Raw genomic sequence first — 57,671 nt, forward strand, 5'->3', positions numbered from 1 at the left:
GAACAGCCGGCCGAACGGAGCAAGCACGCCACCCCGGCCTGCTGGCCCCGCACGGACATCGGGTGGGCATCACCTCATTACGTGATGACTCTTAGCGGCGAAAGCCCAGCAGGCCAAGGCCATGCCGCCGCCCTCCTCGACCACCAGGCTGGAGCGGGCGAGCAGCTGGTGGACCGTGACACCGCCGGGGTACGGCGTGGCCGCGTCGTGCGTCGCCTGGAAGAGCAGCACCGGCGGCAGCTTGGCGTTGGCGATGTTCACCGGCGTGCGCTTCGCGGTCGGCCAGAACGCACACGGCGCGTTGTACCAGGCGTTGTTCCAGGCCATGAAGGGCGCCTTGCCGTACACCTCCCACGTCTCCGCGCGCCACCGGTTCCAACTGCCCGGCCATGACGTGTCACGGCACTGCACCGCCGAGTAGACGCTGTAGCCGTTGTCCCCCGAGCCGTTCACCGCGCCGAAGTTCCGGTACGCCTCCACCAGCGGCCCGGTCTTCCGCTCGCGCACGTACGCCGCGAACGCCTCGGCGAGGTAGGGCCAGTAGCCGTTGTAGTAGCCGCCGGGGATGAAGGTGTCCTCCAACTCGGAGGCGCCCACCTTGCCGTCGGCCGGCTGCTTCGCCAGGGCCGCCCGCATCGCGTACCACTCGGCCTCGATCTTCCCTGGATCCGTGCCCAGGTGGTACGTGGAGTCGTACCGGGCGATCCAGGCCATCAGCGCGCGATGGCGGTCGTTGAACGCGTAGTCCTGGCCGAGGTTGTCCGCGTACCACACGCCGGCCGGGTCGACGACCGAGTCCAGCACCAGGCGGCGGACCCGGTTCGGGTACAGCTTCGCGTAGACCGCGCCGAGGTAGGTGCCGTAGGAGTAGCCGAAGTAGCTGATCCTCGGCGCGCCGAGCGCCCGGCGGATGGAGTCCATGTCGCGTACGGCGCTGACGGTGTCGATGTACGGCAGCACGCCGGCGTACTTGCGGCCGCAGTCGGCGGCGAAGGACCTGGCGCGGGCGAGGTTGGTCCGCTCCAGCGCGGCCGTGGCGGGCAGGGTGTCCGGGCGCACCGTCCTGAAGTGGCCCGGCGCGCGGTTCAGGGCCGGGCTGCTGCGGCCCACCCCGCGCGGGTCGAAGCCGACGACGTCGTACTGCGCGGCGACGCTCCGGGGCAGTGCGGAGGCGACGAACCCGGCGAGCGTCAGTCCGCTGCCACCGGGCCCGCCGGGGTTGACCAACAGCGGTCCCTGCGAGGTCTTTGCGGTGTGCGGGACGCGGGAGAGGGCGAGCGTGATCTGCCGGCCGGACGGCTTCGCGTGGTCCAACGGCACTTTCAGGGAGGCGCACTGGAGCGTGGGATAGTCGCCGGTGCCGCACTTCTTCCAGGCGAGCCGCGCGGCGGGGGCGGCCGGGGCCCCGTGCGCGGGCAGAGCGGTGACCGAGCCCGCCAGCACTGCGGTGGCTGCGTACAGCACGGCTGCGCGTGTTCTCATGCGTCCTCCCGGGACAGCGGTGGCGGCGGACAGCGAGGTCACATCTTCCGCCGCATCGCCCCGGAATCGGCGCTCTGAAGAACGCGTTATAGGCATAGTTGACCCGATTGGGGTGACCGAGGTCCTCGAAACGCCCTCACCCGAGGCCGGGCACCGCTCTCACTCGGGGGACGTGCTCACATGAGGGAGAGCTGGGTGGGTTCGGCCACGGCCGGGGGCTCGGCCGGCTGCGCCGGGCGGATCCGGCGGGCCAGGCCCGGGCGGCTGGGCCCGATGCCGTACTCCTGGGCCAGCTCGTGCACCTGACGGGTGATCCGGCGCTGGTACCACTTGGGCGCGTAGGCGCCCTCCGCGTACAGCCGCTCGTAACGCCGTACCAGGTAGGGATGGTGCTGCCCGAGCCATGCCATGAACCACTCCCGCGCGCCGGGCCGCAGATGCAGCACCAGGGGAGTGACGGAGGCGGCCCCGGCCGCCGCGATCTCCCGTACGGTAGCGCGCAGTTGAGCCGGATGGTCACTCAGGAACGGGATGACCGGGGCCATCAGCACCCCGCAGCCGATGCCGTGCTCGCCCAGGGTGCGTACGACCTCCAGGCGGCGTTCCGGCGCGGGCGTGCCCGGCTCCACCATGCGCCACAGCGCGGGGTCGAGGAAGCCGACGGAGACCGAAATGCCGATGTCCGTCACCTCCGCCGCCCGGACCAGCAGGTCCAGGTCGCGCAGGATCAGGGTGCCCTTGGTGAGGATCGAGAACGGGTTGGCGTGCTCGGTCAGGGCGGAGATGATGCCCGGCATCAGGCGGTAGCGGCCCTCGGCGCGCTGGTAGCAGTCGACGTTCGTGCCCATCGCCACGTGGTCGCCCTGCCAGCGGCGGGAGGCGAGCTGGCGGCGCAGCACCTCGGGCGCGTTCACCTTGACGACGATCTGGGTGTCGAAGCCGATGCCGGTGTCGAGGTCCAGATAGCCGTGCGTCTTGCGCGCGAAACAGTAGACGCACGTATACTTCCGGGAGTGACACCATTTCAGAGGGGCGCCACCTACGAGCGGATCTCCAAGGCCGACGCAGGTGATGAGGACGGGGTCATTCGCCAGGGGGAGGACACGGCCGAACTCGCCCAGCGGCGCGGCATCCCCATCGAGGGCCGGCGCTTCCGTGACAACGACAAGTCGGCCACGCACGGCAAGCACAGGCCGGACTACGAACGCCTCATGGCTGCCGTGAAGCGCGGGGAAGTCGACGTCATCATCGTCTACATGCTCGGCCGGTTGTGGCGAAACCGGCGAGAACGGGCCGAAGGGATGGAGATCCTCCGCAAGCACGGCGTGAGCGTGCTGTGCGTGAAGGGCCCCGAGCTGGACCTGACGACCGCCGCGGGTCGCCTGCTGGCCGGACTCCTGGGCGAGGTCGACACCTTCGAAGTCGAGCAGATGTCGGAGCGCGAGCAGCGCGAGATGCGGCAGCGCGTCGAGCGCGGCCAGGTCCCCACCGGGCCACGCTGCTACGGATACACCGCGGATGGCTCCGAGGTCATCGACAGCGAGGCCGCCGAGGTGCGCAAGATGTTCGAAGCCATCGCGGCCGGTGCCACCCTCTCGGGTATCGCCACAGACCTGAACAGGCGTGAGGTCCTCAACCGCAACGGCAAGCCCTGGTCTCACAACTCCGTGCGCTACATGCTTCAGAACGAGCGGTACGCGGGCCTGCGCGAGTACAACGGCACCACGTACGCAGGGAAGTGGCCGGCCATCGTCACCGAGGACCAGTGGCGCCAGGCGGTCGCCATGATCACCGACCCCTCGAGGAAGACCTCGCCTGGTCCGGCCCGCAAGTGGCTGCTTTCCGGGATCGCCCTGTGCGCGATATGCGGTGACGGCACGACCGTGACCAGCGCCCAATCCGTATCGAGCGCCGGCGGGAAGTCGTACGCCTCCTACCGCACCTACAAATGCCGCGGCCCGGTGAAGCACTTGAGCCGCAAGGCCGACCCGATCGACGGGCTGATCGCTGGCACGGAACCGGGACAGCCGCTCGGCATAGTGCCGCGGCTCCTGGTGAGGGAAGACGCGGCGGGGCTTCTCCTGGACGACGAACGCCCGGACATGGAGGAGCTGACCGCGAAGGCCGCGGCGCTCAGGGCTCGCCTCAGGAACATGACCGATGCGTTCGCCGATGACGACGAGGCCGACGCGCTGGAGTTCAAAAGGGCTGTGCGCCGGGTGAAGGATCGGCTGGCGGAGATCGAGCAGCAGATGACCAGTCCGGCGCGTGCGGCCGTCCTGGGCGACCTGGTCCGCTCGGATGACCCTGTGGCGATGTGGGCCGCCCTGCCCTTGGATCGCAAGCGAGCCGCCGTCGACATGCTGATGACCGTCACGATCCATCGGGGCAAGCCAGGCAGGGGCTTCGACCCCGAGAGCGTCGAGATCGTTCCGAAGATCGGATAGCGCAGAGGCCCCTCCTCGATCGATCCCATGAGACCGTCCAAGAGGGGGCCTGGATCTCACGCCAGGAGTCGCAACGACGCCTGCGTCCTGACGACCGCGCCCACCGTGGCGCCGAGGTAGACGGCTCGGCTGGGCTTGCCGCGAGCCTTCCCGGGCGGCACGGAAGGCTTCCCGTGACCGGCTTTCTGACCGGGCGTGCCGCCTTGGCCGGGAGGGGTCGCCTTGTGCCTGTGACCGGCCGGAGTCGCCTTGCGTGTCGGGCGGTGCGGAGGCGTGCGACGCCTGCCGCGTCCGCGTCTGGCCGGGGGCGCAGTCTGGGCAGGCGCCGAGCTGCCGACCGGCGGTACGCCCGGCGGTGACGGGCTGGTGCTCGGCGAACCGCCAGGAGAAGGCTCAGCGGTGTCCGGCGGCGTGGCGGTCGGGCTGGTGCTGGGCGTGCGTGGCGGTTTGTGCCGCATGGGCGGCGGCGTGTAGACAGCGGTCGGCATCGCCGTGGGCGCAGAGGCCGGCGGGTTGCTGTCGTCGTTGCTCCAGGGCTGCACCGTGATCAGAGTGACCGTGGCCGCGGTGACGGCGGCACTTGTCACCGCGGCGGCGACCTGGACACCGTGGTGGCGCAGAGCCCGTCGGCTGCCTGCGCTGAAGGCGGCAAGGGCCGCGACGCCGCCGCCGATGTAGAGCCCCAGATGGCCTTTGCGGCGCACCGGCCGGGGCGTGTCGGGCGGAGACTCGGCCGGGCTGTGGCCGTTGACGACGGCTGCCTGTGGCAGCGGCTCGTCATTCGCCGCCGTGGTCGCGTTCTTCGTCCACTGGCGCGCCGAGAACCTGGCAGGCAGCTCCGCCGCCTACGGACCCTGGCCTTCCCGCTGTCCCAACAGGATGAGCACGACGCTGCGTTCGACGGAAGAGGTGTACGCTCGAAGCGGCTGTCCCGTCGGGGGATGGCGTCACCTGCGTCCTATCGGAGGACACCATGGCCCTTTCCAGGTTTGCCCGTGACTTCGCTGCAGAAATTGCGCAGCACGATTGGTCCGACGCCCCCTATCGGCGGGACCGAGCGGGCCACGACCGCTCCCGCGACTCGAAGAGCGGCGCGCAGGTTCTGTCGGACTCTGAAATAGAGAGTCTCCTGACGAACGTCATGTGGGTCACGGCCCAGGTGCTGGGCTACCACGACCCGAACTTCGACGTCTTCGAGTTCGCCGAGGCGTGCGGAGTGAACATCCGGACCAGTCGCGGGGCCAAGAGCGGCGTCATCGATGCTGGTCTGCGCGCGCCATACGGACGCTACATGCGGCCGGGCACCTGGGAGTTCGACCCGGTGACTGAGGTCGTCACCACGGAGACCAGCGACTTCTACCACGCCACTGAGAAGTGCTGGGACTTCCAACGGGGCTACCGCGGGGCACGGCTCATCAAGTTCAACGTCGAGGAAGTCCCGGCGCGGTGGAAGCCGTGCAAGTGCATGACGGTCGATCAACTCTGACATCGAAGCAGCCCCCGTCGCCTTCGGGCGACGGGGGCGCTTTCGTGTGCCTCGGCTACTTTGCTTCCTTGGCCTTCAGTTTCTCGTCCATCCAGTTGTAGGCCGCGGCGCTGCCCTGCTTGCCGGGGGACAGCTTGACGATCGCGTGGTCTTCAGGCTTCCCGCTGAGGTACGCCTCGGTGATCACGTACGGCGTGCCGTCCAGGCGGAAGCGGACGCTGCCGTCGGAGTAGGCGCGGATGCGGACGGTGCGGCCGTCGGGGAGTTCGATGGGATCGGTCGCGTACACGCAATCGACAGTCTCGTCAGCCATAACAGACCTCCTCAGGTCATAACAGGCCAGTCGTTCAAGGGGCGGACGCTACTCGTGATCGCGTTTCAAGAGCAATGGCCCTGATAGTGGAGCGCGAGATAGACGGACGGGCGACTGCGCTACGCCGACGCGCGCTTGGTGTTCCGGTCGATAGCCCGGCAGTGGGGGCGCAAGAGTTGGGCGCCGCGCCCGTATCGGCAGGTGCTGGCCGCCCGCTATGGCGTGGTCAGTGAAAAGCCTGGTCGATCCGGTCTCTCGACGGGACGATGTGGCCATGGCCAGATCTAGACGGGAACGCAAGGCTGATCGGCGTGAACTCCGGGCCATGCACGAATGGCTTACGCAAGATGCCGTGATGCGAGGAAGGCCGGCGCCCCCGCCGTTGTCGCCGACCCTGAGGCAGCTCGTTGCGGCATACGTGCATCACTGGAGGCGAGCAGCCAGGAAGTCGGCCGAGGACCCGACCAAAACAGTGGTCGTCGGGATCGTCGCGATCAAGTGGATCGGGGCTGCCCTGTTCCTGCTGGCAGTAGCCATCGGGGTCGTCTACACCGTCGTCACGGGCAGCTGACCCAGAGACCACACTGACGGCCGGGCAGCCTCAGGGCAGCTTCGGCTCGTCGATGGGGATCTCGTAGGCGATCTCCCAACGCACGTCCGGCACAACGATGTCGGCCGTCTCCACGGGCCGCCCGTCGCGGTCGTAGTAGGTGCGCTCGATCCGCGTGAGCAAGTCGCCGACGCTGATACCGAGCAAGTTCGCCTCTTCCTGCGTGGCCCGGCCCGGGCGCGGCACCTCGACCGCGATATCGATGGCGACGCCGATGGAGCGCATGCGCTCGACGACGCCCATGCCGGCGAGCGGCCCCATCTCCGGCAGGACGATGGGCGTGCCGTCGGTGACGGCCATCGGCTCCCAGGACTCCGACAACTGCACAGGCTGCCCGTCGGCGAGGAACTCGTAGTTGGTTCGCACACAGGGGTCACCCGGCTCGATGGCGAGGCGCTGCGCGATGTACTCGGGGGCCGGGACGCGGGCCTGGCTGCGGGACTCCCAGCTGCCCCGGCGGCCCTGCTCGCTCATGTCGGCGCGGAAGGGGCTGCCGCCACGCTGCTCGCGATGGCGTGAGCGCACCATCCGCAGCCGCTCACGCGGGGCGCACACGTAGGTGCCGGAACCAGCCCGGCCTTCGAGGATGCCTTCGATGATCAGGCGTTCCATCGCACGCTGGGTGACGTTGCGGCCGACCCCGTATTCCTCGGCGAGCTGGGCACGTGACGGCAGGCGTTCGCCGACGGCCCACTCGCCCGCGCGGACGCGGCGGCGCAGGTCGTCCGCGACGTGGCGATACGGGGCCTCTCGCGGCATGCGGCTCTCTCCGTGCTGCCCCGCCAGTGCAGGGGCGTGGTCCGGCTTGCGTCGACGTTGACAAGCTACTGCATCAGGTGGAAGCTACTTAAGTAGAAATACCGTACGTGATCAAGCGCTCACCTGGGAGACCCGTGCGTCCGAAGGTTGAAAGCATCGCCGCGCGACTGGCCGCGGCCACGGGCTCCGAGGTGCACCGCGAAGAGATACCGGCCGGCGTCCGCCTGGTGGTCGATCTCCCGCCAGAACTTGGGGAGGTCGAACGAAAGGAAGTGCTGGCCGCCCTGGCCAGCGCCGACGAGTACGGGCACCGACGCACTGACGGCGGTGACTCCGTGTGGGCGCTGGTCCATAGCGACACCACCGAGCACAAGCCCGGCGACCGCGTGACCGGTCCCGGGAGTGGCCAACGCTCAAACCAGCGAGGGAGCGTCGACATGACGAACGGTACCGCCCGGCCCCCGGCGAGCGCACGGGGCAGCGGAATGACGATGCGGGTCTATACCGTGAACCGCTACGGCGTGATCACCCGGGTCCGCGGCATGGTCACCGTGGCGTTCGGCAATCAGCCGCTGCCGGTGGGCCTGGACACCGAGTTCCCGCCATGCACGTGCCCGCGCTGCCGGGCCGGACAGGCGGTGAACCGGTGAACGCCGCGGTGAAGCAGGACAACGATACGGCCCTGGTCGACATCGAGACGATGCGCGAGACCGCGGCCCTACTGCTCGGTCCCGACGACGGGCCCGACGCCCTGCCGCCCGTCCCCACCGAGCTGGACACCCTCACCACGATGCTGCGCGGCCACCTGGCGCTGCTCATCCCCGAGGTCGAGGCGAAGGCCGGGCGGCTGCCCAAGGACAGCGTCCCCCGGTACACCGCGCTCGCCTGCGCCGGAGAGGCCCGCAGGAAGCTCGGCGTCGGCGACGGATGCACACCGGCCGTCCGCGTGGCCGTGGCGCGCAAGTTCGCCCGCTCCCTCAACGCCCTGTGCCGCCACTACGAGCGGCTGGACGGCCAGGCCCCGACGGGCGAGCAGTCGTGAAGACGATCATCGGCCTGCTCGTGTACGTGGCCGCCGTCTCGGCCCCAGTCCTCGCCCTGGTGCTGGCGCGGACCCCGCACTGACGCACCCCCATGGCGGCCGCTCCGGGTCAGGGCCGCACCCCAGACCCCGTCTCGCCGGTCTCCGCAAGAGCCGGTGAGGCGGGCCCGCCCGCCCCGCTGGTGTCCCGCAAGACGCCGGCGGGGCGGGTTCGCCATTTGTGGCTCACCGACGGCCCGTGCGGCTGGTCGTGCGGGCGCGCAGGAGCAGCCATCCTCGGTCTCCGGTGCCTTCCTCCTGGCGGATGGTTGGCCCGTCGAGCAGGGAGGCGTAAGCGGCCGCCCCTGCTTGCTTATCGGGGGCCTGATTCGGAGCCGAGGTGCTAGGTATCGCCCACGACATGTCCTTCCAGGCCCTGTCTGCACCTGTTGAGCTGGGCATGGAACCTCCCCAGAGAAATAGTGTCATTGAGCGAAGTGCACGTACGCGTGCGTGCAGCCCCGGTACGGGTTCACGGTCCACTCGAACGGCATGCGCGAGGCCCCCGGCACCCGGTTGAGCACCGAGCGCGCCCGGACCTCGTGGAAGGTGATCCCTCTGAACTCGGGCGTGTCGAAGGTGCGGGTGGTGACGGCGTCCGCGCCGAACAGCGCGGTCTCGGCCCGGCCGTGTTCGCCCTCGCCCGTGAGGTTCTCCCAGCGCATGACGCCTCCTCGCTAGCACTGCGCACACAATAGAACATATGTTCCCATGATCGTGCGACCCCAGGTGAGGACCCTTGGCGGCGGCCCCCGATTTGGGCGGCCGGGCACCGGGGTGGTTGGCTTTCCCCAACCCCGAGAAACCAGGTGTGGAGGAACGCAATGGCGCAGGTCGAGGCCACTACGGAGCGGGTCGTCGCGGCGGACGCGGAGAAGGTGTTCGACGCCCTCGCCGACTACCGCGGCACGCGGCAGAAGCTGCTGCCCGAGCACTTCAGCGAGTACGAGGTCCGCGAGGGCGGCGACGGCGAGGGCACCCTCGTCCACTGGAAGCTTCAGGCCACCAGCAAGCGGGTGCGCGACTGCCTGCTGGAGGTCAGCGAGCCCACCGACGGCGAGCTGGTCGAGAAGGACCGCAACTCCTCCATGGTCACCACCTGGCGCGTCACCCCCGCCGGCGAGGGCAGGTCCCGGGTCGTCGTCACCACCACCTGGAAGGGTGCCGGCGGCATCGGCGGCTTCTTCGAGAAGACCTTCGCGCCCAAGGGCCTGGGCCGGATCTACGACGCCGTGCTCGCGAGGCTCGCCGCCGAGGTCGAGAAGTAGCTCCAAGGCTCCACCGGTGAAGGGGTGTTGTGCCCCTTCACTGGTTCGAGTGGATCTCTCTTCCGCCTGGAACGATGCCGTAACTCGTCCCAGTTGTTCACAGTTGACGCTTGATGCGGGAAATGTGGCAGGTGTGACGAGGGGAGCGGTACGTGGGCGGCACGACACTCGCGGAGCAGGGGCCGGTGGTGACACCGGCCGAGGGCGATACCGTCGCCGCGCCGCAGGCTCCCGCTCCGGCCGCCGAACTGGGCGCGCCCCGCGTGCGGTTGGTGTTCTTCGGGTTGATGCTCGCCCTGCTCCTCGCGGCGCTCGACCAGATGATCGTCGCGACCGCGCTGCCCAAGATCGTCGGCGAACTGCACGGCCTGGACCGGATGTCCTGGGCGATCACCGCCTATCTGCTCACCTCCACCATCGGCCTGCCGCTCTACGGCAAGCTCGGCGACCTCTTCGGCCGCAAGGGCGTCTTCCAGTTCGCCATCGCCGTGTTCGTCGTCGGCTCCGCGCTCGCCGGCCGGGCGCAGTCCATGGACCAGCTGATCGCCTTCCGCGCGATCCAGGGCGTCGGCGCGGGCGGGCTCATGATCGGTGTGCAGGCGATCATTGCCGACGTCGTGCCGCCCCGGCAGCGCGGCCGCTACATGGGCCTGATCGGCGCGGCCTTCGGCCTCGCCTCCGTCGCCGGGCCCCTGCTCGGCGGTTACTTCACCGACCACCTCTCCTGGCGCTGGTGCTTCTACATCAACGTCCCCTTCGGGCTGGTCACCCTGGGCGTCGTCACCCTCGTCCTGAAGCTCCCCAAGCCGCCGAGCCGGGGCCGTCTCGACGTCCTCGGCGCCCTGCTGCTTGCCGCCGCCTCCACCTGCCTGGTGCTGCTGACCAGTTGGGGCGGCATCGAGTACGCGTGGGGATCCCGGCAGATCATCGGCCTCGGGGCGGGCGCGTGCGCGGCCGTCGTCCTCTTCCTCGTCGCCGAGCGCTTCGCCGCCGAACCCCTCATCCCGCTGCGGCTGTTCCGCGACTCCGTCTTCAACGTCAGCGCACTGGTGGGCCTGGTGATCGGCGTCGCCCTGTTCGGCGCCGCCAGCTATCTGCCGACCTTCCTGCAGATGGTCGACGGGGCCAGCGCCACCGAGTCCGGGCTGCTGATGCTGCCCATGATGGCCGGGATCGTCGGCGCCTCCATCATCGGCGGGCAGCTCATCAGCCACACCGGCCGCTACAAGATCTTCCCTGTGCTCGGCGGTGCCGTCTCGGCCGCCGGCATGTGGCTGCTGTCCCGGCTCGAAGTGGACACCCCCAGGCTGCACTACAGCATCTGGATGGCCGTCCTCGGCGCCGGCATCGGCATGGTGATGCCCGTCCTCGTCCTCGCCGTGCAGAACTCCGTACGGCCCGCCGACCTCGGCACTGCCACCAGTGCCAACAACTATTTCCGGCAGATCGGCGGCAGCGTCGGCGCCGCGATCTTCGGCACCCTCTTCGCCGACCGCCTCGCCTCCGCGCTGCACAAGGAGCTGCCCTCGCGCGCGGGCGCGGCGCTGCCCGACCCCGAGTCCATCACCCCGCAGCTCGTCCACGCGCTGCCCCCGGCGCTGCGCGACGCCTACATCCGCGCCTACGCCGACGCGATGCCCCGGATCTTCCTCTACCTCGTCCCGGTGCTCGTCCTCGGCCTGCTCATCGCCTTCTTCCTCAAGGAGAAACCTCTGGTGTCCCACCCCACCGCCGAAACCGAGCCCGAGACCGTGAACACACCCATCCCCCCACAGGCCCGTGCGCCCCACGCCGCCGGAATCCCCGTCTGCGGCACGGTCCAGCACCACGACGGCACCGTGGTGCCCCGCGCGGCGCTCACCCTCATCGACGTCGCCGGGCAGCAGATCGGGCGCGGCGCGAGCGGCGAGGACGGACGGTACGCGCTCAGCACGCCGGGCCCCGGGTCGTACGTGCTGATCGCCGCCGCCGGCGGCCACCAGCCGCAGGCCGTCTCCGTCACCGTCGGCGAACGGCCCGTCGAGCTCGACGTCGTGCTCGGGGGCGCCGGACGCCTCGCCGGCAGCGTGTTCACCGCCGACGGCACCCCCGTGCGCGACGCCACCGTCACCCTCACCAATGTGCACGGCGAGGTCGTGGCCACCACCCGCAGCGGCCGCGAGGGCGGCTACGTCATCACCGAACTGGTCGCCGGCGAGTACACCCTCGCCGCCAGCGCCCCCGTCTTCCGCCCGGCCGCCCTCCCGGTCACCGTGCAGGCCGCCCGGGAGACCCGGCAGGACGTCGAACTCGCGGGCGGCGCCGTGCTGCGGGGCACGGTCCGGGCGAGCGGCGGCCGGCCCGTGGAGGACGCGCGCGTGACGCTCCTGGACGCCGCCGGCAACGTCGTCGACACCCTCACCACTTCAGCGGACGGAACGTTCCGGTTCGTCGACCTCTCCTCCGGCGAGTACACCGTTATCGCCGCCGGTTACCCGCCGGTCGCCACCGTGCTGCAGGTGGCGGGCGGCGGCCGTACCGAACGGGACCTGCAGCTGGGACACGAGGACTGACGAGGGCTGACGAGGACTGACGACGACACGGGCAGCGGCGCTTGCAGGCCGCTGAGCTGCGCGCCGGTGCGATCCGGTGAAACCAATTCCAGGATTGCCACACATCGCGACCGGCCGCCGCCGTACCGTAGTGGCGGGCGGCACAGATCGTTTGCGTACAGCCGTGGGGAGAGAGGGCCTGGGCCATGGACCGTGGCAGCGAGCGGGACACACCTCCCGGCCGCGGTGTCGGCGACGCGGCGGCGGGCCGGATTCCGCTGGCCGTGGTCGTCGTCGACCGCGAGGGCCTGGTGTCCCACTGGAGCAGCGGCGCACGGCGCCTGTTCGGCGTCGTCAGGGAGGAGGCCGTCGGGCGGGCCGCGGCCGACCTGCTGCCCGTCGCGGGTGCCCTCCCCGAGGACATGCACGGCGAGGCGATGCCGGACGCCTACGAGCAGTACGACGGGCTCGGCCCCGACTTGGAGGCCTCCCTCGGCGGGCACACCGCCTACGCCACCGCCGGCCGCGCCCGGCTCTTCCCGCACGAGCCGGGCGAGGGCGGCGAGCGGCTCGACGTGCTGTGGTGGGCCTATCCGCTGGTCGGTCCGGGGCCGTCCCGGCTGCTCGTGCTCGCCGCCGACGCCACCCGGCTGCGCGACGAACGCGGCTACGACGACGAGACCGCCGAACGCATCTCGCCCGGCTTCGCCCGCCACACCGAGCTGCCCGCCTCCGACGAGCTCGAACGCCGGCTGCCCGAGATCCTGCCCAGCATGGGCCCGGGCCACAGCGGCCGAATCGTCTCGCAGATGCTGGAACTGGGCTATCCGGTCCTGGAGTTCAGCCAGTTCGACCGGGTGCCCGTCACCCCGTACTGGGGTGTGCCCCGCCGTCCCGGGCGCAAGCGCACCGAGGCCGTCGTGCCGCAGCGGCGGACCCCGCCGGCCGGCGCGGTCCCGGAGGGCGCCGAGCAGGACCTGGAGTACGCCGCCGTGCGCGAGCGGCTGGAGTTCCTCAACGAGGTCAGCTCCGCCATCGGCACCTCCCTCGACCTCGGCGAGACCATCCGCGAGGTCACCAGCGCCGCCGTACCCCGGTTCGCGGACTTCGCCGGCACCCATCTGCGCGCGGCCGTCCTCGCCGGCGAGGGCTTCCCGGACGGCCCGCCGGACGGGCAGACCGTGATGTTCCGGGTGTGGGTCGAGCACAACGACGAACCGGGCCGCTGGGACGACACCGTGCCTGTCGGCGAGGCCTTCGCCTTCCCCGAACACACCCCGTTCTACAAGTGCATGGTCACCGGTGAGCCGGTCCTCGTCCCCAGGGTCACCGAGGAGCTGAGCGAGCGCATCGCCGGCGAGTTCGAGAAGCGGGACCTCAGGCCCCTCATCGGCGGGCGCTCCCTGCTGATCGTGCCGCTCAAGGCCCGCAACGTCGTCCTGGGCTTCATGGTGCTGATGCGCCGCCCGGACCGCCCGGCCTTCGACGACATGGACCGCACCACCGGCGCCGAACTCGCCGCCCGCGCGGGCCTCGTGCTCGACAACGCCCGCATGTACACCTACCAGGAGAACGTCGCCGACACCCTGCAGGACAGCATGCTCCCGCAGGTCACCCCGCGGATGGCGGGCTGCGACATCGCCACTCGCTATCTGCCGGGCACCCGGCTCGGCCGGATCGGCGGCGACTGGTTCGACACGATCAAGCTGCCCGGCTCGCGCACCGCCCTGGTGGTCGGCGACGTCATGGGCCACGGCCTGAACTCTGCCGCGATGATGGGCCAGTTGCGCACCGCCGTACAGACCATGGCCACCATGGAGACCCCGCCCGCCCAGCTCCTGCGCAACCTCGACGACCTCGCCCGCAGACTCGGCGACACCTACCTCGCCACCTGTCTGTACGCCGTCTACGACCCGATCCGCGGCGAACTGCACCTCGCCAACGCCGGACACATCCCGCCCGTGCTGGTCCGCGCCGAGGACGGCTCCAGCGAACTCCTCGACCTGCCCACCGGCGCCCCCATAGGCGTCGGCGGCGTGCCCTTCGAGGCCATCCGGGTCAAGGTCTCGCCCGGCGACCGGCTGGTGCTGTGCACCGACGGCCTGGTCGAGGTGCGCGGCTCCGACATCGGCGAGGGCCTCGCCGCGCTCTGCGAGTCCGCCGCACACCCCGCCGCCTCCATGGACGACGCCTGCGACACCATCATCCGCGCCCTGAACACGCGCGGCGGCCGCAAGGACGACGTCGCCCTGCTCATGGCCCGCCTCAACGGCATCCCCGACGACCACGTCGCCGAATGGCGGCTGGACGCCGACCCGCGCGAGGTCGCCTGGGCCCGCCGCCTGGTGCGCGAACGGCTCCTCGCGTGGGGTCTGCCGCAGGCCGTGGAGACCGCCGAGCTGCTGGTCAGCGAGGTCGTCACCAACGCCGTACGGCATGCCGTGAGCGAGCCCGTCGGGCTGCGCGTGGTCCGCACCGACGCCCTGCTGTTCGAGGTCACCGACGACGAACCCGGGCTGCCCGAGATGCTGGCCGCCGAGCCCTGCGACGAGTCGGGCCGCGGTGTGCGCGTGGTCAGCCGGCTGGCCCGGGAGTGGGGCGCCAGCGGCAGCGGGCACCGCAAGACCGTCTGGTTCGAACAGGCGCTCGCCGGAAGGGAATGACCAGGGGGGCGTGCGCTCTGCCGGTGCGCGCCCCCGCAGGTTGGCCGGGGTCCGTACATCCGGTGAAGGTGGCCTCCAGCCCCTTGCCCGGTTCCAGGGCCGCGCGATATCCCGATCACGGAACCGAACCGTGGGGAGAACGCATGAACGTCTCGGACAAGTACCGCAGCAACTGGGAGAGTTACTGGAGCGAGACCTCCGACGAGGCGGGCGAGGCGATCTGGGACTGCGATCCCGCCCTGTCCGCCGAGCCGTACAGCGACCTGCTCCTGCCCCACGCGGACCCGGCGCGCACCATCGTCGACCTCGGCTGCGGCAACGGCACCCAGACCCGCTACCTCGCCACCCGGTTCGCGCGTGCCCTCGGCGTCGACCTCTCGCACGCCGCCGTCGAGCACGCCCGCCGCGCCACGCGGGACGACGCCGTGGAGTTCCAGCAGCTCGACCTCACCGACTCGGCGGCCGTACGCGCCCTGCACGAGCGCCTCGGCGACGTCAACGTCTTCATGCGGGCCGTCATCCACCAGAGCGAGCCCGCGGCGCGGCCCGCGGTCGCCGCCGCCGTAGCCGAGCTCATCGGCACCGAGGGCCGCGCGTTCGTCGTCGAGCTGACCTCCGGCTCCCGGGACGTGCTCAAGCGCGCCGCGACCCAGGAGGGCGGCCCGGGGCCCAAGCTGCAGCGCGTCTTCCACCACGGGCTCAAGCCGGCCGACGCCGACGACACGGAGATCCCGCGCCTGCTCGGCGAGGCCGGTCTGAAGGTCCTCGCCGAGGGCGAGACCACCCTGCCGCAGACCGAGTACCTGACCGACGGCACCCGCATCGACCTGCCGGCCCACTGGTTCGTCCTCGCCGGTGCGTAGGCCCCGCGACCGTGGAAACGGGCGGGCCCCCGGCCGCTCCTTCGGAGAGCGGCCGGGGGCCCGCGGCGGTTGTGGTACGGGTCAGCGCAGGGCGCCGACCTCGGTCGCCGAGAGGGTCCGCGGGTAGACGTGGACATCGGCGACGGAACCGGGGAACGCCAGGTACGGGGTGGGGGCGGAGGCGCTGTTGACGCAGCCGCCGATGGTCAGGGGCAGGGACGAGTCGTACTGGGGGCTGAGGTTCTTCGCCGTTCCCATCAGGGTGCCGTCCTGGTAGAGGGACATCGTGCCGGTGCCGGAGTCCCCGGCCACCGGTGCCTTATAGGTGGCGACCAGGTGGGTCCAGACACCGACGACGCCGGTATTGGCGTCTCCTTCCGCCGTGGGGAAGTCGGAGCTCGGGTCGTTGCTGGTGGTGGTCTGGAACATCCAGCCCTGGTTGCTCTTGTCGTAGGCGAGATAGAACGCCTGGTGCGTGGTGGTTCCCTGACAGATCGCGGCGGTTCCCAGCGCCGAGTTGATTTTCACCCAGGCCGAGACGGTGTAGTCACCGAGGGTGTTCACCGCGCTCTGCTTGCTCTTGAGGAAGCCGGTGCTGCCGTCGAAGGCGACACCGCCGGACAGCCCGCTCGGCGCGTCCGTGCCGAAGGTGGCGCTGCCGGAGGCGGTCAGCGGGTTCAAGGAGGTCGTGTCGGTGCCGCTCGTGGACAGCTTCCACTCGTCCTCCGGCATGCCCTGGTTCCAGCCGGCCGGCACGATCACGCTGTTCGTGCCGGCCTCGCTCGCGGTCATGGCGTACGGGTAGACCTGCACGTCGGAGACGGAACCAGGGAAGGCGTTGTACGGCGAGGTCGCGTCGGGGCTGTTGACGCAGCCGCCGATGGTCAGGGGCATGGAGGAGTCGTACTGCGGCGTGCGGTTGATCGCGGTGCCCATCAGGGTGCCGTTCTGGTAGATCGACATCACCCCGGTGCCGTCGTCTCCGTCGACGGGTGCGGTGTAGGTGACCAGGAGGTGGGTCCAGGTACCGAGGGCGCCGGTGCCCGCGTCTCCTTCAGCCGTGGGGAAGTCGGCGGTGTCGTCGTTGGTGGTCGTGGTCTGGAACATCCAGCCCTGGTTGGTCCGGTCGTATCCGATGTAGAACGCCTGGTGCTGACTGGTGCCCTCACAGACGGCCGTGGCGGGATTGTCCGCCGAGTCGAGCTTCACCCAGGCGGAGACGGTGTAGTCGGCGAGTGTGTTGACCGCCGTGTGGTCGCTCTCCAGGAACCCGGTGCTGCCGTCGAGGTGTGTGGCCGTGGTCGGGGCGTTGATCGCGTCGGGTCCGGCCGAGTCGAAGGTCGCCCCGCCGACCGCGGTGAAGGGGTTGTCCCCGCGCGCGTCGGTGCCGTCGGTGGCCAGGTCCCATGCGTCGTCGGGCGTGTCGCCGGCGGTGGCCTCAGGGACGATCAGGTTCGGCGCGATGCTGACGACCTGGGTGTTGGTGTCGTTGAGGTACCGGGCGCCGAGGTCCGCGTAGTACGCGTCGGACGGGTTGCCGCCCGAGAGGTCCGCCGCCTTCACCGTGGAAGAGGTGGCCGTGCCGTCCGTGGAGACCGCCGCGGCGAAGTCGATGACCTGCGTCGGGAAGTTGTCGAGCAGGTAGCCGTTCACCTGCTCGCGTGCGGACTCCTGGGTCGCCGTGCCCGGGTGGGCGGCGGTGAACGGCGGGATGGTGGTGAGGTAGACGGTGATGTTGGAGTTCTGCGTGACCGGCTGCCCGTTGGCGTAGGCCTGCCCGTCGTCGGTCGCGTACGAGCTCAGCTCACTGTTGAGCGCGGCCAGCCCGTTCTCGACCTTGACGGCACAGGTGTTGGCGTCGCTGGTGCAGTTGAGCAGGTCGGCGGCGCCGGTGGAGACGAGAACGGTACGTACGTTCCCCTGGGCCAGCACATTGCGGTCGACCGGGTTGAGCGCGTTGGTCGGGGTGTCGCTGCTGGTCTGCGGCAGCAGGTTGTTGTTCAGGCTGGTGCTGTTGGTGCCGGCGTCGAGCACGCCGTAGTCCACGGTGCCGTCCCCGTTGGGGTCGCCCATGATGGCGTCGGTGACGGCGTCGCTGAGGTGGTGCCGGCCGTCGCCGCTCGCGGTGTCCCCGTTGACGCTCTGGTCGCCGTAGAGGACCAGTGAGCCGGTGGGGGCGGAGGTGGGCGTGGTGACGTCGATGCCGGCCAGGTACGGCAGACCGGTGTACGTCGTCTGGGTGAACCTCGTGGCCGCGGTGTCGCCGGTGCGGTTGGCCGCGTCGCTGACCCACACCGGTGTCCGGGCCGTGGCATGACCGGGCATGGCGGACACCGAACCGTGCACCTGCAGGCTGACCAGGACAGTCGCCTGCTGGTCGACGTGCAGCGTCACCGGGTCGCTGGTGGCGTCGCCGCCCGCCGGGATGGTGACGGAGGCGGCGCCGCCGAAGGCCAGCGGCACCGGTGCCGCGGCCGCCGTGGCGCCGCCCGCGGTGCCGTCCTGCAGGGCGACGGAGGCGGCGTCGAAGGTCACCGGGCCGGTGCCCGTGGCGTTGGACAGGTGGATGCGCACGCCGTCCCCGGCGTCGGTGCCGATGCTGACGTGGGCCGGGATGCGCAGGGTCTGCCCGTTGACGGTGGCGGTGGTGCCGCCCGACTGCTGCACCTTGGCGGTGTCCGGTACGGAGGACCAGGTGCCGACCCAGTGCTTGGCGCCGGCGAGGGTCAGGGGCCGCACGCCCATCCCGAGGATGTGCAGGCTGGGCTGTCCGGACTGGACGCCGTTGGTGAACAGGGGCAGTGAGATGCTGCTGACGACCGAGCCGGGGCAGGCCAGCGGAACGCTGATCGCGTAGATCTTCGGGCCGCTGCCGGGGCTGGTCTGGGTGTTGTCCTTGTGGTTCTCGTGGACGAGGGTCAGTGTGGCCGCGGAGGCGGGCCCGCTGATCCAGTCGGGCACGGTGTCCAGTTGGTAGGACTGGTCGGCGGGGTTGCCGTCGGGATCCAGGCAGTTGTTCTTGCCGTAGGTGATGGTGCCCGTGGCGCCCTTGGCGGCGCCGCCGGTGGCGAAGGCGAGGAAGACCACGGCGTCACCGGTGTTCACCACACCACTGCCCGGCACGGTGATCGTCTGGCCGGAGGCGAGCATGTTGTCGTAGGTGCCGGTGCCGAACTTCGGCAGCGTGACGGTGGCGCCGTCGACGGTGACGGTCTTCCCGCTCTGCCAGCCCGACGTACCCGTCAGATCGGCCGAGTTGATGCTGTTGCCGCTGCCGTCCGCGTCGGCCGGGCCGGTCGTGGTGGTGAAGGTGCTGGTGGCGGTGTTGTTCTGGCAGCTGCCGGTCGAGTTGACCGCGCAGGACAGCGCCGGTGCGAGCCGAAGTACGTCGATACCCGCCTGGTAGCCGGTGGACGCGGTGTTCTTGCCGCTCAGGCCGAGGGTCAGGGTGTGCACCCCCTGCTTGAGGCTGAGCAGCCGGCCGCTCGAGTCCCTGGGGATGCCCAGGTCGACGTAGCGCGTGGTGACGTAGGAGTTGTAGGCGTCGAAGTCGCTGATCAGGGTGGCCTGGGTGGACGTGCCCGCGTCCAGGACCAGACTGTAGGTGCCGTAGTCCTTGGCCTTGGTCAGGTTGGCCCCGAAGCTCCAGGGGCCGTCCTTGGGGATGTCGAAGCTGAAGGTGGCGCTGTCACCGCTGATCACCTTCGAGGTGCTGCTCTTGTTGGCGAGCATGGCCTGGTAGCCGTCGGCGAACTCGTAGCCACTGCCGGCGGCCTGGGTGATCAGCTGGCCGCCCTTGGTGGTGGTGGTCGCCTTGGGCACGACGGTGGTCGTGCCGTCGCTGTTGGTCGCCGTCCAGCCGTTGACCATCTTGTCGCCGTAGGCGTACGTCGGTGAGCTGGTGCCTGCGTAGAAGGCGTAGGCGGTCTGGGTGACGGACGTAGAGCCGGCCTGGTCGACGGCCTTGGCGTACAGCGTGTGCGGTCCCGCCGTGCCGGGGGTGAACTTGGGGGAGGCGCTGCCGTTGACGACCGAGGTGCCGGTACCGGCGCCGTTGTCGGAGGTCACGTAGTACACATGGCCCGCTGTGACCTTCGTGCTCGACGTCACGTGCGTGACATTGGTGCTGGTGTACACCGTGTTGCCGAGCGTCGCGTCCAGCGAGAACAGGTAACCGGTGATGTTGTTCGTGTGGTTGTTGCCGAGCGTGAACGTGCCCGTGTCGCCGAACGCGGCGCCGATCTGCCGGGCCGGGAACTGGCTGGAGGTCACCGTCGGCGCGGGCGGCGCGCTGGTGTCCACGGTGAAGGTCTGGGTCTTGGTCCAGATGCCGGAGCCGCTGTTCGTCCAGTAGCCGGCCGCGTTCTGCGCGGTGGCCTTCCACGTGTAGGTGCCGTCCGGCAGGCTGGGGGTGGTCCAGTCGCTGCCGTTGGTGTTGTACCGGGGGCGCTTCTTCGAGTCCGTGCTGGGACCGTAGCCCGTACCCACCAGGGTGCCGGAGGAGTTGTAGACGTCGTACAGGATCCGCACCAGTTCACTGCCGCCGGCCAGGTCGGGGTCGACCGCACGGGCGGACAGTGTCGGGGTGTGGGTGGTGGTCATCGTCTTGCCCATGCTCACCGTGGACGGCTTGATGGCGGGGGTGCCGGTACCGTTCTGGAGCCTGGGCCGGTAGGTGTAGGTGACCGACATGGTCGCGCCGCCGCCGTAGGCGAGCTGTTTCCACTGGTGCGGGTCGTCCATGTCGGGTGACTGGACCATCAGCGTCATGCTCTTCCAGCCGCCGGCCGCCGCGCTGCGCGCCCGGGACGTCACGTCGAACTCGAGCGACGGCGGGCTGACCCAGGAGTTGGAACCGTCGGTGACCGGGCAGGTGCCGGCCTCGTGGCTCTTGGGATCGGTGCCGAGCGAGCCGGTACGGCCTCCGGGCTCGTGGCCCCAGTACAGCGACGAGGAGCTCCACCCGGCCGGGCGGTCGGTGCCGTAGACGGCGGCCGGCGTGTCGTAACAGGAGGCTGCGGAGAGCTGCTTCACGTACAGCGAGGCCTGGGTGACGACGGCGCCCTTGATGCCGCTGGTGTTCATCTGGTAATAGGTGCGGGCCCGTTCGCCGTTGCCGGGATAGGAGTTGTCCCATCCTTCGCGGGCGTTGGTGGACCCCGAAGTGGACGTCGAGTTGTAGACGTTCCAGCCGTTGTCGGAGATCCGTGCCCAGTCCAGCTGGGAGGGCCTGCCGCTCCACTCCGGGTCCACGTACACGGGGTAGGAGGTGCTCTTGGCGGTGAGCAACTCCCTGTCCACTCCCAGAAGTTGTCTGCCATGGCGTAGGGTCACGCGGACCAGGGAGCGGTGCTTGCCGACCCTGGCCGCCGCCTTGTGCTCGGCCTGGGCGGCGGAGGCGTTCGCGGTGTGGGCCGAGGGCTTGCCTGCGGCCTTGTGGCCGGCACTGTCCCACATGAGCGCGGTGTCGCTGTGGAAGACCGTCTTGCCCGTGCGCTTGTCCGTGGCCTGGGCACCGCCGTCGCGGGTGCCGGTCAGCGTGAGGTTGGCCGAGGTGGTGTTGAGCGCGAGGCTCCGCAGGCGCGGATCGGCCGCCGCCTTCGGCGACTTGATCGCGAGGATCGAGGAGTATCCGGAGGCGTCCGCGGTCAGTTGCAGGTCGACCTGGGGCAGCACGTCCGGGTAGGTGGCGGTGTCACCGAAGACCACCGGCTTCGGTAGTGCGCCCGGCCAGGAGAAGCCCAGTTTGTCCGTGCCGCTGCGCATGGTGACCAGCGCGCCGGAGCCGCCGCCGGAGAAGGCCACGTCGGTCACGGCGGCCTTGGGCGCCCAGCTTCCGTCCGCCTGCCGCACCAGCGTGGTGTCGATGGGCACCCACTTCCCGTGCTGCCGCGTGCGCTCGGGCATCGAGGAGTCGGTCAGCGTGAAGGTGCCGTTGGGGTTGGCCACCACCAGCGTTCCGGTGTCGGTGAGTTGATCGACCGTCACCGGCTTGCCGGTGGCCTTCGCCCGGGCGGACGCCGCCTCCGTGGGGTTGAGATGCCGGGCCGCGGACTGCGCACGCGGCGGGTGCGATGCCGGCTTCGGGTGGGACGAGCGGGTGGGGGCGGTGGGTTCCGCGTGAGCCGTCACCGTGGCGGTCAGCGAGCCCGTGGCCAGGGCTGCGACAACGGCGACGGCGATGGGTCTGGACGCGGGCCGTCTGGACGCGCGCATGGGTGTGCCAAAGGCGGACATCGACGTTGGGATCCTTCGCAGGTGTCAGGCGGTCCCCCCGTGGGTCCGCGCCGCTGTGCATTCTCAGCGTCGACCGTCGCGGGGGTCCATCACGGACTGATCGCTCGCCGTTCCCGCGCGGTCCATTTTTGACGGGTACGGGTCAACTTGACGTCCTGGCGAGGTAATTCCTTTGCTCTTCGCGTGGAGATCCTTTGCGTCTTGTGTCGATCACAAGCCCTAGCGTGAGGGTTCCGCGGGGGCGTTCGATCTACGGTGCCTCCTCTTGGCGCGCCCTCAATCGCCGCTTGTTCAGGGCGAGTTGGGTGTCCATGGTTCGGGGAGGGGAACGCACACCATGGTGCGAAGAACGGGGTTCCGTCGTACGACACTGGCCGCGGCCGGCGCTCTGATCGCGGGGTTGCTGCCCACGGGCGTGGCCACGGCGGCCACCACGACGCAGCACCACGTGTCGGCTCCCGTCGTGCCCCACGACAAGCGGATCCCCTTCACCCATAAGGCGCCCAAGCGGGTCCCCCCGCACAAGGGCTTCGAGCACTTCGACCCCACCACGCACGCCACGTTGCCCGCACCGGGCAGCGCAGTGGTCACCCTGCCCGTCGCGCCCGCCACCACGCGGCTGACCGCCGAGGCGACCCAGGTACGGGCCGGAAAGACGCCCGTCCTGCTGGGTGCCGGCGCGGGAGCGCGGCCCCAGGCGACCGCCGTCACCGGATCACAGCGCGTGCGGGTGACCGTGCTGGACCACAAGACCGCACGCGCCGCCGGCGTCCACGGCCTGCTCTTCACCCTGCGGCGCACCGGCCCCGGCAGCGGGAAGGTCTCGCTGCGGGTGGACGACTCCGCGTTCCGCTACGCCTTCGGCGGGGACTTCGCCGCGCGCCTGCACCTGGTCCAGCTGCCCGCGTGCGCGCTGACCACGCCGAAGCTGACGAAGTGCCAGGCCCAGACCGCGGTGCGTACCGCGCCCGGAACGCCGCTGTCCGCGCAGGTCTCCGTGCCTGCGGCAGCACCCGCCGGTCCGGGAGACGGCGTTGCCGCCCGCTCGGCGACGGCGTCGTCCACCGCCATGGTGGTCATGGCGGCGACCTCCGGCACGTCGGGCTCCTCCGGCGACTACTCGGCGACGAGCCTGTCGCCGGGTGGCTCCTGGTCGACCTCAGGGAACACCGGCGCCTTCACCTACAGCTATCCCATTTCGGTACCCCCGGCGACCGGCGGCGCGGCACCGAACGTCGGTCTGTCCTACAACTCCTCCACCCAGGACGCGCGCACCGAGGGCACCAACAACCAGTCCTCCTGGCTGGGAGACGGCTGGAGCTCCACCGAGAACTACATCGAGCGCACCTACAAGTCCTGCAAGGACGACTCCTCCTCCGGAGCCCCGGACAACGACGGCGACGAGTGCTGGGCGGGACAGATCCTCACCCTCTCGCTCAACGGCAAGTCCACCGACATCGTCTACGACGACGCCACCAAGACCTTCCGCCCCGCCGGCGACGACTCCACCACCAAGATCGAGGACCTGACCGGTGCCACGAACGGCACCGACAACAAGGAGTACTTCAAGGTCACCGAGGCCGGGGTGCAGTACTTCTTCGGTCTGAACCGGCTGCCTGGCTGGTCCAGCGGCAAGGACGAGACCAAGTCCGCGTGGACCCAGCCCGTCTACCACGCGCACAGCGGGGTGTCGGCGTGTCCGGACAGCACGACCTTCGCCGACACGGCCTGCACGCTGGGCTACCGGTTCAACCTGGACTACGTGGTGGACTCGCACGGAAACGCCACCGCCTGGTACTACAGCCCGGAGACCGGCTACTACGGCGCTGACACGAAGGACACCGCCGTCGCCTACACGCGCGGCGGCACCCTGTCCCGGATCGACTACGGCATGACGTCCTCGACGATCTACTCCGGCACCACACCGGAGCAGATCCTCTTCGACACCGCCGAGCGCTGCATCCCGGGCGCCCCGTCGGGCAACACGTGCGCGGACAGCCAGTTCAACGCGGCGAACGCCGCCTACTGGCCGGACGTGCCGATCGATCTGAACTGCGCCTCGGGCTCCAGCTGCACCAACCACAGTCCCAGCTTCTGGTCCCGTAAGCGCCTGACCGCCATCACCACGCAGATCCAGACCGGCGGGACCACCCAGCAGGTCGACAAGTACACCTTCACCCAGTCCTTCCCCGACGGCGGCGACCACGCCCCCACCCTGTGGCTGGACTCGGTCCAGCACACGGGCCTGGACACCCTGGGCGGCGCGTCGGGCAGCACTTCGACACCGGCGGTGAGTTTCGACCCGCCGCTGCAGCTGCCCAACCGGGTCGGCACGATCCCGCAGATGCCGCTGATGTACCACGACCGGATCCAGACGGTCACCACCGAGACGGGCGCCGAGACGACGGTCACCTACGACCGGCCCGACTGCGCGGGCGCCCCGGCCAGCGACCCGAACGACCCCACCGACGCGGCGGCCCGGACGTTCGCCTCCACCAACACCCTGTCCTGCTTCCCGGTGTACTGGACCCCCGACGGGCAGCCGGCGCCGTGGATGGACTGGTTCTACAAGTACAAGGTCACCTCGGTCGTCACCACCGACCCGCACAACTCCTACCAGGACGGCACCCAGCCGGAGCTGGAGACCGACTACACCTACAAGGGCAACCCCGGCTGGCACTACGACGACAACGAGGTCGTCAAGGCCAAGAACCGCACCTGGGGCCAGTTCCGCGGCTACCCGGAGGTGGACGTCACCACCGGTGACCCGAACGTGTTCCACTACACCGACGGCACCAAGGTGCACGACCAGAAGACGCTCACGAAGTCGTACTACTTCCTGGGCATGAACGGCGACACGCTGCCCGGCGGCAAGACCCGTTCGGTGCCGGATCTGACCAGCCAGGACGGCGCGACCTCGGTCGCGGACGACGACGCGCTGGCCGGCCAGACCTTCGAGACCGACACCTACTCCGCCTCCGGCGGCAGTCTGGCCAAGGCCGTCGTCAACGTGCCCACGATCATCGGACCCACGGCCGGCCGCAACCGCAGCGGTCTGCCGGACCTGACGGCTCAGATGGTCCGCCCGGCCAAGACACTGACCCGCCAGGCGGTGTCGTACGGCTGGCGCAAGACCGAGACCGACACCTTCTACAACCGGACGCTGGGCAAGTCGACCACCGGCATGCCGGTGCAGGTCGACGACCGGGGCGAGACCACCGACAGCGCCAACGTCTCCAAGTGCACCTACACCCGCTACCTCACCGGCAGCCCGAGCACCCTGGTGCTGCCCGCAGAGGTCATCTCCACGTCCCAGGACTGCTCCAGCGCCGGCGCCACCCCGAGCGGCACCCTGCTCTCCGACGTCCGTACTTCCTACGACCACAACGCCTTCGCCTACGACGGCGACGGCCAGCAGAATCCGGCACTCCCCGAGATCGGCGACGCCACGCTGGACCAGCAGGCGTCCGCCGCCGGCGGCGCCACCGCCACCGCGTTCGTGGACCAGGCCGCGACCACCTACGACTCCTACGGCCGCACCATCAAGGCCACCCGTACTCCCCACTCGGTCTCCCCCGACGGCAAGAGCCTCGCCCAGACCGTCTACACCTCCTACACCCCCGCCACCGGCGCGCTCCCCACGAGCAGCACGACCATCACCCAGGTCACACCCGGCGCCGACTGCTCCACGGTGACCGTGTCGTCCAAGGACTGCCAGCTCACTGGCAGCACCCTGGACCCGGCACGGGGCTTGCCCACATCCAAGACGGACGCGGCCGGCCTGCTCACCTCGCTCACCTACGACGCGCTCGGCCGCATGACCGGTGTATGGCTGCCCAACGAGATCAAGGCCAACGGCGCACCGGCGAACACGACCTACACCTACGCCCTGTCCCGGTCGGCTCCCTCGGTCGTCTCCACCAACGCATTGCTGGACAGCGGTGGTTACGGGACCAGCACAACGCTGTACGACGCGATGCTGCGCCCGCTGCAGGTACAGGCGACCGCGGAGAACTCCACCACCACGGTCTCCGACACCGAATACGACTCGCACGGCTGGACGGTCGCCACCAACAACGCCTACAACGTGGCGGGCAGCCCCGGCAGCAGCCTGATATCGGTCTCCCAGGTCTCCATCCCCGACACCACCGTCACGGACTACGACGGACAGGGCCGGGCCGACCTGGTCACCGAGGAACACGACGGGGTCAAGGCCTGGACGACGACCACCGCCTACACCGGGGACAGGACCACCGTCCTGCCGCCCAAGGGCGGGGTCGCCACGACCACGGTCGTCAACGCGCGCGGTCAGACGACCGAGCTCGACCAGTACACCGCCGCGCCCACACTGGGCGGGTCCGCCGCGGCAGGCTTCACCGCCACCGGCGGCAGCGCCTCACCCACCACCTACGGTTACAACGGCGCCGGACAGCAAACCCGCGTAACCGGTCCCGACAAGGCCGTGTGGACCTTCGGCTACGACCTGCTGGGCCGCAAGAAGTCCCAGACCGACCCGGACGCGGGCGGCAGCAGCTACGGCTACGACGATGCGGGCAACCTGACGTCCACCACGGACGCCAAGCAGGTCGAGCTCGACTACACCTACGACCTGCTGGGCCGCAAGCTCACGGCCACCGACAAGTCCCAGTCGAACTTCCAGTTCGCCTCCTGGACCTACGACACCCTCCGGATCGGCCTGCCGACCTCCTCGACCCGCTACGTCCAGGGCACCACCGGCGGGTACACGGTGGCCACCACCGGCTACACCAGCCTGGGCAAGCCGACCGGCACCAAGATCACGCTGCCGGCGTCCGAGGCCCCGCTGCCGTCGACGTACACCACGACCTACACGTACACCACCAACGACCAGCTGCCGAAGACACAGACCGACCCGCGCACCCAGGGCCTGAACAGCGAGACCATCACCTACGGCCGCAACGCACTGGGCAAGCCGACCACCACCGCCAGCAGCATCGCCACCTACGTCGGCGCGACCGTGTACACCAACTACGGTGAGCTCTCCCGGGTCACGCTCGGCCCGTCCACGAACCCCGCGTGGGCGACCTACAGCTACGACGACCAGACCCGGCGACCGACCGAACGGCTCGTGGAGCGGACCCAGGCCCCCGGTCCGACGGTGGACAACACCAAGTACACCTACGACGCCGCCGGCAACCCGACCTCCACCACCGACCAGCAGTCGGAGACCGGCAACACCGTCACCGACCAGCAGTGCTACTCCTACGATACGCTCGACCGGCTGACCGACGCCTGGACCGCCAAGGACAACTGCGCGGCCAACCCGCCGACGAGCAGCACCCTGTCGACCACGGCCGGCTCGTACTGGCAGTCCTTCAGCTACGACGCGGTCGGCGAACGCAAGCAGAGCGTCGACCACGCCATCGGCGGCACCGGCACCACCGTCACCACGTCCTACACCGACGGCTGCACCACCGGCTGCAACAGCAGCGGCGCCCAGCCGCACACCCTCACCGCCACCACGGGAGGCACCAACCCGACCAGGTTCGGCTACGACGAAGTCGGCAACCTCCACACCCGCACCCCCACCAGCGGTCCCGGCCAGACGTTGACCTGGGACGACGAGAACCGCCTCGTCCAAGTGGACACGAAAGGCGCCAGCCCCACCACCACCAAGTACCTCTACGACGCCGACGGCGGCCAGTTGATCCGCCGTGATCCCGGCCAGACCACGCTGTTCGCCGGCGACACCGAGATCATCGTCAACACCGGCGTCACCCCCAACGTTCTGCTCGGCGCCGTCCGCACCTACAGCCACGGCGGCTCGGGTGACCCTGTGGCAGTCCGCTCCAGCCTCGCGGGCGGGGGCACGAAGTATCTCTTCAACGACCCGCACGGCACTGCTTCCCTGGCGATGGACACCACCACCCAGCAGGTCGCCCGTCAGCAGTACACCCCCTACGGCCAGCGACGAGCCAGTGCCAACACCACCACTTGGCCCGACCCCACCCACTCCTACTTGGGCAAGCCCCAGGACACCTCCACCGGCTACACCGACATCGGTGCCCGCAAGTACGACCCGACGCTCGGCAGCTTCATCAGTCTCGACCCCGTCTTCGAAGCCGCCAGCCCCCAGGAACTCGGCGGATACGCCTACGCGGCCGACAACCCGGTCACCGGCAGCGACCCCACCGGCCTCGAATCCTGCTATCCGTCCAGCTACTGCTCCGGCAGCAACGGCACGTACGGCGACTACCACTCGGAGAACGACCCGGAATCCAGCAATTACAAGGGCTCCAGTCACTACTGCGACACGCACTCCTGCTCCGGCAACAGCACCGGCGGCCATTACTGCGACGGGTGCCATGGGGACGGTCCCGCACCGGTTCCGATCCCGCCCCTGAAAACCGTCCAGATGTTCCAGCAGAAGTATCCGAGCGTGGCGCAGATGGCGGACCAGGGGGACTACAACCCGCTGTACACCTACGCCGTCAATGTCGAGCTCTACTTCCGCGGGCGATGCAGTCAGGACATGACCCAGGGCGGGTGCCTGGAACTCTCGCACTTCTACCACACCTGGGCGGATGTCGATGACATCCCCGAGAACCCCTGCGCGGCGGGTTCGCTCTGCGACATGCTGCCGTTCGTCCTGGCCGGGGCGGGCGCCGCGGAGGAGGAGGCGGCCCCGGCGAGGGCCGCGCCGGAACCCGGGCTGCTGTCGGGGAACGGCGGACTGGGCATGCTGGTCAACTCGACCAAGAAATTCGATCCGAACGCAGAATTGTTGGCGAACAAACTCGGCGGTCGGGCCCAGGTCGAGTTCCTGAACCTCAAGGATGTCGAATTCGACGCGGTCAGTGACGAGTATGTCGCATCCGCGAAACCCGCGAATTTCAAGATCGGCGGCAAGTTCCGAACTTCGGCAAAGCGAATGTACGAAGCGGCTGCGGCCTCGGGTAGAACGCCGTACTTCCAGTTCGACAACGAGCCCTCCAGGGATGTTCTGAATGCGATCAAACGGTATGATTCGCGATATGGAATGCAGGCGGTCATCGACATCGGTCCGCTGGGCGATCAGTGAGCCGGGGGCTCGTGTGCACAAGGTCAGGGGCTGAGCGTCGTGGGTGTCCTCGTCACGATCAGGGGTTGGCTGGAGTGCGATGACCAGCAGCTCGCCCAGGTCACAGAGATCGTCGAACAGGACGACCCCGACCGGACGTACAGCGGTGGCTGGGCCTTTCCGCCGAGGCAGTACAACTTCGTGAACTGCGTTTTCTTCGGGGCTCAGATGCGCGACAACTCCGTCGACTGGTTCCTGGACCGACTGCGGAGCGTGGCGCGGATTCCGGCCTCCGACGAGGACGACGACCGGGTCAGGGGTCTGTTCTTCGTCAGCCACGAGGTGGATGGCATGAGCGAGTGGCAGGTCCGCGACGGCACCGTCGTGATCCAGGCCGCGAGCGAGGGGTATCGGTTCCTCGACGAGTAGGGCTTGTCTCCGAGCGGAGTGGGCCGGCACACGATGCGGCGGCGCGGACCGTAGCCCGGTTCCCGTTCGGCGCGTACCGTGCGCAGCATGAAGATCCTTATCAGTGCCGACATGGAGGGGGCCACGGGCGTCACCTGGCCGGCCGACGTGCTGCCGGGTACGCCGCAGTGGGAGCGGTGCCGGTCGATGTTCACCTCGGACGTGAACGCCGCCGTGGAGGGCTTCTTCGACGGTGGCGCCGACCAGGTGCTCGTCAACGAGGCCCACTGGACCATGCGCAACCTGCTGCTGGAGCGGCTCGACGAGCGGGTCGAGATGCTCACCGGGCGGCACAAGGCGCTGTCGATGGTGGAGGGCGTGCAGAACGGAGACGTCGACGGCATCGCGTTCGTCGGCTACCACGCGGGCGCCGGCATGGAGGGCGTCCTCGCCCACACCTACCTCGCCAACCAGATCACCGGGGTGTGGCTGAACGACGTCCGCGCCAGCGAGGGCCTGCTCAACGCGCGCGTCGTCGCCGAGTACGGCGTCCCCGTCGTCCTCGTCACCGGGGACGACGTGGCCTGCGAGGACGCGCTCGGCTACGCGCCGGAGGCGTTGAAGGTCGCGGTGAAGGACCATGTGTCCCGGTATGCGGCTGTATGCCGGACGCCCACGCGTACGGCCGCCGACATCCGCGCCGCCGCCAAGGAGGCCGCCCGGCTGGCGGTGCGCCACGAGCCCGTCGAGGCGGGTCCGTTCACGGTCGCCGTGGAGTTCGACGCCGAGCACCTGGCGACGGCCGCGACCGTCGTGCCCGGGGTCGCGCGGACCGGGGAGCGGAAGGTGGCGTACACCAGCGCCACGATGTACGAGGGGATCCGGACGTTCAAGGCGGTCACGACGATCGTCTCCGCCGCCGTGGAGGAGCAGTATGGCTGACCAGCGGGCCGACGAACCGGCCCTCACCGAGGTCGTGGAGTTCACCTCGGAGCTGATCCGCATCGACACCACCAACCGGGGCGGCGGGGACTGCCGGGAGCGGCCCGCCGCGGAGTACGCGGCCGAGCGGCTGGCCGGGGCCGGACTGCAGCCCGTGCTGCTGGAGCGGACGCCGGGCCGCACCAACGTCGTCGCCCGGATCGAGGGCACCGACCCCTCGGCCGACGCGCTGCTGGTGCACGGTCACCTCGACGTGGTGCCCGCGGAGGCCGCCGACTGGAGCGTCCACCCGTTCTCGGGCGAGATCCGCGACGGGGTGGTGTGGGGGAGGGGCGCCGTCGACATGAAGAACATGGACGCGATGATCCTCGCGGTCGTCCGGTCCTGGGCCCGGCAGGGCGTACGGCCGCGCCGGGACATCGTCGTCGCGTTCACCGCCGACGAGGAGGCCAGCGCCGAGGACGGCTCCGGGTTCCTCGCCGACCGGCATGCCGAGCTGTTCCAGGGCTGCACCGAGGGCATCAGCGAGTCCGGTGCGTTCACCTTCCACGACGGCGCAGGCCGGCAGCTCTACCCCATCGCGGCGGGGGAGCGGGGCACCGGCTGGCTCAAGCTCACCGCGCGCGGCCGGGCCGGGCACGGCTCCAAGGTGAACAAGGAGAACGCGGTGACGAGGCTGGCCGCCGCCGTCACCCGCATCGGCGAGCACGAGTGGCGCCTGAGACTCACCCCGACCGTACGGGCCGCGCTCACCGAACTCGCCGCCCTGTACGGCGTCGAGCCCGACTTCGGGGACGTGGACCAGCTGCTGGAGAAGCTCGGCCCGGCGGCGAAGCTGGTCGAGGCGACCCTGCGCAACAGCGCCAACCCGACCATGCTGGACGCCGGTTACAAGCTGAACGTGATCCCCGGCGAGGCGGTCGCCTACGTTGACGGGCGCTATCTGCCGGGCGGCGAGGAGGAGTTCACCGCCACCCTCGACCACCTGACCGGCCCCGACGTGAGCTGGGAGTTCGCGCACCGGGAGGTGGCCCTTCAGGCGCCGGTGGACTCGCCGACCTTCGCCAGGATGCGGGCCGCGGTCGAGGAGTTCGCGCCCGAAGGGCACGTGGTGCCGTACTGCATGTCGGGCGGCACGGACGCCAAGCAGTTCTCCCGGCTCGGGATCACCGGTTACGGTTTCGCCCCGCTGAAGCTGCCCGAGGGCCTCGACTACCAGGCGCTCTTCCACGGCGTGGACGAGCGGGTGCCGGTCGAGGCGCTGCACTTCGGCGTCCGGGTGCTCGACCGGTTCCTGCGGACGGCCTAGACGATGGGGGACGAGATGCTCAAGACACCGTACGGATCCTGGCCGTCGCCCGTCGACGCGGCCTTGGCCGCCGCACACGACGGCCGGCCGGAGTGGCCAGGCTTCGTCGGGGACGAGACCTGGTGGACCGAACCCCGGCCGGCCGAGGGCGGCCGCCGCGCCCTGGTGCGCCGCCGCACCGACGGAACCGAGGAGTCGGTGCTGCCCGCGCCCTGGAACGTGCGCAGCCGGGTCATCGAGTACGGCGGCCGGCCCTGGGCCGGGGTGGAACGCGACGGGCAACCCCTCGTCGTCTTCGTGCACTTCGCCGACCAGCGGCTCTACCGGTACGAACCCGGCGGCGAGCCGCGCCCGCTGACCCCGGTGTCGCCCGTGGGCGGCGGGCTGCGGTGGGCCGAACCGCGCGTGGACGTGGAGCGCGGTGAGGTGTGGTGCGTGCTGGAGGAGTTCACCGGGGACGGCCCCGGTGACGTGCGGCGCGTCATCGCCGCCGTACCGCTGGACGGCTCGGCCGCCGAGGACCGCGGCGCCGTCCGGGAACTCACCGACGGCCGGTACCGCTTCGTCACCGGGGCCCGCCTCGCCCCCGACGGCCGGCGCGCCGCCTGGCTCGCCTGGGACCATCCGCGCATGCCGTGGGACGGCACGGAGCTGCTCGTGGCCGACGTCGGCGACGACGGCACGCTGCGGGACGCGCGTACCGTCGCCGGCGGACCGGACGAGGCCGTCGCCCAGGTGGAGTGGACCGCGGACGGCAGGCTGCTCTACAGCAGCGACCGCAGCGGCTGGTGGAACCTCTACCGCGACGGCACCCCGCTGTGCCCGCGCGACGAGGAGTTCGGCGGGCCCCTGTGGCAGCTCGGCCTGCGCTGGTTCGCGCCGCTCGACAACGGGCTGATCGCGGTCGTCCACGGCAAGGGGGCGGCCGTACTCGGCGTCCTGGACCCGGAATCCGGTGAGATCGTCGACGCCGCCGGCCCGTGGACCGAGTTCCCGGCCCATCTCGCGGCCCACGGCGCCCGGGTGGTCGGGGTCGGGGCCAGCCCGCGCACCGCCTTCGAGGTGGTCGAGCTGGACACCGTCACCGGCCGGGCCCGCGCGATCGGCGCCCGGCACCGGGACGCCGTCGACCCCGCGTACTACCCGGAGCCGCAGATCCGCGTCTTCACAGGCCCCGACGGCCGCGAGGTGCACGCCCACGTCTACCCGCCGCACCACCCCCGCCACGCCGCACCCGACGGCGAGTCGCCGCCCTACGTCATCTGGGCGCACGGCGGCCCCACCAGCCGGGTGCCGCTCGTGCTGGACCTGGAGATCGCCTACTTCACCTCGCGGGGCATCGGCGTCGCCGAGGTGAACTACGGCGGCTCCACCGGATACGGCCGGGCCTACCGCGAGCGGCTGCGCGAGCAGTGGGGCGTGGTCGACGTCGAGGACTGCGCGGCCGTCGCCCGCGCCCTCGCCGACGAGGGCACCGCCGATCCGGCCCGGCTCGCGATCCGGGGCGGCAGCGCGGGAGGCTGGACCACCGCCGCGTCCCTGACCACGACCGACGTCTACGCCTGCGGCACGATCATCTATCCCGTCCTGGACCTGGCCACCTGGGGCCCGGGGGAGACCCACGACTTCGAGTCCCGCTACCTGGAGTCGCTGATCGGCCCGCTCGCCGAGGTGCCCGCCCGGTACGCCGAGCGCTCGCCGACCACCCACGCCGACCGGCTCACCGCGCCGTTCCTGCTCCTCCAGGGCCTGGACGACGTGATCTGCCCGCCCGCCCAGTGCGAACGCTTCCTCGCCCGGATCGCCGGCCGGGACGTGCCGCACGCCTACCTCACCTTCGAGGGGGAGGGGCACGGGTTCCGGCGGGCGGAGACCATGGTCCGCGCCCTGGAGGCGGAACTCTCCCTGTACGCCCAGGTGTTCAAGCTGGACGTGCCCGATGTGCCGAGACTGGAGCTGCACACGTGAAGGAACTGACGCGCCCGGAGCGGCTGGCCCCGGGCGACCGGGTGGCCGTCGTCGCCCCCAGCGGGCCGGTGCCCGAGGAGCGGCTCCAGGCGGGGCTCGACGTGCTGCGCGGCTGGGACCTCGATCCGGTCGTGGCACCCCATGTGCTCGACCGACACGGGGAGTTCGGCTATCTGGCCGGCCGGGACGCCGACCGCGCGGCCGACCTGCAGAACGCCTGGTGCGACCCGTCCGTCGCCGCGGTGCTGTGCGCCCGCGGCGGGTACGGGGCGCAGCGCGTGATCGACCTGCTGGACTGGGACGCCATGCGGGCGGCCGGGCCGAAGATTTTCGTCGGCTTCAGCGACATCACCGTGCTGCACGAGGCCTTCGCCACCCGCCTGGGGCTCGCCACGCTGCACGGGCCGATGGCGGCCGGCGTCGACTTCATCAAGAACGCCCGGGCACAGGAGCATCTGCGGGACACGTTGTTCGCTCCGGAGACGGTCCGCACCATCGCCTCCGGCGGCCGCGCCCTGGTGCCCGGCCGGGCCCGCGGGGTCACTCTCGGCGGCTGTCTGAGCCTGCTCGCCGCGGAGCTCGGCACCCCGCACGCGCGTGCCTCGGCGGCCGGCGGGCTGCTGTGCCTGGAGGACGTGGGCGAGGAGACCTACCGGCTGGACCGCTACCTCACCCAACTCCTGCGCGCGGACTGGCTGGAGGGGGTGCACGGGGTGCTGCTCGGCTCCTGGGAAGGCTGCCCGGACTACGCCGAGGTGCGGCCGCTGCTGGCCGACCGGCTCGGCGCGCTAGGCGTACCGGTGGTGGAGGAGTTCGGCTTCGGGCACTGCGCGGGTGCGCTGACGATCCCCTTCGGCGTCCCGGCGGAACTCGACGCGGACACGGGCACCTTGACCCTGGAGGAGCCCGCGCTGCGCTGAGGGCAGGCACCGAATCCCCGTCGAGAAACCCGCGCGCACGGGCTGACCGGCAGCGTGTTCACCGGCCAGTGCCGGACGGATTCCCCGAGCTGGGCTGGGCTGGGCTGGGTGGGGTGTCAGGAGCTGGGCTGGGCGGATCTGCTGGGGCCAGGCTGGGCGGATCTGCTGGAGCTGGGCTGCGTGGGATGTCAGGGGCCGGGCTGGCCGGGATGTCAGGAGCCGGGCTGGGGCGGATCGGCTGGAGCCGGGCTGGGTGGGGTGTCAGGAGTCGGGCTGGGTGGGTCTGTGGGGCCTGGGCTGGGGGGATCGGCTGGAGCCAGCGGCATGTAGTGCAGGTCGTGGTACCTGTCGAGCGAGGGGCGCTGGCCGACGGACAGCACCGGTTTGCCCGCCGCGGACAGGTCCTGCGCGGTCGGGACGGTGGCCGCCCGGGCCAGCGAGTCCAGCGCGCCGCGCAGGTCGAAGCCGGTGCCGCCGAAGGCGCGGATGCCGGCCAGGGCAGCGGCGAGGGGTCGCCGTTCATGACATGGGTGCCGCTCGCGCCGTGCAGCCAGCTGGGTGGGGTGTCAGGAGCCGGGCTGGGCGGGATTCCAGGGGCCGGGCCGGGCGGATCTGCTGGGGCCAGGCTGGGTGGATGCCAGGGACGGTCGGGCGGGTTCGAGGTGCCGGCCCAGGCGGGTTGTCGGAGTCGGCATCGGCGGATTCCTGGTCACGGCCTGGGCGGGTTCGAGGTGTCGGCCCGGGTGGGTTGCCGGAGTCGGCGTCGGTGAATTCCTGGACACCGCCCGGGCGGGTTCTCGGAGCCGGCGTCGGTGAATTCCTGGACACGGCGCGGGCGGGTTCGAGGTGCCGGTCCAGGCGGATTCCCGGACACCGCCCGGGCCGATTTCCGCAGGCGGCGTGCGCGGGGACGCCGTACGCTGGGCCGATGCCGCACACCGCACCCCACTACCTCGCCGAGGGCCCCCGCGTGGCCATCCGGCACTTCCGCCTCGACGACGGACCCGAGTTCACCGCGCGGGCCCGGGAGAGCAAGGACCTGCATCGGCCCTGGCTGTTCCCGCCGGACAACGACAAGGCCTACGCCGCCTACGCGCGCCCGCTGATCGAGGACCCGACCAAGGCCGGCTTCCTGGTGTGCGAGAAGGACAGCGGGGACATCGCCGGGTTCATCAACATCAACAACATCGTGCGCGGCGGCTTCCAGTGCGGTGCCCTCGGCTACGGGGCCTTCGCGCACGCCGCCGGGCGCGGCCTGATGCGCGAGGGCCTCGACCTGGTCATCGGGTACGCCTTCGGCCCGCTCGGGCTGCACCGGCTGGAGATCAACGTGCAGCCCGAGAACACCGCCTCCATCGCGCTGGCCCGCGGCGCCGGCTTCCGGCTGGAGGGGTTCTCCCCGGCCATGCTCCACATCGACGGCGCCTGGCGCGACCACGAACGCTGGGCGCTCACCGCCGAGATGCGCGACCCCACCGCCTGAACACACCCTTTGCGCAATCCTGACCGGCACATCCCCTGGCCGACCGGGCCCTCGCCGGGTTCCATGGTGATCGTGACGAGGATCCGACGTGAGGTACTGACGCTGCCCGCCGGGCGGTTGGGCCCGGACAACCCCCTGCCCCCACTGCGCCCGCTCGACGAGGTCCACCGCATCGACGACCGGGACCGGGACGGCATGCCCAGGGACATGGCCCGCCAGCTCGGGTACGAGCCGCTGCGCAGCCTGCTCCCGGTCCGCATCCGCGACGGCTACGACAGAAACCGCGAGCCCCGCGACCTCGACGCCCTGGTGATCGAGAACGACCGGCTGCGCGCCACCGTCCTGCCCGGCCTCGGCGGCCGCATCGCCTCCCTGCTCCACCTGCCCACCGGACGCGAACTCCTCTACCCCAACCCGGTGTTCCAGCCGGCCAACTTCGCCCTCAACGGCGCCTGGTACTCCGGCGGCGTGGAGTGGAACATCGGCGCCACCGGACACACCACCCTCTCCTGCGCACCCCTGCACGCCGCCCGCGTCCCCGCCCCCGACGGCGGCGAGATGCTGCGCCTGTGGGAATGGGAGCGGCTGCGCGACCTGCCCTTCCAGGTCGACCTGTGGCTGCCCGACGGCTCAGACTTCCTCTACGTCGGCGTCCGCGTCCGCAACCCGCACGAGCGCCCGGTGCCGACCTACTGGTGGTCCAACATCGCCGTGCCGGAGGAGGTCCGCGTCCTCGCCCCCGCCGAGGAGGCCTGGCACTTCGGCTACGAGCGCCGGCTGCGCCGGGTGCCCGTCCCGGCGTACGACGGCATCGACCGCACCCACCCCCTCAACAGCCCCTATGCCGCCGACTACTTCTACGAGGTGCCGGACGGCCGCCGCCGCTGGATCGCCGCGCTGGACGCCGAGGGCCACGGTCTGGTGCAGACCTCCACCGACGACCTGCGCGGCCGCAAGCTCTTCGTGTGGGGCCACCTGCCCGGCGGCAGGCGCTGGCAGGAGTGGCTGACCGAACCCGGCACCGGCGGCTACTGCGAGATCCAGGCCGGACTCGCCCGCACCCAGCTCGAACACGTCCGGCTGGAGGCCGAGAGCGAGGTGTCCTGGCTGGAGGCGTACGGCCCGCTCGACGCACCGCCCGAGGGGGAGTGGACCCAGGTGGTCCGGGGCGCCGAGGAACGCCTGGAGTCGGTCCTGCCGCGGGCCCGGGTGGAGGAGGCGTACGCGGCATGGCAGCCGTGCGCCGACACCGAGCCCGGCAAGATCCTGGCCGCAGGATCCGGCTGGGGCGCGCTCGAAGTGCTGCGCGCCGACTGGAAACTGCCCGGCACCCCGTTCCCCGAGTCCACCCTCGGCGAGGCACAGGCGCCCTGGCGGGAACTGCTGCGCACCGGCTCCCTGCCGGAGCCGCGCCGGGTACGCCCGCCCGGCGAGACCCTCGTAGCCCCGCACTGGCGGGACATGCTGGAGACCGCGCCCGCCGGCCCGCACACCGAGTACCACCTCGGTGTCGCCCAGTGGCACGCCGGAGACCGGGCCCAGGCCGTCCGCAGCTGGGAACGCGCCCTCGAACTCGCTCCGTCGCTGTGGCCGTTGCTGCGCTGCCTCGCCGTCGCCGACCAGGAGTCCGGCCACCACGAACGGGCCGCCGAACGGTACGCGGACGCCTTCGACGACCTGTGCCGGGAGCGGCGTGACGAGGGTGCGGCGTGGACGGCCGCGGTGGCCGCGCTCGGCCGGGAAACCCTGCAGGCACTGCTCCAGGTGCGGCGTACGGCGGACGCCCGCGCGGTCTGGGACCGGCTGCTGCCCGCCGTCCGCGAGCGCGGCCGGTTCCGGCTGCTGGAGGCCGAACTGCTGCTCGCCGAGGGACGGCCCACCGAGGCGCGGGCCGTCTTCGACGCCGGGTTCGAGGTCGCCGACCTGCGGGAGGGCGAAGAGGTGCTGGGCCGCCTGTGGGCCCGGCTCACCGAGGAGCCGCTGCCCGACCGGTACGACTTCCGGATGCGGCCCGACGCCCTCTGACCGGCTCAGCCCCGCTGGTCGACGTACTCGAACACCGATCCGTCCGGATGCATCGCGAGCAGGTTCCGGCCCACCGGGGTCGGCACCGGCCCCGCGATGATCCGGGCGCCGAGGTCGGTCAGCAGCCGGTGCGCCTCGTCCACGTCCTCTACGGCGATGGTCGCGGCCACTTTGCGCAGGATTTCCAGCTCCGCCTCCGGGCCGCTCATCAGCAGGAAGGAGCCGACCGCGGCGACTTGGACCCCGCCGCGCTCGAAGCGCAGGGCTCTGCCGCCGGCCAGCCGCTCGTAGAAGGGGACCGCGGTCTCGAGGTCGTCGACGCAGATGCGCAGCGAGGCGCCCAGAATCTCCATGCCGCCGAGCCTAGTTGGGGTGGTCCGGGGCGTGCAGGGCGCCCGCGTTACCCGCCGTGGCCGCCGGGTACCCGGAGGGTATGGACCGTTTGGATCACCTGGAACATCTGGACAAGCAGCTGGTCGAAGAGCTGGCACAGGTGGCACGCGAGACGGTGCGCGACGAGCTGCGCGAGCAGACCCGCAAGCAGCGCCGCACCGCCATGCTCTACGCCGCATCCGGTGCCGCCGCCCTGTACGCGGGCGCCGCGCTGGCCCTCGCGGTGGGCCTGGCGCTGGCCACCGGCCTGCCCGGCTGGGGCGCCGCCCTGATCACGGCGGCGATCATGGGCGTGGTGGCCTACGCCCTGCGCGGCGCCGCCCGCCCCAGGCACGGCCACCCCTCGCCGCCAGCTCACGTCATCGGCGGCAGCGCACCGGCCGGCCCGCCGAGCGGCCTCGGGATGCCCTACCCGCCGATGCCGACGGAGCCTCCGGACACCCCGGACCACAGGGCATGATGCCCGGGGCCCGAAGGCGCTCAGTCACCCGAGCCGCGGCAGCACCTTCGTGCGGTAGAAGTCGAAGAACCCCTTCTGATCGGGCCCGATCTGGTTCACCGGGTTCCTCCGAGGATGCCCCGGCCTTCGGGCCGGGGAGGAATCGGACTCCTGCGGAGCAGGGCAGGGATGGCCGGATCGCCGTCAGGGCGATCCGGCGTCCATCCCGCACGGCGGTGATGTCGCCCACGATGATCGAGAGCTCTCAACTGTCGGTCCTCTCGAGTAGGTTCGGATGCATGACGACAGAGGCGACCACGAAGGACACCGGGCATGCCCGGTACACCTTCCGTGTGCGCCTGTCGGCTACCGCGCGGCGCGCACTGGAAGCGGAGTGGGCGCGCTGCCGGTGGCTCTGGAATGAGTGCGTCGCGAAGTCCCAGCAGGTCCACGTCCAGGGCAAAGCGGGTGGCGAGAAGCTGACGTGTGGTCCGGCTCAGCTCGACAAGATGCTGACCGAGGCACGCGGGATGACGCCGTGGCTGGCCGAGGGCGCGAGCGTGCCTCAGCAGCAGGTGATACGCGACTTCGCCACGTCCCGTGCGAAGACCTTGAAGGACATCGAGAACCGGCTTCCGGCGCACCGCCGGGCCGGGATGCCCAGGTGGAAGAAGAAGCGGGAGGCGCGGTGCAGCCTGAACTACACCCGGCGCGGTTTCCGCCTCAGGGACGGCCGCCTGCACCTGGCAGGCGGGCTCGTGCTGAGGGTGGTGTGGTCGCGGGAGCTGCCCGCCGACCCGTCGAGTGTGCGGGTGTACCAGGACAGCCTCGGCCATTGGTATGCGTCCTTCGTCGTCCCGGCTCAGGTTCAGCCGCTCTCTGAGAGCGGCCGCGTCCTGGGCGTGGACTGGGGTGTGACGGAGACCGCCACCACCACCGACGACGCCTACGATCTGCCGCATGCCGAGCACGGCAGGCGGGCCGCGCAGCGGCTGGCGAGGTATCAGCGGATGATGGCCCGGCGGCGGCCTCCGAAGGGACAGCCCGCATCCGCGGGCTACCGGCAGGCGCAGGCACAGGCGGCGAAGCTGCACAAGAAGGTGGCGAGGCAGCGTGAGGGCACCGCCCGCAAGTGGGCCAAGTCCGTGGTGCGCGGCCACGACGGGGTTGCGGTGGAGGACTTTCGGCCGAGGTTCCTGGCGAAGACGACCATGGCCCGCAAGGCGGCCGATGCCGCCATCGCCGCGACGAAGCGTGCCCTGGTCGAGACGGGCCGCAAGCACGGGCGGGACGTCCGTCTCGTGCACCCGGCGCACACCACGATGGACTGTGCCACGTGCGGAGCGAGAACCAAGCACGCACTGCCTCTGTCGATGAGAACGTATGCCTGCACCGTGTGCGGAGCGGTGTCCCCCAGGGACAAGAACTCCGCCCGCGTGATGCTGGTCCGGGCAGGTTGGAACCCGGACGGTGCCGAGGGCGTAAGACCACCCGAGCCGCCGGCTCCGGCGGCGGCCTGAGCCGTAAATCCCCGCACAGCCCTGAAGGGCGACGCATCCCCTCCCTTCAGGGAGGGGAGCCTTCAAGTACACCCGATCGAACCGGCGAACGCGGTCAGTGTGGCCACGTGCTGGTCGGCATCGTCCCCGCACACGACCTTCTCCCGCATCATGTCCTCGGTGACCAGCTCCCGCAGCTGCTCGAAGCGCCGCGGCGAGGGCAGCACCTGCCCCATCTCGCCGGGCAGCAGCTCGTTGTACCAGAGCCGGCGCACCGTACGGACGCACTCCTCGCGGTCGGTGCCGTAACAGACCTTCGTGCCGCCGCTCACCGGCTTCGTCCCGCCGCCGCCCTTGCGGAACTGCGTGACCATCTCCTCCTCGGGCATCATCGTGATGTACCCGTCGCCCACCCGGGCGGCCAGCGACGTCGCCTTCGGCCCGAAGCCGGAGATGTCGATCGGGACGGGCTCGTCGGGGACGGTGTAGAGGCGGGCGTTCTCCACGGTGTAGTGCGTGCCCTGGTGGTTGACCTCCTCGCCGGTGAACAGCCGGCGCATCACCTGGACGGCCTCCTCCAGCATCTCCAGGCGCACATGCACGGGCGGCCAGCGGTCGCCGAGGATGTGCTCGTTGAGCGCCTCACCGGTGCCGAGGCCCAGCCGGAAACGGCCCTCGGTCAGCACCGCGCTGGTCGCCGCGGCCTGCGCCGTCACCGCCGGATGCATCCGCATGGTCGGACAGGTCACCGCCGTCTCGATCGGCAGCGACACCGCCTCCGACAGGGCGCCGATCACCGACCACACGAACGGGCTCTGTCCCTGCGCGTCGTTCCACGGGTGGAAGTGGTCGGAGATCCACAGCGCGCGGAAGCCGGCCTGCTCGGCCATCCGGGCCTGCTCGACGAGGCCGGCGGGGCTGTCCTCCTCGCTCGCCAGGAAATAGCCGTACTCGGGCATGGGGAACCTCCGCGCGGGCGACGCTGGTGGGGTGCGGTCGGGCCCGGGCCGGGTAACCGGGGCGGGGCGGGCGAAACGCCGGGGGCGCGGCGCGGCGTTCGGGTGCTCCGACCGGCGTACGGGTGACCCGCCCGGCGTTTGGGTGCCCCGGCCCCGGTTACGCGGAAGACCTCGGACGAGCCACACCGCCGGAGGCGCACCGTGAGCCGACCCCATGTCGTGATCGTCGGCGCCGGGTTCGCGGGGTACCGGGCTGCCCGCACACTGGCCCGGCTGACCCGGGACCGGGCCGACGTCACCTTGCTGACCCCGACCGACTACTTCCTGTATCTGCCGCTGCTGCCCCAGGTCGCCGCCGGCATCCTGGAGGCCCGCAGGGTCACGGTGTCGCTGCCGGGCACCCTGCACGGGGTGCGGATGGTGCTCGGCGAGGCGGACCACGTCGACCTCGACGGTCGTACGGTCCACTACTCCGACCCCGAGGGCGGCATCGGCACCCTCGCCTACGACCGGCTGGTGCTGTGTGTCGGCAGCGTCAACAAGCTGCTGCCCGTTCCTGGGGTCGCCGAGCACGCGCACGGCTTCCGCGGGCTGCCCGAGGCGCTGTACCTGCGCGACCACGTGACCCGGCAGGTGGAGCTCGCCGCCGGCGAGGACGATCCGAAGGCCTGCGCGGCCCGCTGCACCTTCGTCGTGGTGGGCGCCGGCTACACCGGCACCGAGGTGGCCGCGCAGATGCAGATGCTCACCGACCGGCTGGCCCGCCGGCATCCGCTGTGCGCCGGGCTCCGGCCGCGCTGGATCCTGCTGGACGTGGCACCGCGCGTGCTGCCGGAGATGGACGAGCGGCTGTCCCGCACGGCCGACCGGGTGCTGCGGGCGCGGGGTGTCGACGTGCGGATGGGGACGTCGGTGAAGGAGGCCACCCATGACGGGGTGCTGCTCACCGACGGCGAGTTCGTCGCGACCCGGACGCTGGTGTGGTGCGTCGGGGTACGGCCCGATCCGCTGGTGGAGGCGGTCGGGCAGCCGCTGGAGCGGGGCCGGCTGATCGTCGACCCGTATCTGCAGGTGCCGGGCCGGCCGGAGGTGTTCAGCTGCGGGGACGCGGCCGCCGTACCGGACCTGGAGAAGCCGGGGTCCTTCACGCCGATGACGGCCCAGCACGCGTGGCGGCAGGGCCGGGTGGCCGGGGAGAACGTGGCCGCCTCGCTCGGCCTCGGCCGGCGCCGGCGGCCCTACCGCCACCGCGATCTGGGTTTCGCCGTCGACCTCGGCGGGATCCAGGCCGCCGCCAATCCGTTCGGCATCCCCCTGTCCGGCCCGGCGGCCGGTGCGGTCACCCGCGGCTACCACCTGGCGGCGCTGCCCGGCAACCGCGTCCGGGTGGCGGCCGACTGGCTGCTGGACGCCGTACTGCCGCGTCAGGGCGTCCAGTTGGGCCTCGTACGGTCCTGGTCGGTGCCCCTGGACACGGCCTCTCCGGAGCTGGCCCGCGTACCGGGCGGGCACGAGCGCGCGGGTGAGCCGATACGGGCGGACGGACCGGAGCGGCCGGATGCACGCGAGCGGGCCGAAGCGGCGGAGCAGGCCGCCGGGCGCGGGGAGCACCCCGCCCCGGGCCCGGTCAAACGGACCGACGCCCCGGATCACCCGGCCCCCGGCCCCGTCAAGCGCACCGACGCCCCGGATCACCCCGCTCCCGGCCCCGTCAAGCGCACCGACGCCCCGGATCACCCCGCTCCCGGCCCCGTCAAGCGCACCGACCCCCCGGACCCCGCCGCCGAGTGACCCCGCGGGCCGTACCCCTCGACTCACCGCAAGGAGACCCATGAACACCGACGAACTCGCCGAACTGGGACAGCAGTTGCGCGTGGACAGCGTGCGGGCGTCCGCCGCGGCGGGATCCGGGCACCCCACGTCCTCGATGTCCGCCGCCGATCTGATGGCCGTGCTGCTCGCCAACCATCTGCGCTACGACTTCGAACGCCCCGAACACCCCGCCAACGACCGCTTCGTGCTGTCCAAGGGACACGCCTCGCCCCTGCTGTACGCCGCGTACAAGGCGGCCGGCGCCATCGAGGACGGCGAGCTGCTCACCTTCCGCAAGCTCGGCAGCCGGCTCGAAGGTCATCCCACGCCCCGGCGGCTGCCCTGGGTGGAGACGGCCACCGGATCCCTCGGGCAGGGCCTGCCGGTCGGGGTCGGCATCGCCCTGGCCGGCAAGCGGCTGGAGCGCACCGGTTACCGGGTGTGGGTGCTGTGCGGCGACAGCGAACTGGCGGAGGGCTCGGTGTGGGAGGCCGCTGAACACGCCGGGCACGAGCATCTGGACAACCTGATCGTGATCGTGGACGTCAACCGGCTCGGCCAGCGCGGCCCGACCCGGCACGGCCACGACCTGGACGCCTACGCCCGCCGCTTCCAGGCCTTCGACTGGCACACCGTCGAGATCGACGGCCACGACGTCGACAAGATCGACCGGGCCTACGGCGAGGCGCTGTCCACGACCGGGCAGCCCGTGGTGATCCTCGCCCGCACCCTCAAGGGCAAGGGCGTCGCCTCCGTGGAGGACCTGGAGGGCCACCACGGCAAGCCGGTGCCGGACGCCGAGGAGGCCGTCGCCGAGCTCGGCGGGCCGCGCCGGCTGCACGTGCGGGTCCACGAACCGCCGGCCGCCGCCGCGCTGCGCGACCTGACGACCGAGGTGCTGCAGCTGCCGCGTTACGACGAGGGCGACGAGGTCGCGACCCGGGACGCCTTCGGGGCCGCCCTCGCCGCGCTCGGCAGCGCGCGGGGCGATGTCGTCGCCCTGGACGGCGAGGTCGGCGACTCCACCCGCACCGAGGAGTTCGCCAAGGCCCATCCCGACCGGTTCTTCGAGTGCTACATCGCCGAGCAGCAGCTGGTCGCCGCGGCCGTCGGCATGGCCGCGCGGGGCTGGCTGCCGTACGCCTCGACGTTCGCCGCGTTCTTCAGCCGCGCCTACGACTTCGTGCGGATGGCGTCCATCAGCGGCTCCGGCATCAACCTGGTCGGCTCGCACGCCGGTGTCGCGATCGGCCAGGATGGGCCCTCGCAGATGGGCCTGGAGGACCTGGCGATGTTCCGCGCCGTGTACGGCTCGACGGTGCTGTATCCGTGCGACGCCAACCAGACCGCCCGGCTGGTCGCGACCATGGCCGGCCTCGACGGGATCCGCTATCTGCGCACCTCGCGCGGCAAGACGCCGGTGATCTACGGCCCCGACGAGGAGTTCCCGGTGGGCGGCAGCAAGACGCTCGTCGCCGGCGAGGAGGACCGGCTGACGATCGTCGCGGCCGGGGTCACCGTGCCCGAGGCGCTGGCCGCGGCCGACCGGCTCGCCGCGGACGGCATCCGGGTGCGGGTGATCGACCTGTACTCCGTCAAGCCCGTCGACACGGCGACCCTGCACCGGGCCGCCGAGGAGACCGGCTGTCTGCTCACCGTGGAGGACCACCACGCCGAGGGCGGCCTCGGCGACGCCGTCGCGGAGGCCTTCGGCGACGGCCGGCCCGTGCCCCGGCTGGTCCGGCTCGCGGTGCGCACCATGCCGGGCTCGGCCGCCCCTGACGAGCAGCTGAACGCGGCCGGCATCGACGCCGTGGGCATCGCGGCGGCGGCCAAGCTGCTGGTGGAGGAGGCGGTCGTGCGATGAAGGACGCGGACGCCCGGACCATACGGGCGGGCCGCCGTACGGTGGAGATCCAGCGGCCCGGGAAGGTGCTCTTCCCGGGCGGCGCCGGCGCCGAGGAGTACACCAAGGGCGATCTCGCCGACTACTACCGGTCGGTCGCGCCGTACATGCTGCCGCACCTGCGGGGCCGTCCGCTGATGCTGGAGCGGTATCCGGACGGCGTCGACGGGCAGCGCTTCATGCAGAAGAACATCCCGAAGCACTATCCGGACTGGATCACCCGCGCCGAGGTCCCCAAGGAGGGCGGCACGGTCACGCATGCCGTCTGCGACGACACCGCCACCCTCCTCTACCTCGCCGACCAGGCCTGCCTCACCCTGCACCGCTGGCTCTCCCGCACCGACCGGGCCGGCGGCCCGGACCACCCCGACCAGCTCGTCTTCGACCTCGATCCTCCCGGCGACGACTTCGCCCCCGTGCGGGAGTCGGCCGGCCTGCTGCGGGAGCTGCTGGACGAACTTCAGCTGCCCGCCGCCCCCATGACCACCGGCTCGCGCGGGCTGCATCTCGTCGTCCGTCTCGACGGCCGCCGGGACTTCGACGAGGTCCGCGAATTCGCCCGTGACGTGGCCGAGTTGCTGGCCGGCCGGCATCCGGACCGGCTCACCACCGCCGCCCGCAAGGAGGACCGCGGCGACCGTCTCTACCTCGATGTGCAGCGCAACGCCTACGCGCAGACCGCCGTCGCCCCCTACACCGTCCGCGCCCGCCCCGGCGCCCCTGTCGCCGTACCCCTCGCCTGGGAGCAGCTGGACGACCCCGGGCTCGACGCCCGCCGCTGGACCATCGCCGACGCCGTCGACCAGGCCGGCACCGACCCCTGGTCGGAGCTGCCGGGCCGGGGCCGTGCCCTGGGCCCGGCCCGGCGGCGCCTCGCGGAGATTCGCTCCTGAAGGTTTGGCCGTGGGATGAGCGGCCACCCGCAGGAAGAGGTGACCATGTCGAACACAAACAACACATCCCATTCACAGAGTTCGCAGAAACCTCATGACTCACAGGAGTCACACAACCAAGACAAGCGGAGCAACGCGGAGGAGCGGCGGCCGGCACCCATGGAGGTGCTGCGCCAGGCGCGTGCCCAGCTCGCCGAGCTGACCGGGCTCGCTCCCGAATCGGTGACCTCCTTCGAGCAGACCGAGGACGGATGGGTGCTCGAGATGGAGGTCCTCGAACTCGCTCGGGTCCCGGACACCATGAGCCTGATGGCGAGCTACCAGGTCGATCTCGACCAGGAGGGCCGGCTCACCGGCTACCGGCGCGTTCACCGGTACGAACGCGGGCGGTCCGACGCGCGCCGGCCCGGCGGCCGCTAGGTCGCCTCACCCGCCGCGCCCGCGGAGCGCCACCGTGACACCGACCAATCACGAGGAGGAACGGCCGGTATGACCGTTGTCCCGGCACAGCAGACCGGAGGCGGAGGCGGCACCAGCGGCCTCTACGACGTACTAGAACTCGTCCTGGACAGGGGGCTCGTGATCGACGCGTTCGTGCGGGTCTCCCTGGTCGGCATCGAGATTCTGAAGATCGACGTGCGGGTCGTCGTGGCCAGCGTCGACACATACCTGCGCTTCGCCGAGGCGTGCAACCGTCTCGACCTGGAAGCAGGACCCCACAAGACCCCGGGGCTGCCCGACCTCGTCGGCGAGATCACCGAGTCCGGCGCGCGCGGCAAGTCCAAGGGCGCCCTGTCCGGCGCCGCGGAGACCATCTCCGAAGCCTTCAAGCAGGCCCGTGAGGAGGGCGAGGAGCGGACCCGTCCCCGTAAGGCCACGACCCGCCGGAGGGAGGAGCAGGAGTGAGCACCTACGTCTACGGGATCACCGCCCGGACGCACCCGGCCCTGCCCGAGGGCATGACCGGTGTGGGGGAGCCACCCCGCCCGGTGCGGGTCCTCACGGCCGGCGAGCTGGCCGCCGTGGTCAGCGACGCCCCCGAGGGTCTGCGGGCCAAGCGCCGGGACCTGCTCGCACACCAGAACGTCCTCGCCGAGGTCGGCGCGGCCGGCTGTGTGCTGCCCATGCGGTTCGGAAACGTGGCCTCCGACGACGATGCCGTCGCCCATGTGCTCGACGAGCGCGCCGATCACTACCTGGAGCGGCTCCAGGCCCTCGACGGCAAGGTCGAGTACAACGTCAAGGCCAACCATGTCGAAGAGGCCGTGCTGCATCTCGTCATGGCCGAGAACCCGGATCTGCGCAGCCTCGCCGAGGCGAACCGGCGCGCGGGCGGCGGCAGCTACGACGACAAACTGCGCCTCGGCGAGCTGGTCGCCAGCGCCGTCAAGGCCAAGGAGGCCGAGGACGCCGCCTCGGTGCAGGCCGTGCTGGAGCCGGTCGCCGCCGCGGTCAGCGCCGGCCCGCAGTCCACGGGCTGGCTGCTCAACGTGTCGTTCCTGGTCGCCCGGGACGCTGCCACCGACTTCCTGGCGGCCGCCGACCGGGTCCGCGCGGACCACCCCCACCTCGAACTGCGCGTCAACGGCCCGCTGCCCCCGTACAGCTTCGTCGAGCCCGGTCCCGCCCAGCCGGCGGCCGAGCCGGCCGGCACGGACAGCGAGGCGCGCTGACCGGGCGGCCCGGACGGAAGGAGGAGGCCATGGGACTGATCGGCGAGGTGCTGCTGCTGCCGTTCGCACCGGTGCGTGGTGCCGGGTGGGCGATCGGCCACGTGCTCCGCGAGGCGGAACGGATCTACTACGACCCCGCCACCGTACGGGCCGAACTGGCGCGACTGGAAGAGCGGCTGGAGGCGGGCGAGATCACCGAGGAGGAGTTCGACCGGTGTGAGGACGAGCTGCTCGACCGGCTGGAGACAGGAATGCGGTCCGGCCGTACCACAGGCGAGGGGACGGGATGATGAACCGAACGGCACTGGGCCTCGCTATAGGGGCCGGATACCTCTTGGGGCGCACGAAGAAGCTGAAGATGGCGGTCGCGGTCGGCTCCCTGGTCGCGGGAAAGAAGCTGAACCTCGGCCCCGGCGCGCTCGCCACCATGGCGCGGCAGCAGCTGCGTGACAACCCGCAGTTCAAGGAGATCGGCGACCAGCTGCGCGAGGACCTGCGGGGCGTCGGCAAGGCCGCTTCCGGGGCCATGGTCGAGCGGCAGATGGGCGCGCTCGCCGACCGGCTGCACGACCGTACCGCCCATGTCCGCGACGAGCTGTCCGGGGCGCTGCCCACAGGGGGCTCGGACGAGGAGCCTGAGGACGACGACCGGGACCGCGAGGCCCGGCGGGGCGGCGACCAGGAGCGGGAGGACGACGACCGCCAGGCCGGCCGACGGCAGTCCTCCGGCAAGAAGGCGGCTGGGAAGGCCTCGACGAAGGCCTCCGCCGGGCGGAAAGCCATGGCGAAGAAGACGGCACCCGCGAAGAAGGCGGTGGCCAGGAAGACCGGCACGGCCGGGAAGAAGGCGGCCGAAGCCCCTGGCGCCGGATCGTCGAAGGGCGGCGATGACCGATGACCGACACACTCGGATCCGCGGCGTCCACGGCCGGGCGGGCCACGAAGGCCGCGCGGGACAACCCGCTCACCGACCTCGTCCACAGCGAGGCCGCCGACCGGCTGAAGGCAGAGGCACAGGAATACCTGGCCGCCCAGGCCGAACGGATGCTCAGCGGCCTCGGACACAAGCTCGGCGAGACCACCGTCAAGCTCAACGACATAGCGGAGGGCAACAGCCCCGGCTTCGCCAAGCTGGCGCTCGACGCGGGCCGCAAGCTCGCCGAGGGCAAGGGGCCGCTGCGCTCCGCCCTGGAGCTGGGCGCCTCACGGGTCAAGGACAACGTCACGCAAGCGGTCAAGAACCTCGGGGGCGGCAAGGGCAGGAAGAAGAGCAGGGGCGGCAACAAGCCGACGGTCATCATGGAGTCGGTCGATGTCGGCGTGCCGCTGCGCACCGCCTACGACCAGTGGACGCAGTACCAGGACTTCTCCACCTTCGCCAAGGGCGTCAAGAGCGCGAGCCGCGCCGACGACATCCACAGCGACTGGCAGGCGAAGATCTTCTGGTCCAACCGCAGCTGGAAGGCGCACACCACCGAGCAGCTGCCCGACCAGCGCATCCAGTGGACCTCGGAGGGCGCCAAGGGCACCACGAAGGGGGTCGTGACCTTCCACCCCCTGGGCGAGAACCTCACCCGGATCCTGCTGGTCATCGAGTACTACCCGAGCGGCCTGTTCGAGAAGACCGGCAATCTGTGGCGCGCACAGGGCAGGCGGGTCAGGCTGGATCTGAAGAACTACGTCCGGTTCATCACCCTGAAGGGAGAGGCCGAGGACGGCTGGCGCGGCGAGATCCGCGACGGCGAGGTGGCCCGCAGTCACGAGGACGCGGTGGCGGAGGAGGAGTCCGAAGAGCCCCGCGGCGAGGACGAGGGCGAGAAGCCCGGCGAGGACGAGGGGGAGCCGGAGGAGTACGAGGCCGAGGAGGAGGAAGAAGGCGAGGGGGAGGAGCCTGAGGAGGAGGAAGAAGAAGGCGAGGAGGAGGAGCCTGAGGAGGACGAGGACGAGGAGGAAGGGTCTTACGAGGACGAAGCCGAGGGTGACGAGGAATACGAGGAAGAGGAGCCCGACTACGCCGAGCGCGGGAGCCGTCGATGACGACGCCCAGCCGGTTCCCCGAGCCCTACGGTTCGGGCAGTGGGGCCAACCTCGCCGACATCCTGGAGCGCGTCCTCGACAAGGGTGTGGTGATCGCGGGTGACATCCGGATCAATCTGCTCGACATCGAGCTGCTGACCGTCAAGCTGCGGCTCATCGTCGCCTCGGTCGACAAGGCCAAGGAGATGGGCATCGACTGGTGGGAGAGCGACCCGGCGCTCTCCTCCCGGGCCCGCCGAGACGCGCTGACCCGGGAGAACGCCGAGCTGAGAGAGCGGCTGGCCCGGCTGGAGGAGCTGGAGCCGGGCCGCGTGCCGAAGGAGGCACCGTGACAGGACTGCGCTACGTCTACGCCGTCTGCCGCCCCTTCGGGACCCCCCTGCAATCGCAACTCACCGGCGTCGGCGGTGCCCCGCCGGCGCTGCTGCGCCACCACGGCCTGATCGCGGTCGTCAGCCAGGTCCCGGCGGCGGACTTCGGTGAGGAGGCCCTGAAGGCGCACCTGGAGGACCTGGACTGGCTGGCCGCCACCGCCCGAGCCCATCAGGGCGTGATCGACGCGCTCACCACGGTCACCACCCCGCTGCCGCTGAGGCTCGCGACCGTCTTCCGGGACGACTGCGGGGTGCGGATGATGATCGAGGCCCGTGAGGATGACTTCCGGCGCATCCTGGACCGGGTGGAGGGCCGGGTGGAATGGGGAGTGAAGGTGTACCTGGAGGCCGAGCCCGCCGAGCCCGCCGAGCCTGTCCCCGCGGCGCAGCCCGCGAGCGGCCGGGACTATCTGCGCCGGCGGCGTGAGAGCACCCACGCGACCGAGGAGCGGTGGCAGCGGGCCGAGGCGTTCGCCCGGTCGCTGCACGAGCGTCTTTCCGGGCTCGCCGAGGATTCCCGGCTGCACGCCCCGCAGAATTCCGCACTTTCCGCCGAACCCGGCCGGAATGTTCTCAACGCCGCTTATCTCGTGCCCCGTGCGCATTCCGAGGAATTCGTGGAACTGGTGGACCGTACGAAAGACGAGACTTCCGGAATCCGGGTGGAACTCACCGGACCCTGGGCCGCCTATTCGTTCACGGGGGAGGCGACGCCGTGACCGTCGTCGAACGGCGCGAGGTCGCCCTCGTCGATCTGCTCGACCGGCTGCTGGCCGGCGGAGTCGTCGTCACGGGGGACATCACCCTGCGGATCGCGGACGTCGACCTGGTCCGCATCGATCTGAACGCGCTGATCAGCTCCGTGAACGAGTCGGTTCCCTCGCCCTTCGAGGAGATCCTGTGACCCCGCGCAACCGGCTGGACCTGGAGCCCGACACGGTCGAGCGCGACCTGGTGAAACTGGTGCTCACGGTGGTGGAACTGCTCCGGCAGCTGATGGAACGGCAGGCCGTGCGCCGCTTCGACACCGGCGAGCTGACCGAGGAGCAGGAGGAGCGCATCGGGCTCACCCTGATGCTCCTGGAGGAGCGCATGGCCGAACTGCGCGAGCGCTACGGGCTGCGGCCCGAGGACCTCAATCTGGACCTCGGGCCGCTCGGACCGCTGCTTCCCCGCGACTAGCTCACCATCGGTACCAGCGCCCCCGGCCGCCGGCGGCAGTCGTGCCGCGGACCAGGAAACCCAGCAGCCAGACGACCAGAACCACCAGGGCGATCCACCAGAGAACCTTCACCGCGAATCCGACGCCGAAAAGGAGCAGGGCCAGAAGCAGTACCAGCAGGATGGGAACCATAATGTAAACCTCCTGCAATCAGGGTTTCCCGAATTCGGCGGATCAGGCTTCTTTACGGCACAGAATTTCCCCGTGCAGAACCGCGAACCAGCCGTCCTCCCGCCGGCCCCATTCCCGCCACGCCGCGGACACGGCCCGCAGGTCTTCCTCCGTCGCGTGCCCGCCCTGCGTGGCCCGCTCCGCATAGGAGGAGGCCAGGGTGCGGTCCGCCCACAGGCCGCTCCACCAGGCCCGCTCCTCGGGCGCGGCGAAGGTCCAGGTGGCGGAGGTGGCGGTGATGTCGGTGAGCCCGGCGGCCAGCGCCCACGCCTTCAGCCGGCGCCCTGCGTCGGGCTCGCCGCCGTTGGCCCGGGCCACCCGCTCGTACAGGTCCAGCCACTCCTCCAGGCCCGGCACCTGCGGGTGCCAGGTCATCGCCGCGTAGTCCGCGTCGCGTACGGCGATGAACCCGCCCGGCTTCGTCACCCGGCGCATCTCGCGCAGCGCCTGCACCGGGTCGCCGACGTGCTGCAGCACCTGGTGGGCGTGGACCACGCAGAAGGTGTCGTCCGGGTAGTCCAGGGCGTGCACGTCGGCGACCGCGAAGTCCACGTTGGCCAGGCCGCGACCGGCGGCGGTGGCCCGGGCCTGCTCCAGGATGCCCGGCGCGTGGTCGACGCCGGTGACGTGGCCGTCCGGCACCCGTTCCGCCAGGTCGGCCGTGATGGTGCCCGGCCCGCAGCCGATGTCCAGGATCTTCATGTGGGGCTTCAGGGAACCGAGCAGATAGGCCGCGGAGTTCTCCGCGGTCCGCCAGGTGTGCGACCGCAGCACCGACTCGTGGTGCCCGTGCGTGTAGACGGCGGTCTCCTGCGCTTTCGGCATGGCTGTTCCCCTTCACCTTCGTCACCGGTGGTGCGCATCACGGTACGCGCGCATGCCGAATGATGAGACTGCCGTTTCATAATCTGGACAGCCGGGGAGTCCTGACCGGACGTCAAGAAGCGGCGGTCGACGGCCGGTAGACCGTCAGGGCCTCCGGCAGTTTCTCCAGGGTCACCTCACCGGACACGGCCGTCACCTCGCCGTCGTACGCCATCGGGGTGCCCGGCGTGACGCCGGTCAGCCGGAGCCGGTTCACCTGCACCGCCGAGTGGGCGGGGGACCGCGTCAGCGGGCCCGCCGCGGCCGCGGCCAGCAGCCGCAGCGCGGGCCGCCGGCCGCCGTGCACCACCCGCACGTCCAGCAGCCCGTCCGCGAGATCGGTACGGCGGCCGGGCGCGAGCCCCATGCGGTGGTAGACGCCGTTGCCGACGAACAGCAGCCACAGCGGCCGCCGTTCGCCGCCCAGCTCCACCTCCAGCGGATGCCGGTCCGCGCGCAGCACCCGCAGCGCGCCCAGCAGCCCGGCCGGCCACCCGCCGATCCGGTGCGACCAGCGGTCCCGCACGCGCACCAGCTCCGGGTAGACGCCCAGGCTCAGCGTGTTCAGGAACAGGCCCTCGCTCTCGCCGGTGACATAGCGGACCGCGTCCACCCGCACCGCCTCGCCGTGCCGGACCGCACGGGCCAGATCGCGCTCGTCCTCCACGCCCAGGTCGAGGGCGAAGTGGTTGAGGGTGCCGCCCGGCAGCACCGCGAGCGGCAGACCGTGCCCGAGCGCGACCCTCGCGGCCGCGTTCACCGTGCCGTCGCCACCGCACACACCGAGCGCCCGGGCGCGGGTCGCCGCCTTCGCCAGTTCGTCGCCGATCTCCTCCGGCGCGCACTCGACGATCTCCGCCTGGGGCAGCGCGCCCTGCAGCGCACGGATCCGGTCGGCCGTCCCCGAGGCCCGGTTGGTGACCACCACCAGGCCCTCGCCCTCCGGCAGCGCCGGCGCCGCCGCGCGCGGCCGGGACCGCCGCCGCACCTGGGCGCGGGTCGGCATCAGCCGGCGCAGCAGGAAGGCCGCGCCCGCGCCGAGCGCCGCCCCGGCCAGCACGTCGCTCGGGAAGTGCACGCCGGTGTAGACCCGGGAGGCCGCCACCGAGAACGCCACCGGCGCCAGTGCCGCGCCCCACGCCGGGGACTCCAGCGCGACCCCGGTCGCGAACGCCGCCGCCGACGCGGAGTGCCCGGACGGGAACGACGTGGTGATCGGCTGCCGCTTGAGCTGGCGCACCAGTGGCACCGGGTCCAGCACCGGCCGGGCCCGGCGGACCGAGCGCTTGCCGATCGTGTTGATGGTCAGGGAGGCCAGGCTCAGGGAGGCCAGGCCCCGGGCGGCCGCCCGGCGGGCCCTCGGGGTGCGGCTCGCGGCCATCGCGGCGGCCGTCGCGAACCACAGCACCCCGTGGTTCGCGCTGTGGCTGAGGCGGGGCAGCACCCGTTCGGCGCCGGGCCAGTGCCAGGTGGCGGCCGCCTCGAACAGCCGGCCGTCCAGATCCAGCAGCCGGCACAGCGGGCTCCGGCCGGCCGAGCGCGCGGTCAGGGCAAGGTCGGTCAGGTCCAGGTCTGGGCTCATGGGGTCCGGTTACCCTGAAGTGCCCGTTTGTTGTGCCCGTCTGCGCCGGGCCGCCACCGGCGCGTGAGGAGATTCCCCCGGATGCGCCTCCTTCTCGTCCGCCACGGCGAGACCCCGTCCAACGTGCACCACCTGCTGGACACGAATGTGCCGGGCCCGGCGCTGACCCCGCTGGGCGAGGCGCAGGCCGCCGCACTGCCCGAGGCGCTCGCCGGCGAGGACATCGAGGCCCTCTACGCCTCCACCCTGCTGCGCACCCGGCTCACTGCCGCCCCGCTGGCCGCCGCCCGGGGCCTCGAAGTGATCGTCCGCGACGGCATCCGCGAGGTGTCCGCCGGCGACCTGGAGATGCTGCCCGGCGAGTCCGCCGAGGGCCGGGAGTACATGCGCACGATCTTCGGCTGGGCGGCCGGCGACACCGCGCCGCGCATCCCCGGCGGGGAGAGCGGCGAGGAGGCCCTGGCCCGGTACGACGCCGTGGTGGCCGAGGCCGCCGCGAGCGGTGCCGGCACGGTCGCCATGGTCAGCCACGGCGCCGCGATCCGCCTGTGGACCTCCGCCCGCGCCGACAACGTCGACGTCGCCTTCGCCGCCGCCCGCCCCCTGGGCAACACCGGCGTGGTCGTCCTGGAGGGCTCCCCGTCCGACGGCTGGAAGGCCCTGTCCTGGGAGGGCGCCACGGTCGAGCCGGCGGGAGAGGCGGGTCCGGCGGGGGAGCCGGTGGATACGGCGGGGTAGGGGACGGTGGGGGAGCCGGTGGATACGGCCGGGCAGGGAGCGGTGGGCGAGCCGTTCGGAGAGGGTGGATGCGGGTGGCGCCGCGCGCTCGGGAGCGGCGCACGTGCCGGAGTCCCGCAGCTCAGGGTGCGGGCGCGGCAGGGGGGCGGTGTCCCGGTCCGGCGGGCGCACGGTCCCACCGCCCGGCAAGCACGCTGTGTCCCCGCCCGACAACGCATTGCCGTCGCCGTCCGATAAGGGTTTGCCGTCGTCGGGGGCCGCCCCGCAGAATGCCTGCCCATGGGACATCTGGAAGCCGCGCACCTCGAGTACCACCTCCCCGACGGGAGGACGCTGCTCGGGGACGTGTCCTTCCGGGTCGGGGAAGGCGCCGCCGTCGCCCTGGTCGGCCCGAACGGCGCCGGCAAGACGACCCTGCTCCGGCTGATCTCCGGCGAGCTGAAGCCGCACGGCGGCACCGTCACCGTCAGCGGCGGCCTCGGCGTGATGCGCCAGTTCGTGGGCTCCGTACGGGACGAGACGACCGTACGCGACCTGCTCGTCTCCGTCGCCGCGCCCCGCATCCGCGAGGCGGCCAGGGCGGTCGACGAGGCCGAGCACGCCATCATGACCGTCGACGACGAGGCCGCCCAGCTGGCGTACGCGCAGGCCCTCGCCGACTGGGCCGAGGCACGCGGCTACGAGGCCGAGACCCTGTGGGACATGTGCACCACCGCGGCCCTCGGCATGCCCTACGAGCGCGCCCAGTGGCGCCAGGTGCGCACCCTCTCCGGCGGCGAGCAGAAACGCCTCGTGCTGGAGGCGCTGCTGCGCGGCACCGACGAGGTGCTGCTGCTGGACGAGCCGGACAACTACCTCGACGTGCCCGGCAAACGGTGGCTCGAGGAACAGCTGCGGGAGACCCGCAAGACGGTCCTGTTCGTCTCCCACGACCGTGAACTCCTCGCCCGCGCCGCCGAGAAGATCGTCTCCGTGGAGCCGGGCCCGGCCGGCGCCGACGCCTGGGTGCACGGCGGCGGCTTCGCCACCTACCACGAGGCCCGCCGGGAACGCTTCGCCCGCTTCGAGGAGTTGCGCCGCCGCTGGGACGAGAAGCACGCCCAGCTGAAGAAGCTGGTGCTGAACCTCCGTCAGGCCGCTGCGGTCAGCCATGAGATGGCCTCCCGGTACGCGGCCGCCCAGACCCGCCTGCGCAAGTTCGAGGAGGCCGGCCCGCCGCCGGAGCCGCCGCGAGAGCAGGACATCACGATGCGTCTGAAGGGCGGCCGTACCGGCGTAAGGGCCGTCACCTGCAAGGGACTTGAACTGTCCGGCCTCATGCGGCCGTTCGACCTGGAGGTCTTCTACGGCGAACGGGTCGCCGTCCTCGGCTCCAACGGCTCCGGCAAGTCGCACTTCCTGCGCCTGCTGGCCGGCGAGGACGTCGCGCACACGGGGGAGTGGAAGCTCGGCGCGCGCGTCGTGCCCGGGCACTTCGCGCAGACCCACGCGCACCCCGAACTCCAGGGCCGTACCCTGCTCGACATCCTGTGGAAGGAGCACTCCCAGGACCGCGGCGCCGCCATGTCCCGGCTGCGCCGCTACGAGCTGACCCAGCAGGCCGAGCAGCCCTTCGACCGGCTCTCCGGCGGCCAGCAGGCCCGCTTCCAGATCCTGCTCCTGGAGCTGGCGGGCGCGACCGCCCTGCTGCTGGACGAGCCGACCGACAACCTCGACCTGGAGTCGGCCGAGGCCCTGCAGGAGGGCCTGGAGGCCTTCGAGGGCACGGTCCTCGCGGTCACCCACGACCGCTGGTTCGCCCGCTCCTTCGACCGTTACCTTGTTTTCGGCGCCGACGGCCGCGTCCGCGAGACCGCGGAACCGGTCTGGGACGAACGCCGCGTGGAACGCGTCCGCTAGGGCGCGCCGGACCAGGGCGCATCCGGCCCGGATACGGCCCCCGCGCCCGGGCTCTCCGTCACTTCCAGCGCAGCAGCGCGCCCATGCCGCCCGGTGCGACCTCCTCGCCGGCGTCCTCCAGGATCGGTGTCAGCGACAGCACCGGAGCGTTCGTCACCACGGCCGCCCGTACCAGCGCGTCGTCGGCGCGGGCCGGCCACGCCTGGCGTTCGCCGATGTCCTTCAGCTCCGAACGGCGGACCGCCAGCTGGTCCGGGTCCTCGCCGATCCACACCTCGCGCTGCGTGTCGGGCGCGTCCGGGCGGATCAGCAGCTCAGCCAGCCGGTGCTCGCGCGCCGCCTCGATCAGCTGCGGCATCTCCTCGACGGCCGCGGCCCGCCGCTCCTCGTCGGGCGTCCGCGCCTCACGGAACCGGTCCACCTCCGCCAGGATCCGCTGCCGTACGTGCTGGGCGCGTATCTCCTCCACCTCCTGCGGCAGCAGCTTGCTGTCCTTGCCGCGGGACGTCTCCATCACACGGTCCTGCAGTGCCTTCGGCAACTGCTCGTGCACCGACCGGCGCTCCCGGTCGTCCCCGCACAGGATCAGCAGATCGGCGCCCGTCTCCTCCTGGCACGCGGCCAGGGCGTCGGCGACTTCACGCGCATTGTGCTCCCAGGTGTCCTCCACCTTCAGCTGGAAGTGCCGCTCGGACCAGTCGGACGCCTTGGACCGGTGTATCGGCCACTGCCGGCCCGTCACCTGCCCGGCCTCCTCGTGCAGCAGCGCGCTGCGCAGTTCGATGCGGGCTCCGGTCCGGTCGATGTAGGCCACCAGTGACAGCGGGTCCTCACCGGCGAGGTCCAGCAGCGGCGTCACCCGCGGCAGCGCACCCCAGTACGCCTCGCCGTCCTGCGGGCCCCGGGTCAGCGGTACCTCCAGGACCACCTCGCCGTCCCGGGCGAACACGGCCCGGCCGTACGGCTCCGGCGCGTGCCGCAGCGCCTCCAGGGCGTCGTGCACCGCCCGGCAGGTGGGCTCGTCCGCCCCCAGCCGGGCCAGGTCCCGGGTGACCGCCTCCGCGGTCAGATGACGGCGTTGCTGCTGGTCCTCCGTGTGGATCGAGGTGTCGATGTATGCGGAGGCCCAGGACCCCGGATGTTCGTACAGTGGATTCAGGAAGGCGAGCAACATGGATTCCTCCGGAAAACTCCTCGGGGGCAGTGCCTGCCCGGCGGGTACCCGGGCCGGGACCCAAGGACACGGACACGACGAGCGGGGCACCACATGAACGGAGTCGACCCCAGCCGACTGGACGACCAGCAGCTCATGAAGGAGCTGGAGACGATCCACCGCACGCGCCACGACACCCTCCTGTACGGCTCGAACGACGCGC

At 71.3% G+C, this 57,671-nt stretch carries 44 protein-coding genes and 4 pseudogenes (1 of these 48 running past the window's edge); 35 read left to right on the top strand and 13 right to left on the bottom strand.

Going from position 1 to position 57,671, the window contains the following annotated elements:
- Positions 1–69 precede the first annotated feature (69 nt).
- Together ACIBJF_RS17320 and ACIBJF_RS17325 are read right to left on the bottom strand one after the other, a co-directional pair.
- Positions 70–1,482, bottom strand: a complete 1,413-nt coding sequence (locus ACIBJF_RS17320) for an alpha/beta fold hydrolase (protein ID WP_399174546.1) — start codon at positions 1,480–1,482, stop codon at positions 70–72.
- A 176-nt stretch (positions 1,483–1,658) separates the two neighbouring features.
- Positions 1,659–2,486 (bottom strand): annotated as a pseudogene (locus ACIBJF_RS17325) (radical SAM protein); the annotation flags it as partial.
- A gap of 9 nt (positions 2,487–2,495) precedes the next feature.
- Here ACIBJF_RS17325 and ACIBJF_RS17330 point away from each other — a divergent pair.
- Positions 2,496–3,929: a recombinase family protein gene (locus tag ACIBJF_RS17330; protein WP_399174547.1), complete on the top strand. Its 1,434-nt coding sequence runs from the start codon at positions 2,496–2,498 to the stop codon at positions 3,927–3,929.
- A gap of 973 nt (positions 3,930–4,902) precedes the next feature.
- On the top strand, positions 4,903–5,415 hold the full coding sequence (locus tag ACIBJF_RS17335; RefSeq protein ID WP_399174548.1) for a hypothetical protein: 513 nt from the start codon (positions 4,903–4,905) through the stop codon (positions 5,413–5,415).
- 55 nt (positions 5,416–5,470) lie between these two features.
- Here the strand turns inward: ACIBJF_RS17335 and ACIBJF_RS17340 are convergent, their stop codons facing one another.
- Positions 5,471–5,728 carry a hypothetical protein gene (locus ACIBJF_RS17340; RefSeq protein ID WP_399174549.1) on the bottom strand — a complete coding sequence of 86 codons (258 nt, stop codon included), beginning with the start codon at positions 5,726–5,728 and terminating at the stop codon, positions 5,471–5,473.
- 229 nt (positions 5,729–5,957) lie between these two features.
- On the opposite strand from ACIBJF_RS17340, the gene ACIBJF_RS17345 reads away from it, so the two are divergent.
- Positions 5,958–6,299 (top strand): hypothetical protein, encoded by a 342-nt coding sequence (locus ACIBJF_RS17345; protein ID WP_399174550.1) that lies wholly within the window; start codon positions 5,958–5,960, stop codon positions 6,297–6,299.
- Positions 6,300–6,329: 30 nt separating this feature from the next.
- Here ACIBJF_RS17345 and ACIBJF_RS17350 read toward each other — a convergent pair whose 3' ends face one another.
- Complete coding sequence (locus ACIBJF_RS17350) at positions 6,330–7,097, bottom strand: GntR family transcriptional regulator (protein WP_399174551.1); 768 nt, start codon at positions 7,095–7,097, stop codon at positions 6,330–6,332.
- A 134-nt stretch (positions 7,098–7,231) separates the two neighbouring features.
- On the opposite strand from ACIBJF_RS17350, the gene ACIBJF_RS17355 reads away from it, so the two are divergent.
- Complete coding sequence (locus ACIBJF_RS17355) at positions 7,232–7,747, top strand: hypothetical protein (RefSeq protein WP_399174552.1); 516 nt, start codon at positions 7,232–7,234, stop codon at positions 7,745–7,747.
- On the top strand, positions 7,744–8,139 hold the full coding sequence (locus tag ACIBJF_RS17360) for a DUF6415 family natural product biosynthesis protein (RefSeq protein ID WP_399174553.1): 396 nt from the start codon (positions 7,744–7,746) through the stop codon (positions 8,137–8,139). Before ACIBJF_RS17355 ends, ACIBJF_RS17360 begins: the two co-directional genes overlap by 4 nt.
- A gap of 476 nt (positions 8,140–8,615) precedes the next feature.
- Here ACIBJF_RS17360 and ACIBJF_RS17365 read toward each other — a convergent pair.
- Positions 8,616–8,843, bottom strand: a pseudogene (locus ACIBJF_RS17365) (radical SAM protein); the annotation flags it as partial.
- 159 nt (positions 8,844–9,002) lie between these two features.
- Here ACIBJF_RS17365 and ACIBJF_RS17370 point away from each other — a divergent pair.
- From ACIBJF_RS17370 to ACIBJF_RS17385, 4 genes are all read left to right on the top strand, one after another.
- Positions 9,003–9,446 carry an SRPBCC family protein gene (locus tag ACIBJF_RS17370; protein ID WP_351803685.1) on the top strand — a complete coding sequence of 148 codons (444 nt, stop codon included), beginning with the start codon at positions 9,003–9,005 and terminating at the stop codon, positions 9,444–9,446.
- A gap of 152 nt (positions 9,447–9,598) precedes the next feature.
- Positions 9,599–11,998: an MFS transporter gene (locus tag ACIBJF_RS17375; RefSeq protein ID WP_399174554.1), complete on the top strand. Its 2,400-nt coding sequence runs from the start codon at positions 9,599–9,601 to the stop codon at positions 11,996–11,998.
- Positions 11,999–12,183: 185 nt separating this feature from the next.
- The gene (locus tag ACIBJF_RS17380) at positions 12,184–14,640 is read left to right on the top strand and encodes a SpoIIE family protein phosphatase (protein WP_399174555.1); all 2,457 of its coding nucleotides are present in this window, start codon (positions 12,184–12,186) and stop codon (positions 14,638–14,640) included.
- 143 nt (positions 14,641–14,783) lie between these two features.
- Complete coding sequence (locus ACIBJF_RS17385) at positions 14,784–15,503, top strand: class I SAM-dependent methyltransferase (RefSeq protein ID WP_399174556.1); 720 nt, start codon at positions 14,784–14,786, stop codon at positions 15,501–15,503.
- An 81-nt stretch (positions 15,504–15,584) separates the two neighbouring features.
- On the opposite strand, the gene ACIBJF_RS17390 is transcribed toward ACIBJF_RS17385, so the two are convergent.
- Positions 15,585–21,740, bottom strand: a complete 6,156-nt coding sequence (locus ACIBJF_RS17390) for a LamG-like jellyroll fold domain-containing protein (protein WP_399174557.1) — start codon at positions 21,738–21,740, stop codon at positions 15,585–15,587.
- A 337-nt stretch (positions 21,741–22,077) separates the two neighbouring features.
- Between ACIBJF_RS17390 and ACIBJF_RS17395 the strand changes: the two genes are divergently transcribed.
- The 6 genes from ACIBJF_RS17395 (at position 22,078) to ACIBJF_RS17420 (ending at position 34,326) form a co-directional block, all read left to right on the top strand.
- Positions 22,078–28,800: an RHS repeat-associated core domain-containing protein gene (locus ACIBJF_RS17395; RefSeq protein WP_399174558.1), complete on the top strand. Its 6,723-nt coding sequence runs from the start codon at positions 22,078–22,080 to the stop codon at positions 28,798–28,800.
- A 39-nt stretch (positions 28,801–28,839) separates the two neighbouring features.
- Positions 28,840–29,208 (top strand): hypothetical protein, encoded by a 369-nt coding sequence (locus ACIBJF_RS17400; RefSeq protein WP_399174559.1) that lies wholly within the window; start codon positions 28,840–28,842, stop codon positions 29,206–29,208.
- 87 nt (positions 29,209–29,295) lie between these two features.
- Entirely contained in the window at positions 29,296–30,129 is an 834-nt protein-coding gene (locus tag ACIBJF_RS17405) for a M55 family metallopeptidase (RefSeq protein WP_399174560.1), read from the top strand.
- Entirely contained in the window at positions 30,122–31,438 is a 1,317-nt protein-coding gene (locus ACIBJF_RS17410; RefSeq protein WP_399174561.1) for a M20/M25/M40 family metallo-hydrolase, read from the top strand. Before ACIBJF_RS17405 ends, ACIBJF_RS17410 begins: the two co-directional genes overlap by 8 nt.
- 15 nt (positions 31,439–31,453) lie before the next feature.
- The gene (locus tag ACIBJF_RS17415; protein ID WP_399174562.1) at positions 31,454–33,406 is read left to right on the top strand and encodes a prolyl oligopeptidase family serine peptidase; all 1,953 of its coding nucleotides are present in this window, start codon (positions 31,454–31,456) and stop codon (positions 33,404–33,406) included.
- Positions 33,403–34,326 carry an LD-carboxypeptidase gene (locus tag ACIBJF_RS17420; RefSeq protein WP_399174563.1) on the top strand — a complete coding sequence of 308 codons (924 nt, stop codon included), beginning with the start codon at positions 33,403–33,405 and terminating at the stop codon, positions 34,324–34,326. The genes ACIBJF_RS17415 and ACIBJF_RS17420 overlap by 4 nt, the downstream gene beginning before the upstream one ends.
- Before the next feature lie 320 nt (positions 34,327–34,646).
- Here the strand turns inward: ACIBJF_RS17420 and ACIBJF_RS17425 are convergent.
- A pseudogene (locus tag ACIBJF_RS17425) lies at positions 34,647–34,879 on the bottom strand (hypothetical protein); the annotation flags it as partial.
- Positions 34,880–35,254: 375 nt separating this feature from the next.
- Here ACIBJF_RS17425 and ACIBJF_RS17430 point away from each other — a divergent pair.
- Together ACIBJF_RS17430 and ACIBJF_RS17435 are read left to right on the top strand one after the other, a co-directional pair.
- Positions 35,255–35,809 carry a GNAT family N-acetyltransferase gene (locus tag ACIBJF_RS17430; RefSeq protein WP_399174564.1) on the top strand — a complete coding sequence of 185 codons (555 nt, stop codon included), beginning with the start codon at positions 35,255–35,257 and terminating at the stop codon, positions 35,807–35,809.
- 63 nt (positions 35,810–35,872) lie between these two features.
- Positions 35,873–37,834, top strand: coding sequence for a DUF5107 domain-containing protein (locus tag ACIBJF_RS17435; protein WP_399174565.1), 1,962 nt, complete (start codon positions 35,873–35,875; stop codon positions 37,832–37,834).
- 5 nt (positions 37,835–37,839) lie between these two features.
- Here ACIBJF_RS17435 and ACIBJF_RS17440 read toward each other — a convergent pair whose 3' ends face one another.
- On the bottom strand, positions 37,840–38,187 hold the full coding sequence (locus tag ACIBJF_RS17440; protein WP_351803665.1) for a VOC family protein: 348 nt from the start codon (positions 38,185–38,187) through the stop codon (positions 37,840–37,842).
- An 80-nt stretch (positions 38,188–38,267) separates the two neighbouring features.
- Here ACIBJF_RS17440 and ACIBJF_RS17445 point away from each other — a divergent pair, with 80 nt between their 5' ends.
- On the top strand, positions 38,268–38,687 hold the full coding sequence (locus ACIBJF_RS17445; RefSeq protein ID WP_399174566.1) for a phage holin family protein: 420 nt from the start codon (positions 38,268–38,270) through the stop codon (positions 38,685–38,687).
- A gap of 278 nt (positions 38,688–38,965) precedes the next feature.
- The gene (locus ACIBJF_RS17450; RefSeq protein ID WP_399174567.1) at positions 38,966–40,186 is read left to right on the top strand and encodes an RNA-guided endonuclease InsQ/TnpB family protein; all 1,221 of its coding nucleotides are present in this window, start codon (positions 38,966–38,968) and stop codon (positions 40,184–40,186) included.
- Between the two features lie 36 nt (positions 40,187–40,222).
- Here ACIBJF_RS17450 and ACIBJF_RS17455 read toward each other — a convergent pair.
- Positions 40,223–41,124, bottom strand: a pseudogene (locus ACIBJF_RS17455) (TIGR03557 family F420-dependent LLM class oxidoreductase); the annotation flags it as partial.
- 201 nt (positions 41,125–41,325) lie between these two features.
- On the opposite strand from ACIBJF_RS17455, the gene ACIBJF_RS17460 reads away from it, so the two are divergent.
- The 13 genes from ACIBJF_RS17460 (at position 41,326) to ACIBJF_RS17520 (ending at position 51,001) form a co-directional block, all read left to right on the top strand.
- Positions 41,326–42,915 (top strand): FAD-dependent oxidoreductase, encoded by a 1,590-nt coding sequence (locus ACIBJF_RS17460; protein WP_399174568.1) that lies wholly within the window; start codon positions 41,326–41,328, stop codon positions 42,913–42,915.
- Positions 42,916–42,955: 40 nt separating this feature from the next.
- Positions 42,956–44,803 (top strand): transketolase, encoded by a 1,848-nt coding sequence (locus ACIBJF_RS17465; RefSeq protein ID WP_399174569.1) that lies wholly within the window; start codon positions 42,956–42,958, stop codon positions 44,801–44,803.
- Positions 44,800–45,735: a non-homologous end-joining DNA ligase gene (gene ligD / locus ACIBJF_RS17470; RefSeq protein WP_399174570.1), complete on the top strand. Its 936-nt coding sequence runs from the start codon at positions 44,800–44,802 to the stop codon at positions 45,733–45,735. The genes ACIBJF_RS17465 and ligD overlap by 4 nt, the downstream gene beginning before the upstream one ends.
- Before the next feature lie 45 nt (positions 45,736–45,780).
- Positions 45,781–46,155, top strand: a complete 375-nt coding sequence (locus tag ACIBJF_RS17475; protein ID WP_356311884.1) for a gas vesicle protein — start codon at positions 45,781–45,783, stop codon at positions 46,153–46,155.
- Positions 46,156–46,224: 69 nt separating this feature from the next.
- The gene (locus tag ACIBJF_RS17480) at positions 46,225–46,641 is read left to right on the top strand and encodes a gas vesicle structural protein GvpA (RefSeq protein WP_399174571.1); all 417 of its coding nucleotides are present in this window, start codon (positions 46,225–46,227) and stop codon (positions 46,639–46,641) included.
- The gene (locus ACIBJF_RS17485) at positions 46,638–47,408 is read left to right on the top strand and encodes a GvpL/GvpF family gas vesicle protein (RefSeq protein WP_399174572.1); all 771 of its coding nucleotides are present in this window, start codon (positions 46,638–46,640) and stop codon (positions 47,406–47,408) included. The genes ACIBJF_RS17480 and ACIBJF_RS17485 overlap by 4 nt, the downstream gene beginning before the upstream one ends.
- Before the next feature lie 29 nt (positions 47,409–47,437).
- Positions 47,438–47,698: a gas vesicle protein GvpG gene (locus ACIBJF_RS17490; RefSeq protein ID WP_399174573.1), complete on the top strand. Its 261-nt coding sequence runs from the start codon at positions 47,438–47,440 to the stop codon at positions 47,696–47,698.
- On the top strand, positions 47,698–48,306 hold the full coding sequence (locus tag ACIBJF_RS17495) for a DNA primase (RefSeq protein ID WP_399174649.1): 609 nt from the start codon (positions 47,698–47,700) through the stop codon (positions 48,304–48,306). Before ACIBJF_RS17490 ends, ACIBJF_RS17495 begins: the two co-directional genes overlap by 1 nt.
- Positions 48,303–49,445, top strand: a complete 1,143-nt coding sequence (locus ACIBJF_RS17500; RefSeq protein ID WP_399174574.1) for an SRPBCC family protein — start codon at positions 48,303–48,305, stop codon at positions 49,443–49,445. The genes ACIBJF_RS17495 and ACIBJF_RS17500 overlap by 4 nt, the downstream gene beginning before the upstream one ends.
- Complete coding sequence (locus tag ACIBJF_RS17505; protein WP_351803643.1) at positions 49,442–49,777, top strand: gas vesicle protein; 336 nt, start codon at positions 49,442–49,444, stop codon at positions 49,775–49,777. The genes ACIBJF_RS17500 and ACIBJF_RS17505 overlap by 4 nt, the downstream gene beginning before the upstream one ends.
- Complete coding sequence (locus tag ACIBJF_RS17510; RefSeq protein WP_399174575.1) at positions 49,774–50,538, top strand: GvpL/GvpF family gas vesicle protein; 765 nt, start codon at positions 49,774–49,776, stop codon at positions 50,536–50,538. Before ACIBJF_RS17505 ends, ACIBJF_RS17510 begins: the two co-directional genes overlap by 4 nt.
- On the top strand, positions 50,535–50,723 hold the full coding sequence (locus ACIBJF_RS17515; protein ID WP_356311891.1) for a gas vesicle protein: 189 nt from the start codon (positions 50,535–50,537) through the stop codon (positions 50,721–50,723). Before ACIBJF_RS17510 ends, ACIBJF_RS17515 begins: the two co-directional genes overlap by 4 nt.
- On the top strand, positions 50,720–51,001 hold the full coding sequence (locus ACIBJF_RS17520) for a gas vesicle protein K (RefSeq protein WP_069777790.1): 282 nt from the start codon (positions 50,720–50,722) through the stop codon (positions 50,999–51,001). The genes ACIBJF_RS17515 and ACIBJF_RS17520 overlap by 4 nt, the downstream gene beginning before the upstream one ends.
- A gap of 1 nt (position 51,002) precedes the next feature.
- Here the strand turns inward: ACIBJF_RS17520 and ACIBJF_RS17525 are convergent, their stop codons facing one another.
- The 3 genes from ACIBJF_RS17525 to ACIBJF_RS17535 form a co-directional block, all read right to left on the bottom strand.
- Positions 51,003–51,173 carry a hydrophobic protein gene (locus tag ACIBJF_RS17525; protein ID WP_351803637.1) on the bottom strand — a complete coding sequence of 57 codons (171 nt, stop codon included), beginning with the start codon at positions 51,171–51,173 and terminating at the stop codon, positions 51,003–51,005.
- A 42-nt stretch (positions 51,174–51,215) separates the two neighbouring features.
- The gene (locus ACIBJF_RS17530; RefSeq protein WP_399174576.1) at positions 51,216–52,037 is read right to left on the bottom strand and encodes a class I SAM-dependent methyltransferase; all 822 of its coding nucleotides are present in this window, start codon (positions 52,035–52,037) and stop codon (positions 51,216–51,218) included.
- Positions 52,038–52,149: 112 nt separating this feature from the next.
- Positions 52,150–53,658 (bottom strand): bifunctional phosphatase PAP2/diacylglycerol kinase family protein, encoded by a 1,509-nt coding sequence (locus tag ACIBJF_RS17535; protein ID WP_399174577.1) that lies wholly within the window; start codon positions 53,656–53,658, stop codon positions 52,150–52,152.
- 81 nt (positions 53,659–53,739) lie between these two features.
- Between ACIBJF_RS17535 and ACIBJF_RS17540 the strand changes: the two genes are divergently transcribed.
- The gene (locus ACIBJF_RS17540) at positions 53,740–54,396 is read left to right on the top strand and encodes a histidine phosphatase family protein (RefSeq protein ID WP_399174578.1); all 657 of its coding nucleotides are present in this window, start codon (positions 53,740–53,742) and stop codon (positions 54,394–54,396) included.
- 279 nt (positions 54,397–54,675) lie between these two features.
- The gene (locus tag ACIBJF_RS17545) at positions 54,676–56,295 is read left to right on the top strand and encodes an ABC-F family ATP-binding cassette domain-containing protein (RefSeq protein ID WP_399174579.1); all 1,620 of its coding nucleotides are present in this window, start codon (positions 54,676–54,678) and stop codon (positions 56,293–56,295) included.
- A gap of 58 nt (positions 56,296–56,353) precedes the next feature.
- On the opposite strand, the gene ACIBJF_RS17550 is transcribed toward ACIBJF_RS17545, so the two are convergent.
- Positions 56,354–57,469, bottom strand: a complete 1,116-nt coding sequence (locus ACIBJF_RS17550) for a Vms1/Ankzf1 family peptidyl-tRNA hydrolase (protein WP_399174580.1) — start codon at positions 57,467–57,469, stop codon at positions 56,354–56,356.
- A gap of 93 nt (positions 57,470–57,562) precedes the next feature.
- On the opposite strand from ACIBJF_RS17550, the gene ACIBJF_RS17555 reads away from it, so the two are divergent.
- Positions 57,563–57,671: the beginning of a DUF6158 family protein gene (locus ACIBJF_RS17555; protein ID WP_351803625.1), read on the top strand. Its footprint extends 149 nt past the window's final position; 109 of the gene's 258 nt are visible here — the first part of the coding sequence; the start codon lies at positions 57,563–57,565; its stop codon lies beyond the right edge, outside the window.

This window comes from Streptomyces sp. NPDC050743 (assembly GCF_044456925.1).
Taxonomy (GTDB): Bacteria; Actinomycetota; Actinomycetes; order Streptomycetales; family Streptomycetaceae; genus Streptomyces.

What these genes read in the sequence shown, in the direction of transcription:
- ACIBJF_RS17505 (WP_351803643.1), top strand. Translation starts at nt 49,442, where the DNA reads ATGACGACGCCCAGCCGGTTCCCCGAGCCCTACGGTTCGGGCAGTGGG.
- ACIBJF_RS17530 (WP_399174576.1), bottom strand. Translation starts at nt 52,037, where the DNA reads ATGCCGAAAGCGCAGGAGACCGCCGTCTACACGCACGGGCACCACGAG.
- ACIBJF_RS17545 (WP_399174579.1), top strand. Translation starts at nt 54,676, where the DNA reads ATGGGACATCTGGAAGCCGCGCACCTCGAGTACCACCTCCCCGACGGG.
- ACIBJF_RS17450 (WP_399174567.1), top strand. Translation starts at nt 38,966, where the DNA reads ATGACGACAGAGGCGACCACGAAGGACACCGGGCATGCCCGGTACACC.
- ACIBJF_RS17335 (WP_399174548.1), top strand. Translation starts at nt 4,903, where the DNA reads ATGGCCCTTTCCAGGTTTGCCCGTGACTTCGCTGCAGAAATTGCGCAG.
- ACIBJF_RS17340 (WP_399174549.1), bottom strand. Translation starts at nt 5,728, where the DNA reads ATGGCTGACGAGACTGTCGATTGCGTGTACGCGACCGATCCCATCGAA.
- ACIBJF_RS17405 (WP_399174560.1), top strand. Translation starts at nt 29,296, where the DNA reads ATGAAGATCCTTATCAGTGCCGACATGGAGGGGGCCACGGGCGTCACC.
- ACIBJF_RS17380 (WP_399174555.1), top strand. Translation starts at nt 12,184, where the DNA reads ATGGACCGTGGCAGCGAGCGGGACACACCTCCCGGCCGCGGTGTCGGC.
- ACIBJF_RS17395 (WP_399174558.1), top strand. Translation starts at nt 22,078, where the DNA reads ATGGTGCGAAGAACGGGGTTCCGTCGTACGACACTGGCCGCGGCCGGC.
- ACIBJF_RS17410 (WP_399174561.1), top strand. Translation starts at nt 30,122, where the DNA reads ATGGCTGACCAGCGGGCCGACGAACCGGCCCTCACCGAGGTCGTGGAG.
- ACIBJF_RS17350 (WP_399174551.1), bottom strand. Translation starts at nt 7,097, where the DNA reads ATGCCGCGAGAGGCCCCGTATCGCCACGTCGCGGACGACCTGCGCCGC.
- ACIBJF_RS17440 (WP_351803665.1), bottom strand. Translation starts at nt 38,187, where the DNA reads ATGGAGATTCTGGGCGCCTCGCTGCGCATCTGCGTCGACGACCTCGAG.
- ACIBJF_RS17445 (WP_399174566.1), top strand. Translation starts at nt 38,268, where the DNA reads ATGGACCGTTTGGATCACCTGGAACATCTGGACAAGCAGCTGGTCGAA.
- ACIBJF_RS17415 (WP_399174562.1), top strand. Translation starts at nt 31,454, where the DNA reads ATGCTCAAGACACCGTACGGATCCTGGCCGTCGCCCGTCGACGCGGCC.
- ACIBJF_RS17490 (WP_399174573.1), top strand. Translation starts at nt 47,438, where the DNA reads ATGGGACTGATCGGCGAGGTGCTGCTGCTGCCGTTCGCACCGGTGCGT.
- ACIBJF_RS17525 (WP_351803637.1), bottom strand. Translation starts at nt 51,173, where the DNA reads ATGGTTCCCATCCTGCTGGTACTGCTTCTGGCCCTGCTCCTTTTCGGC.
- ACIBJF_RS17535 (WP_399174577.1), bottom strand. Translation starts at nt 53,658, where the DNA reads ATGAGCCCAGACCTGGACCTGACCGACCTTGCCCTGACCGCGCGCTCG.
- ACIBJF_RS17390 (WP_399174557.1), bottom strand. Translation starts at nt 21,740, where the DNA reads ATGTCCGCCTTTGGCACACCCATGCGCGCGTCCAGACGGCCCGCGTCC.
- ACIBJF_RS17500 (WP_399174574.1), top strand. Translation starts at nt 48,303, where the DNA reads ATGACCGACACACTCGGATCCGCGGCGTCCACGGCCGGGCGGGCCACG.
- ACIBJF_RS17465 (WP_399174569.1), top strand. Translation starts at nt 42,956, where the DNA reads ATGAACACCGACGAACTCGCCGAACTGGGACAGCAGTTGCGCGTGGAC.
- ligD (WP_399174570.1), top strand. Translation starts at nt 44,800, where the DNA reads ATGAAGGACGCGGACGCCCGGACCATACGGGCGGGCCGCCGTACGGTG.
- ACIBJF_RS17370 (WP_351803685.1), top strand. Translation starts at nt 9,003, where the DNA reads ATGGCGCAGGTCGAGGCCACTACGGAGCGGGTCGTCGCGGCGGACGCG.
- ACIBJF_RS17540 (WP_399174578.1), top strand. Translation starts at nt 53,740, where the DNA reads ATGCGCCTCCTTCTCGTCCGCCACGGCGAGACCCCGTCCAACGTGCAC.
- ACIBJF_RS17475 (WP_356311884.1), top strand. Translation starts at nt 45,781, where the DNA reads ATGTCGAACACAAACAACACATCCCATTCACAGAGTTCGCAGAAACCT.
- ACIBJF_RS17495 (WP_399174649.1), top strand. Translation starts at nt 47,698, where the DNA reads ATGAACCGAACGGCACTGGGCCTCGCTATAGGGGCCGGATACCTCTTG.
- ACIBJF_RS17320 (WP_399174546.1), bottom strand. Translation starts at nt 1,482, where the DNA reads ATGAGAACACGCGCAGCCGTGCTGTACGCAGCCACCGCAGTGCTGGCG.
- ACIBJF_RS17385 (WP_399174556.1), top strand. Translation starts at nt 14,784, where the DNA reads ATGAACGTCTCGGACAAGTACCGCAGCAACTGGGAGAGTTACTGGAGC.
- ACIBJF_RS17435 (WP_399174565.1), top strand. Translation starts at nt 35,873, where the DNA reads ATGGTGATCGTGACGAGGATCCGACGTGAGGTACTGACGCTGCCCGCC.
- ACIBJF_RS17480 (WP_399174571.1), top strand. Translation starts at nt 46,225, where the DNA reads ATGACCGTTGTCCCGGCACAGCAGACCGGAGGCGGAGGCGGCACCAGC.
- ACIBJF_RS17550 (WP_399174580.1), bottom strand. Translation starts at nt 57,469, where the DNA reads ATGTTGCTCGCCTTCCTGAATCCACTGTACGAACATCCGGGGTCCTGG.
- ACIBJF_RS17430 (WP_399174564.1), top strand. Translation starts at nt 35,255, where the DNA reads ATGCCGCACACCGCACCCCACTACCTCGCCGAGGGCCCCCGCGTGGCC.